This is a genomic window from Glacieibacterium frigidum (assembly GCF_007097155.1).
In the GTDB taxonomy this organism is placed as follows: domain Bacteria; phylum Pseudomonadota; class Alphaproteobacteria; order Sphingomonadales; family Sphingomonadaceae; genus Glacieibacterium; species Glacieibacterium frigidum.
On sequence record NZ_VJWA01000001.1, the window covers coordinates 1,286,825 to 1,344,495 of the forward strand.

General features: G+C 67.2%; 53 protein-coding genes and 1 tRNA gene (1 of these 54 cut by a window edge). 29 read left to right on the top strand and 25 right to left on the bottom strand.

The window, feature by feature from the left end; genetic code table 11:
* The first annotated feature begins 770 nt into the window (after positions 1-770).
* The 8 genes from FMM06_RS16720 to FMM06_RS06235 all read left to right on the top strand — a co-directional run bounded on the left by FMM06_RS16720 (position 771) and on the right by FMM06_RS06235 (position 8,854).
* On the top strand, positions 771-908 hold the full coding sequence (locus FMM06_RS16720; protein WP_185965063.1) for a hypothetical protein: 138 nt from the start codon (positions 771-773) through the stop codon (positions 906-908).
* A 522-nt stretch (positions 909-1,430) separates the two neighbouring features.
* A complete protein-coding gene (locus FMM06_RS06215) occupies positions 1,431-3,389 on the top strand; it encodes an AAA family ATPase (protein WP_207790248.1) in 1,959 nt (652 codons plus the stop codon).
* 453 nt (positions 3,390-3,842) lie between these two features.
* On the top strand, positions 3,843-4,307 hold the full coding sequence (locus FMM06_RS17480; protein ID WP_456237317.1) for an AAA family ATPase: 465 nt from the start codon (positions 3,843-3,845) through the stop codon (positions 4,305-4,307).
* A gap of 9 nt (positions 4,308-4,316) precedes the next feature.
* Positions 4,317-4,442: a hypothetical protein gene (locus tag FMM06_RS17335; RefSeq protein ID WP_268900665.1), complete on the top strand. Its 126-nt coding sequence runs from the start codon at positions 4,317-4,319 to the stop codon at positions 4,440-4,442.
* A gap of 67 nt (positions 4,443-4,509) precedes the next feature.
* Positions 4,510-6,204: an ATP-dependent nuclease gene (locus tag FMM06_RS06220; protein ID WP_144236420.1), complete on the top strand. Its 1,695-nt coding sequence runs from the start codon at positions 4,510-4,512 to the stop codon at positions 6,202-6,204.
* A 20-nt stretch (positions 6,205-6,224) separates the two neighbouring features.
* The gene (locus tag FMM06_RS06225) at positions 6,225-7,022 is read left to right on the top strand and encodes an HNH endonuclease (RefSeq protein WP_144236421.1); all 798 of its coding nucleotides are present in this window, start codon (positions 6,225-6,227) and stop codon (positions 7,020-7,022) included.
* 273 nt (positions 7,023-7,295) lie between these two features.
* A complete protein-coding gene (locus FMM06_RS06230; RefSeq protein WP_185965064.1) occupies positions 7,296-7,889 on the top strand; it encodes a toll/interleukin-1 receptor domain-containing protein in 594 nt (197 codons plus the stop codon).
* An 83-nt stretch (positions 7,890-7,972) separates the two neighbouring features.
* Complete coding sequence (locus FMM06_RS06235) at positions 7,973-8,854, top strand: Shedu anti-phage system protein SduA domain-containing protein (RefSeq protein WP_185965065.1); 882 nt, start codon at positions 7,973-7,975, stop codon at positions 8,852-8,854.
* 487 nt (positions 8,855-9,341) lie between these two features.
* On the opposite strand, the gene FMM06_RS06240 is transcribed toward FMM06_RS06235, so the two are convergent.
* The 8 genes from FMM06_RS06240 to FMM06_RS06275 form a co-directional block, all read right to left on the bottom strand.
* The gene (locus tag FMM06_RS06240; RefSeq protein ID WP_144236424.1) at positions 9,342-9,935 is read right to left on the bottom strand and encodes a MobA/MobL family protein; all 594 of its coding nucleotides are present in this window, start codon (positions 9,933-9,935) and stop codon (positions 9,342-9,344) included.
* On the bottom strand, positions 9,935-10,702 hold the full coding sequence (locus FMM06_RS06245; RefSeq protein WP_144236425.1) for a 3'-5' exonuclease family protein: 768 nt from the start codon (positions 10,700-10,702) through the stop codon (positions 9,935-9,937). Before FMM06_RS06245 ends, FMM06_RS06240 begins: the two co-directional genes overlap by 1 nt.
* Positions 10,703-10,890: 188 nt before the next feature.
* Positions 10,891-12,102: a hypothetical protein gene (locus FMM06_RS06250; protein WP_144236426.1), complete on the bottom strand. Its 1,212-nt coding sequence runs from the start codon at positions 12,100-12,102 to the stop codon at positions 10,891-10,893.
* Positions 12,051-12,434, bottom strand: a complete 384-nt coding sequence (locus tag FMM06_RS06255) for a relaxase/mobilization nuclease domain-containing protein (protein ID WP_144236427.1) — start codon at positions 12,432-12,434, stop codon at positions 12,051-12,053. The genes FMM06_RS06250 and FMM06_RS06255 overlap by 52 nt, the downstream gene beginning before the upstream one ends.
* Entirely contained in the window at positions 12,431-12,745 is a 315-nt protein-coding gene (locus FMM06_RS06260) for a ribbon-helix-helix protein, CopG family (protein ID WP_144236428.1), read from the bottom strand. The genes FMM06_RS06255 and FMM06_RS06260 overlap by 4 nt, the downstream gene beginning before the upstream one ends.
* Positions 12,746-13,075: 330 nt before the next feature.
* A complete protein-coding gene (locus FMM06_RS06265) occupies positions 13,076-13,789 on the bottom strand; it encodes a hypothetical protein (protein WP_144236429.1) in 714 nt (237 codons plus the stop codon).
* Entirely contained in the window at positions 13,786-14,562 is a 777-nt protein-coding gene (locus FMM06_RS06270) for a P-loop NTPase family protein (protein ID WP_144236430.1), read from the bottom strand. Before FMM06_RS06270 ends, FMM06_RS06265 begins: the two co-directional genes overlap by 4 nt.
* Positions 14,559-14,975: a hypothetical protein gene (locus FMM06_RS06275; protein WP_144236431.1), complete on the bottom strand. Its 417-nt coding sequence runs from the start codon at positions 14,973-14,975 to the stop codon at positions 14,559-14,561. Before FMM06_RS06275 ends, FMM06_RS06270 begins: the two co-directional genes overlap by 4 nt.
* A gap of 182 nt (positions 14,976-15,157) precedes the next feature.
* Between FMM06_RS06275 and FMM06_RS06280 the strand changes: the two genes are divergently transcribed.
* On the top strand, positions 15,158-16,045 hold the full coding sequence (locus FMM06_RS06280) for a hypothetical protein (protein ID WP_144236432.1): 888 nt from the start codon (positions 15,158-15,160) through the stop codon (positions 16,043-16,045).
* 117 nt (positions 16,046-16,162) lie between these two features.
* Here the strand turns inward: FMM06_RS06280 and FMM06_RS06285 are convergent, their stop codons facing one another.
* Positions 16,163-17,461, bottom strand: a complete 1,299-nt coding sequence (locus FMM06_RS06285; protein WP_144236433.1) for an SLC13 family permease — start codon at positions 17,459-17,461, stop codon at positions 16,163-16,165.
* A 77-nt stretch (positions 17,462-17,538) separates the two neighbouring features.
* Between FMM06_RS06285 and FMM06_RS06290 the strand changes: the two genes are divergently transcribed.
* Positions 17,539-18,417 (top strand): hypothetical protein, encoded by an 879-nt coding sequence (locus tag FMM06_RS06290; protein ID WP_144236434.1) that lies wholly within the window; start codon positions 17,539-17,541, stop codon positions 18,415-18,417.
* On the opposite strand, the gene FMM06_RS06295 is transcribed toward FMM06_RS06290, so the two are convergent.
* Complete coding sequence (locus FMM06_RS06295; protein WP_144236435.1) at positions 18,414-19,457, bottom strand: LacI family DNA-binding transcriptional regulator; 1,044 nt, start codon at positions 19,455-19,457, stop codon at positions 18,414-18,416. The two genes, FMM06_RS06290 and FMM06_RS06295, sit on opposite strands and share 4 nt — an antisense overlap.
* Positions 19,458-19,572: 115 nt before the next feature.
* Between FMM06_RS06295 and FMM06_RS06300 the strand changes: the two genes are divergently transcribed.
* The 7 genes from FMM06_RS06300 (at position 19,573) to FMM06_RS06325 (ending at position 28,726) form a co-directional block, all read left to right on the top strand.
* Positions 19,573-20,580, top strand: coding sequence for an arginine N-succinyltransferase (locus tag FMM06_RS06300; protein WP_144236436.1), 1,008 nt, complete (start codon positions 19,573-19,575; stop codon positions 20,578-20,580).
* An 11-nt stretch (positions 20,581-20,591) separates the two neighbouring features.
* Positions 20,592-21,656: a nuclear transport factor 2 family protein gene (locus FMM06_RS06305; RefSeq protein WP_144236437.1), complete on the top strand. Its 1,065-nt coding sequence runs from the start codon at positions 20,592-20,594 to the stop codon at positions 21,654-21,656.
* Positions 21,653-22,729: a nuclear transport factor 2 family protein gene (locus tag FMM06_RS06310; RefSeq protein ID WP_144236438.1), complete on the top strand. Its 1,077-nt coding sequence runs from the start codon at positions 21,653-21,655 to the stop codon at positions 22,727-22,729. Before FMM06_RS06305 ends, FMM06_RS06310 begins: the two co-directional genes overlap by 4 nt.
* Entirely contained in the window at positions 22,726-23,352 is a 627-nt protein-coding gene (locus FMM06_RS16725; protein WP_185965066.1) for a hypothetical protein, read from the top strand. The genes FMM06_RS06310 and FMM06_RS16725 overlap by 4 nt, the downstream gene beginning before the upstream one ends.
* Positions 23,349-24,773, top strand: coding sequence for an MFS transporter (locus tag FMM06_RS06315; RefSeq protein ID WP_185965067.1), 1,425 nt, complete (start codon positions 23,349-23,351; stop codon positions 24,771-24,773). The genes FMM06_RS16725 and FMM06_RS06315 overlap by 4 nt, the downstream gene beginning before the upstream one ends.
* Positions 24,770-25,843 carry an ester cyclase gene (locus FMM06_RS06320; protein ID WP_144236440.1) on the top strand — a complete coding sequence of 358 codons (1,074 nt, stop codon included), beginning with the start codon at positions 24,770-24,772 and terminating at the stop codon, positions 25,841-25,843. Before FMM06_RS06315 ends, FMM06_RS06320 begins: the two co-directional genes overlap by 4 nt.
* 117 nt (positions 25,844-25,960) lie before the next feature.
* Entirely contained in the window at positions 25,961-28,726 is a 2,766-nt protein-coding gene (locus FMM06_RS06325) for a TonB-dependent receptor (protein ID WP_144236441.1), read from the top strand.
* Here FMM06_RS06325 and FMM06_RS06330 read toward each other — a convergent pair.
* The 4 genes from FMM06_RS06330 to FMM06_RS06345 all read right to left on the bottom strand — a co-directional run bounded on the left by FMM06_RS06330 (position 28,723) and on the right by FMM06_RS06345 (position 35,248).
* A complete protein-coding gene (locus FMM06_RS06330) occupies positions 28,723-30,777 on the bottom strand; it encodes a beta-galactosidase (protein ID WP_144236442.1) in 2,055 nt (684 codons plus the stop codon). The two genes, FMM06_RS06325 and FMM06_RS06330, sit on opposite strands and share 4 nt — an antisense overlap.
* A gap of 4 nt (positions 30,778-30,781) precedes the next feature.
* Positions 30,782-33,067 (bottom strand): TonB-dependent receptor, encoded by a 2,286-nt coding sequence (locus tag FMM06_RS06335; RefSeq protein WP_185965068.1) that lies wholly within the window; start codon positions 33,065-33,067, stop codon positions 30,782-30,784.
* A gap of 241 nt (positions 33,068-33,308) precedes the next feature.
* Entirely contained in the window at positions 33,309-34,154 is an 846-nt protein-coding gene (locus tag FMM06_RS06340) for an ester cyclase (protein WP_144236444.1), read from the bottom strand.
* A complete protein-coding gene (locus FMM06_RS06345) occupies positions 34,151-35,248 on the bottom strand; it encodes an ester cyclase (protein ID WP_144236445.1) in 1,098 nt (365 codons plus the stop codon). Before FMM06_RS06345 ends, FMM06_RS06340 begins: the two co-directional genes overlap by 4 nt.
* 97 nt (positions 35,249-35,345) lie before the next feature.
* On the opposite strand from FMM06_RS06345, the gene FMM06_RS06350 reads away from it, so the two are divergent.
* From FMM06_RS06350 to FMM06_RS06360, 3 genes are read left to right on the top strand one after another with little or no spacing between them, the layout of a single operon-like run.
* Entirely contained in the window at positions 35,346-36,305 is a 960-nt protein-coding gene (locus tag FMM06_RS06350; RefSeq protein ID WP_144236446.1) for a nuclear transport factor 2 family protein, read from the top strand.
* Positions 36,302-37,540: an MFS transporter gene (locus tag FMM06_RS06355; RefSeq protein WP_144236447.1), complete on the top strand. Its 1,239-nt coding sequence runs from the start codon at positions 36,302-36,304 to the stop codon at positions 37,538-37,540. Before FMM06_RS06350 ends, FMM06_RS06355 begins: the two co-directional genes overlap by 4 nt.
* 13 nt (positions 37,541-37,553) lie before the next feature.
* A complete protein-coding gene (locus FMM06_RS06360) occupies positions 37,554-38,561 on the top strand; it encodes a LacI family DNA-binding transcriptional regulator (protein ID WP_144236448.1) in 1,008 nt (335 codons plus the stop codon).
* Here FMM06_RS06360 and FMM06_RS06365 read toward each other — a convergent pair.
* A complete protein-coding gene (locus FMM06_RS06365) occupies positions 38,533-39,408 on the bottom strand; it encodes a substrate-binding domain-containing protein (RefSeq protein ID WP_144236449.1) in 876 nt (291 codons plus the stop codon). The two genes, FMM06_RS06360 and FMM06_RS06365, sit on opposite strands and share 29 nt — an antisense overlap.
* 106 nt (positions 39,409-39,514) lie before the next feature.
* Between FMM06_RS06365 and FMM06_RS06370 the strand changes: the two genes are divergently transcribed.
* From FMM06_RS06370 to FMM06_RS06380, 3 genes are read left to right on the top strand one after another with little or no spacing between them, the layout of a single operon-like run.
* Complete coding sequence (locus FMM06_RS06370) at positions 39,515-40,276, top strand: alpha/beta fold hydrolase (RefSeq protein ID WP_185965069.1); 762 nt, start codon at positions 39,515-39,517, stop codon at positions 40,274-40,276.
* Positions 40,273-41,406 carry a cobalamin-independent methionine synthase II family protein gene (locus FMM06_RS06375; RefSeq protein ID WP_144236451.1) on the top strand — a complete coding sequence of 378 codons (1,134 nt, stop codon included), beginning with the start codon at positions 40,273-40,275 and terminating at the stop codon, positions 41,404-41,406. The genes FMM06_RS06370 and FMM06_RS06375 overlap by 4 nt, the downstream gene beginning before the upstream one ends.
* Positions 41,403-42,155 carry an HpcH/HpaI aldolase family protein gene (locus FMM06_RS06380; RefSeq protein ID WP_144236452.1) on the top strand — a complete coding sequence of 251 codons (753 nt, stop codon included), beginning with the start codon at positions 41,403-41,405 and terminating at the stop codon, positions 42,153-42,155. Before FMM06_RS06375 ends, FMM06_RS06380 begins: the two co-directional genes overlap by 4 nt.
* On the opposite strand, the gene FMM06_RS06385 is transcribed toward FMM06_RS06380, so the two are convergent.
* Positions 42,152-43,057 (bottom strand): cupin domain-containing protein, encoded by a 906-nt coding sequence (locus FMM06_RS06385; RefSeq protein ID WP_144236453.1) that lies wholly within the window; start codon positions 43,055-43,057, stop codon positions 42,152-42,154. The two genes, FMM06_RS06380 and FMM06_RS06385, sit on opposite strands and share 4 nt — an antisense overlap.
* Before the next feature lie 77 nt (positions 43,058-43,134).
* Between FMM06_RS06385 and hisD the strand changes: the two genes are divergently transcribed.
* Together hisD and FMM06_RS06395 are read left to right on the top strand one after the other, a co-directional pair.
* Positions 43,135-44,451 (top strand): histidinol dehydrogenase, encoded by a 1,317-nt coding sequence (gene hisD, locus FMM06_RS06390; protein ID WP_144236454.1) that lies wholly within the window; start codon positions 43,135-43,137, stop codon positions 44,449-44,451.
* Positions 44,448-45,212 (top strand): SDR family NAD(P)-dependent oxidoreductase, encoded by a 765-nt coding sequence (locus FMM06_RS06395; RefSeq protein ID WP_144236455.1) that lies wholly within the window; start codon positions 44,448-44,450, stop codon positions 45,210-45,212. Before hisD ends, FMM06_RS06395 begins: the two co-directional genes overlap by 4 nt.
* 3 nt (positions 45,213-45,215) lie before the next feature.
* On the opposite strand, the gene FMM06_RS06400 is transcribed toward FMM06_RS06395, so the two are convergent.
* Positions 45,216-47,492, bottom strand: a complete 2,277-nt coding sequence (locus FMM06_RS06400; protein ID WP_144236456.1) for an ATP-dependent helicase — start codon at positions 47,490-47,492, stop codon at positions 45,216-45,218.
* 92 nt (positions 47,493-47,584) lie between these two features.
* On the opposite strand from FMM06_RS06400, the gene FMM06_RS06405 reads away from it, so the two are divergent.
* Positions 47,585-48,145, top strand: a complete 561-nt coding sequence (locus tag FMM06_RS06405; RefSeq protein WP_144236457.1) for a hypothetical protein — start codon at positions 47,585-47,587, stop codon at positions 48,143-48,145.
* On the opposite strand, the gene FMM06_RS06410 is transcribed toward FMM06_RS06405, so the two are convergent.
* Entirely contained in the window at positions 48,115-48,798 is a 684-nt protein-coding gene (locus FMM06_RS06410; RefSeq protein ID WP_144236458.1) for a phosphoribosylanthranilate isomerase, read from the bottom strand. The two genes, FMM06_RS06405 and FMM06_RS06410, sit on opposite strands and share 31 nt — an antisense overlap.
* Positions 48,799-48,880: 82 nt before the next feature.
* On the opposite strand from FMM06_RS06410, the gene FMM06_RS06415 reads away from it, so the two are divergent.
* Positions 48,881-49,519 carry a YoaK family protein gene (locus tag FMM06_RS06415; RefSeq protein WP_144236459.1) on the top strand — a complete coding sequence of 213 codons (639 nt, stop codon included), beginning with the start codon at positions 48,881-48,883 and terminating at the stop codon, positions 49,517-49,519.
* Between the two features lie 6 nt (positions 49,520-49,525).
* Here FMM06_RS06415 and FMM06_RS06420 read toward each other — a convergent pair whose 3' ends face one another.
* Genes FMM06_RS06420 through FMM06_RS06430 form a run of 3 tightly spaced genes read right to left on the bottom strand, consistent with a single transcriptional unit; the run spans position 49,526 to position 51,671 of the window.
* On the bottom strand, positions 49,526-50,080 hold the full coding sequence (locus FMM06_RS06420) for a Pvc16 family protein (RefSeq protein ID WP_144236460.1): 555 nt from the start codon (positions 50,078-50,080) through the stop codon (positions 49,526-49,528).
* Positions 50,077-50,628: a 16S rRNA (guanine(966)-N(2))-methyltransferase RsmD gene (rsmD, locus tag FMM06_RS06425; RefSeq protein WP_144236461.1), complete on the bottom strand. Its 552-nt coding sequence runs from the start codon at positions 50,626-50,628 to the stop codon at positions 50,077-50,079. Before rsmD ends, FMM06_RS06420 begins: the two co-directional genes overlap by 4 nt.
* Positions 50,625-51,671 carry a pseudouridine synthase gene (locus FMM06_RS06430; RefSeq protein ID WP_144236462.1) on the bottom strand — a complete coding sequence of 349 codons (1,047 nt, stop codon included), beginning with the start codon at positions 51,669-51,671 and terminating at the stop codon, positions 50,625-50,627. The genes rsmD and FMM06_RS06430 overlap by 4 nt, the downstream gene beginning before the upstream one ends.
* Positions 51,672-51,745: 74 nt before the next feature.
* Between FMM06_RS06430 and FMM06_RS06435 the strand changes: the two genes are divergently transcribed.
* A tRNA-Leu gene (locus FMM06_RS06435) sits at positions 51,746-51,830 on the top strand.
* Positions 51,831-51,835: 5 nt separating this feature from the next.
* On the opposite strand, the gene FMM06_RS06440 is transcribed toward FMM06_RS06435, so the two are convergent.
* The 4 genes from FMM06_RS06440 to FMM06_RS06455 are packed head-to-tail and all read right to left on the bottom strand — an operon-like array spanning position 51,836 to position 57,528.
* Complete coding sequence (locus FMM06_RS06440; protein WP_144236463.1) at positions 51,836-52,549, bottom strand: FadR/GntR family transcriptional regulator; 714 nt, start codon at positions 52,547-52,549, stop codon at positions 51,836-51,838.
* Positions 52,546-54,255 (bottom strand): amylo-alpha-1,6-glucosidase, encoded by a 1,710-nt coding sequence (locus FMM06_RS06445; RefSeq protein WP_207790250.1) that lies wholly within the window; start codon positions 54,253-54,255, stop codon positions 52,546-52,548. Before FMM06_RS06445 ends, FMM06_RS06440 begins: the two co-directional genes overlap by 4 nt.
* The gene (locus tag FMM06_RS06450; RefSeq protein WP_185965070.1) at positions 54,216-55,448 is read right to left on the bottom strand and encodes an MFS transporter; all 1,233 of its coding nucleotides are present in this window, start codon (positions 55,446-55,448) and stop codon (positions 54,216-54,218) included. Before FMM06_RS06450 ends, FMM06_RS06445 begins: the two co-directional genes overlap by 40 nt.
* Before the next feature lie 10 nt (positions 55,449-55,458).
* Positions 55,459-57,528 (bottom strand): glycoside hydrolase family 36 protein, encoded by a 2,070-nt coding sequence (locus FMM06_RS06455; RefSeq protein WP_144236466.1) that lies wholly within the window; start codon positions 57,526-57,528, stop codon positions 55,459-55,461.
* Between the two features lie 88 nt (positions 57,529-57,616).
* Between FMM06_RS06455 and araD1 the strand changes: the two genes are divergently transcribed.
* Positions 57,617-57,671 carry the 5' portion of an AraD1 family protein gene (gene araD1, locus FMM06_RS06460; protein ID WP_144236467.1) on the top strand. It continues 929 nt past the right edge of the window, so only the first 55 of its 984 coding nucleotides appear in the window; it begins with the start codon at positions 57,617-57,619; its stop codon lies beyond the right edge, outside the window.

Here is a 57,671-nt window from a genome sequence, read left to right on the forward strand (position 1 = left end):
TCCTGAGTGGCTATCTTACGGGTGATGGGAACAGCCCGGCAGCAAGCGCCAATACGCTAGTCGCGGTGCGGCCTTGGCTACTGAAGCTGAATCAGAATGCTAGCCATCGGGCGCTGTTTCAGGAGCAACCGCCACAGCCCTTCTTTCGTGGGTCCCAATGACCCAATGCCGGTCGTTCGCGGCGTGTTTACGGCTTCCCAGGTCCGGCTACTCGTTCATATTGGTGCACAGGCAATCCGCAGCGCGTTTGCAGCTACTTTTCCGGCGAGCTGTCCATCATGCGCCGGCGCGTCCGCCGAAAGCCGACACGATCGAAAAGGCGGCATCAGCTGATGCCCACAACCACCGGAACGTCAAAAATTGGCGTGGACCACCGGATGACTGTCGTTGGTGAAGACAAACAGACCGAATTAAAGCGTATCAATGCGGCCGATCAAGATGGGGTTTTCGCTAGCTCCGGGCATTGATGCGCTGCGCAAGCTCGGTGGTCCGCGAATTACCCGAGAGCTTGTACTGAGTTCAATCCTGATAGTCTGCGCCAGAGTGGGGAAGCCCGCTGGCTAGGCGGGCTTCCGGAAACTGGCGGTGGTGGCGGGGATCGAACCCGCCGCGCGATACCTTGAGTAGAAAGACCGGGGGTGGGTTACCCCATCATTTGCGTGGATCAGCGCCAACCAGGACCACCGCTCGCGCTCGCCTCACCGTGCACCTTCGTATCGACGTGTGCTACCATGGTAACCTCCGTTGCTGGGGCACTCACATGAACGTGAATGCTGGCGTTGAACCCGATGGTTCCGGTGATCAGTCCGATTGGTGCGATCCACGCGATGATGGCGGTGCGCCACCCTCGTCCGGTTTTCCTCTTCAAGCTCGTGCAGGGCTGCTGCGTGCAGCCCCTCGACCTGTAATCTGCTACACGCGACGGCCTTCCGCAAGGGCTCAAGCACTAGTCGAGACCCAAGAGTTGTCGGTGAGTGGCGTCTTGAGGTTCACCATTACGCCAAGAGGTGGCGATGTTGATCCGCATCATGCTGCACCACTCCGATTGGCTGGATCGACCCAGACTCGGCCATTCGCGGCCTATTTCCGGTTCCCCCACTCCTGCCGTCCATTCATGGTGAAAAGCGAAAAGTCGGCGCGTGGCAGCCCATCCCGCCTGCCAGCGACTTCCCAAAAAAGATGTTGTTTCGGACAAGGCGCCATGTTGGTGTCCAGTTCCCCTGTCTTTCGCAGCCTCGCTCTTACTCACAACGCACTGTAAATCTATATCGGCCCTCGATCAGGTGCCGAACAGAGCATCGAGAAGGGCGGTTGAAATGGCGGGACAGCTTAGCAGGGGATCGGTCTGGCATCGGTGGGATCCCCATATCCACTCACCTGGCACCATCCTTGCCGACCAATACCCCGCTGCGGATGGATGGGAGCAATTCTTGGCCCGGATCGAGAAATCTAGTCCTCCGGTACGCGCGCTCGGCATCACCGACTATTTCAGCACTGCGACTTACGAGCAGGCCGTTGCTTATAAAAGGGCGGGGCGGCTGGCGGGTGTCGACTTGATCTTCCCCAATGTCGAGCTTCGCTTGGGGATCGGCACCGCTCGGGGATCGGCGGTCAATCTCCACCTTCTGGTCTCGCCCGACGACCACGACCATCTCGCCCGCCTGCACGCCTTCCTCTCCGATCTGCGGTTCGAGGCGCTAGGCGAGCGCTACCGCTGCACCCCAGGCGATATCATGCGGCTCGGCCGCGCTCATGACGTCAACGCAACAAGCGACGAACGCGCGCTGGAAGCTGGCACCAACCAATTCAAGGTCGACCTCGCCAATCTGCGCGAGGCGATGAAGGCAAGCGATTGGGCGCGAGCAAACATTCTTCTCGCGGTCGCTGCGAATAGCGGCGACGGCACTGCGGGCCTGCAAGGCGATGCGTCGCTAACGCGGCTACGGCGCGAGATCGAGCGCGCATCCGACGTCATCTTTTCGAGCAGGCCGGGCGATCGGAAATTCTGGCTCGGCAAGGCGTCGATCACGCGCGAGGCGTTGGTGGCCGAGTATAGCGGCCTCAAGCCATGCCTGCACGGCAGCGATGCGCATCGTACTGAGATGGTGGCGGCACCGGCGCAGGATCGCCGGTGCTGGCTGAAAGGGCAGGTGACATTCGAGACGCTACGTCAAGCGTGTCTTGAGCCGGAGATGCGGGTTTTCGTTGGGACTGCGGCGCCGCCCGCAGCACAGCCATCGCAGGTGATGACGGAAGTCGGCGTAAAGGGCGCGCCTTTCCTCCGCGATGCCGTCGTGCCCCTTAACCCTGGCCTAATCGGAATCATCGGCGCGCGAGGATCTGGCAAGACGGCGCTTGCCGATCTGATCGCCGCTGGCGGTGCCGCGTTGTTGCTGAAGTCAAACAAGCTATCCTTCGTGCACCGCGCGCGCGACCACCTCGCAGGCGCGACGGTCGAGTTGAATTGGGATGACGGCTCGGCCTGTAGCGAAACCATCGCCAGTATCCTGCAAGGTGACGGCGAAGACGGTGAACCACAGGTGCGCTATCTCTCCCAGCAGTTCGTCGACCGCCTATGCTCGGCTGAGGGACTGACCGACGAGCTGCTGACCGAGATACAGCGTGTCATCTTTCTTGCTCACCCAACGGAAGAGCGGCTAGGCGCTACGGACTTTGACCAACTCCTTGATCTGCGCGCGGAGAGCGCGCGCACGACACGGAATCAGGCTGAGGACGAGCTGCGCGACCTGGCGACGGAGTTCGTCGCTGAGCGCGAGAAAGAGGCAAGCATCGCGCCGCTCCGCGTCAGGCTGACGAATCTGCAAGGGACGATCTCCAAGGCGCAGGCCGACCGCACCGCCCTCGTGGGGAAGAGTGGCGGCGATCAGGCGCGTCTCGACGCCTACAACGTCGTTGCGGGGGCGTTGCAGAAACGCCGGTCGGAGCATGAACAGCTCGAACGGCGCCGCAATGCGCTTGATACGCTCACGCAGGAAGTAGCGCTGGCGCGCACGCGGACCTTCCCTGACGCCCTTCGGCAGATGCGCCAGCGCCACGAGGCGGCGGAGATACCGGAGGCGCTATGGCCCCTCTTTGAGATGACGTTCGCGGGCGATGTTGACGAAGCGATCGTCGGCGAGCGCGTTGCAGTGGTGAAGGCGCTGACGGCGCTTGCCGGCACACCCGTCGCGCTAGCGGCCGGAACGTCGCCTGTCGCCGCTTCCTACCTCCCGCAAGGTGCGCAGCTTGAAAGTTTATCGATTGCGGTACTGGCGGCAGAAACGCAGCGGCTTGAGGGGCTGATTGGCGTCGATCGGGCAGCTGCAAAGGCGCTGACGACGCTTAACAGCAAGATCGCAGCCGACGAGGGACAGGCGGCTAATCTTTAACGCCAGATCGAGACGGCAGAGAAGGCGCCCGCGCGTCTGCTGGCGATCCGCGACGAGCGCCGGGCTGCCTATACCCGTGTGTTCGACGCGGTGGTTGCCGAGCAGGCCGAGTTGTCCCGCTTGTATGCCCCGCTCGCTACCCGCATCGAGGCCGAGAGTGGATCGGCGCGCAACCTTGCGTTCGAGGTCCGACGACGCGTCGACGTCGACGCTTGGGCGCGGAATGGAGAAGCATTGCTGGACCTACGCAAGGGGTCGAAGCTGCGCACGGGCACGCTGGCCGATCTCGCGCGCGCCAGTCTCCTTCCGGCTTGGAGCGCGGGCACGGCTGAGGAGGTGTCGACGGCCCTTGCGACGTTTCGGGAGGCGCACGATTCGGCAATCATTCAATGCTGCCCATACGATCGGCGCGACCCGGCTGAAGCTGCCGGTTATCGTCAGTGGGCGGGCGACGTGTCCGCCTGGCTCTACGGCACCGACCATATCCAGACCGCCTACGGCATTCAATATGACGGGACGGACGTAGAGCGACTGTCACCGGGCACGCGCGGGATAGTGCTGCTGCTGCTCTACCTTGTGATCGACACTGACGACGATCGCCCGCTCATCATCGATCAGCCGGAAGAAAACCTCGATCCGCGCTCGATCTTCGTCGAGCTAGTGGAGCGCTTCCGATCGGCCAAGCAGCGTCGGCAGATCATCATCGTCACCCATAATGCCAATCTTATCGTCAACACCGATGCAGATCAGGTTATCGTGGCGACCTGCGGTCCCCACCGTCCGGGGCAGCTCCCTGAAATCCGCTACCAGGCTGGTGGATTGGAGGATTTGGCCATTCGCGAATGCGTGTGCAACATTCTCGAAGGCGGCGAGGAGGCCTTTAAGGAGCGCGCAAAACGGCTACGAGTGGGATTTTAGCAGCAAGCCGTGATCGTGTCCGGCAGCAAGGAGAGCAAGACCTTGACCTACTCGCGGCGTTCCAAGGCGTTCGGCGGCCAAGCCGAGCTGGTAAGCGGGCTCGCGCGGCGGCTGACCCCCGCCACGCTGTCCTGACGGTGAGATTCCGTCCCCGCCTTACCTAACCCTGATCCCTTACGCAGAATTTCCGACCGAGACCTACATGCCCCGTGCACCCACAGACAAAGCCACCGCAATCGTCCTCCTTGCCCGCTCGCTCGAAGCTGCGCGCACGGTGGAGGGCCGCCCGCTCCTCGCCATCATTCCCGACGAGGACAATTTTAACGACTACAACATGCGGCATTATGCCTACCTCTACCTCCTGGCCGAGGACGGCGAGGAAACACGCGTCAACCTACGTATCATGTTCGTCGGGTCGTCCAACGCGAAGGACTACATCAAGAGCGTCGTCAGCGCGGAAAGCCCCATTTATCCGATCGAGCAGGTTGAAGTGCCCTTCTGCTCGCTGCAAGGCGAGGCAATGCAATACCGCCAGCTGGTCGAAGGCATCGGCTTCGACAATGCGGTCTTCGCGCTGCGGGCCATGCACGACGTGGTCCTTGCGAACCTGGAGCAGGAGGATGATGAAGTAATCGCGTTGACGCTCGCCGAGGACTTCCATGTCGGCGTCGTGCGCAGTGCGACTAGATACACCGCCTACCGTCGCGGAGGGCAGTATCTGCGCCCCAAGCCAAGAGATGCCGTCGACGATGCCGCAGCGACGTTTCCGGTCAAGGCTCCGCTCCCAGGCAGTCCCGAGCCGGTTACGGTCGATTTCGATTTCGAGCCCGATCCGATCTTCGACGACCGCGCCTGCGTCCTCATCGGGCGGAACGGAGTCGGCAAGACGCAGCTGCTTCGTTCGATCGTCGAGGGCCTGACCGACGAAGGGGCCCGCGAAGACGTGACGAGCGCCGACATCGGTAAGTCCGCGCGCTTTACCCGCACCATCGTCTTTTCATCCGTGCCGAGCGACCCTTACCGCAAGTCGATCCCGCCCTGGTTTGACATCGACTACGAATACTTCGCTGTGGCGGCGGACCCCCATCCGCTCGGCCGAGCTTTCCTGCAGTCGCTTCTCGACGCCCTGCGCGACGACGGATCCGCCTTTGGGGCGGACGGCACGCTCCGCACTCGTGCACAGCTTCTAGAGGTATCGCTAGAGCAGCTTGGGATGTGGAAGCGCCTTTACGTCCCGTTAAGACCCAAGACCCGTGCGGCAGCCTTCAGATCCCACATCGAGGTGGATGGGATCGCGTATGTCGCTCTGCATGAACGATACAACGAGAGGCAGAAGAATCAGCTCGCCTCGTTCATCGACATGTCGGGAACAGCGGTCGTGCTCTCCGACCGGATGGAACCCCGCCGGCTGAGCAGCGGGGAGCTCGCGATGATCCAGTTCGCCGCACAAGCGGCCGCCTCGGTGGAGAACGGGAGCCTGCTGCTGTTCGATGAGCCCGAGACCCACCTTCATCCCAACTACGTCTCGCAATTCATGGATCTGCTCCAAGAACTCCTAGCGAGGTCGCGTTCCGTCGCGATCATCGCGACGCACTCTGCTTATGTCCTGCGGGAGGTCCCGCGCCAGCGGGTCACCGTGCTCTCCCGCGACGAGGACGGCACGATCCTGGCGGACCGGCCGCGCATGCAGACCTTCGGGGCTAACATCGACGACCTCTCCCAGTTCGTGTTCATCGACAGCGCGGTCTCGGCGCGCTACCGAGAACGCCTTGAGACATGGGGAAAGACCGAAGGCCGGGAGATCGGCATCGACGGGATCATCGAGCGCTACGGCAATCAACTCAGCTCGACCACACTGTCCATCGTCGCGCACGCCATCCGCGCGGACCAGTTTTGATGTGGCCGCTCGCGAGACCAATGACGGACATCAAGGAGGACGCCGAGCTGACGTCCATCCTCAAGAAACCTGCATTCGTCGGTCAGGAGGCCGTCTGGAAGTGCGCCTACGCGCACTATCGCAAGGCATGCGGCGATCCGTGGATCTTGTCGCCCGCCGTTTTTTCTGTGAATCTTGTGAAGGAGCAGCTCGCGCTCTACGACAACCGCAAGAATGGCGGCCCCATTACGCGCATCCGCCAGACCGTGGGCATCCTGTGCTGTCCGATGTGCGGATCGCCGACCATTGGCACACTCGATCACTATCTCCCCCGCGACGAGTTTCCGGAGTTCTCGGTTCTGCCATGCAACCTCGTTCCGGCTTGCGGACTCTGCAACAGCGGCGCGAAGGGCAAGACCTTTAAGGGCACGGCGCCACCAGAGCGGTTCTTACATCCCTACTTCGAAACCACGACCGAAAAGGAGATCTGGCAGATCTTGGTGCAGCCGCCCTACGCTGCGGCGACCTTTCTGCCGACGGCCTCTCCGACGGTCCCTTCAGTGATGCTTGCGGCGGTACAGTTCCATTTGGCGAACGTTTTCGGACCAGCGTTCCACACTCAAATGGCGACATACTGGTCCACCATGGCGGACGAGATCCGAGAGCATGTCGACGATCTCGGTTTCACCTACGATCAGGCGTGGGCATTTGCGCAGAAGACATCCGACCGGAGCTTCGCCGTGAACGGATGGCGCTCAGCGCTCATCCGAGGCATCATCACCGATCCGGCAGCGCGTGCCTACGTTGATGGTCTCGCCGCGAAGCCCAAGTCTCCCTGATCCCTCAGCAGACCTTGTTCCCGGGCGTCGGCTCGCGGTCGCGGTCTTGAAATGCAACTGCCCGGACGCGGTCGGGATGCAGCTCAAAGGTGCGCATCAGCCCTCGCCGGAAGCGTCCCAACCCTGCGCAAGTCATGTGGATCGTCAGATAGGCTCAATTGCGATCCGGCGTTCGTGGCAATATGAGATATCGCAGGTCGCCGCCCCGTAGGCTTCGCCAAGTGATTGGCTTGCGTTGACGTGGACAGCGCAGGATCAATCTGGAGCAACGCGGTGAAGGTCTTCATCAGCCACAACAAGGCAGACAAGACTAGCGCACGGGCGCTCGCCGTGCTGCTTGTCGAACAGGGCGTCGACGTCTGGTTCGACGAGTGGGAGATACGTCCCGGCGAGTCCATCACCGGCGGCATCGAGCGTGGCCTGACGGAATCTGACGTGTTCGTACTCCTCTGGTCTGCAGCGGCGCATGCTTCGAACTGGGTTGGAACCGAGGTCCGCGCCTTCATCCGCGGGCGCGTCGACGACGACGGGCTGCGGATCGTTCCCCTAATGATCGATGGCACCGCGCTACCGGCACTCGTCGCCGATTATCGCGGCTTTGACCTCTCCGGCGACATGACGCTTGACCAGATCGCAGCCGAACTCACCGGGCAACCCCGCGACCTCGAGATCGCGCGCAGGCTCCAGACTAAGCTCCTCGAGCTGACGGCGAGCCACGCCACGGGTGGTGATCCGCTGCCCTATCTCGTCTGCCCGACATGCGCGAGCACTGAGTTGAAGCGAAGCACGCAGGAAGACCGCGCGCGCGACGATGTCTACTACGTCATCGAATGTAGGGAATGCGCCTGGACCGATTGGACCCAGTAAGCGACCGCGCCCAGTGCTGTTCGGTATTGGCGGCTGGCCGCCGCTGCAGCATGTTGGCCAAACATCATCGTAAAGGGGGCAGCGTGGGGGTCAAGCCGGACGAGGAGATCGCTAGGCAGTTCGAGGCGCTGATAGACGATCCGAAAAAAACCGAGAACCACGCGCAGAAGTTTCTCGAGGAGCATACGGAGTTCCTGATCCCGTCGTGGTTCCAGAACCATCCGATGGCGATGAACTCGGTAATTTCGAAGTTTCCGATTGGACCGCGCACCGCCGACTTCGCCTATCTTATGAGCGACTCAGCGACATGGATCCTGGTGCTGGTGGAAATCGAATCTCCGCACAAAAAAATCTTCAGCGGCAGCAGCAAGCACGTAAAGCCGACTTCGGCATTCGAGGAAGCGCTGAGCCAGACCCACGTCTGGAAGGAGTTCTTCGAAGAACATCCAGCAGAAGTGCGCGAGAGCGTGCGACCGATCCTCGTTCCATCGGGCCGGGAGCGAAACCCCCTAAAGCTGCGCCGCGTGCTGATAATCGGCAGATCGGCCGACCATGATGGAAACGAGTCGCGTCGCAAGCGGATGTCGACGATCGAAGAGGATCACAAGGTCAAGATTTTGACCTACGACAGCCTGCTGGGCCACTACCGCAGGGGCCAGGGTGAGAAGCGCTGCGTGCTGTCCCCGCGCGGCACCGGCTTCGCGATCAAGCGAATGGACGTGTTCCCAACGCGGACGTTCGCTTTTGTCAGACCTGAAAACCTCCACGTCCCGCCGCGCTTCATCGCCAAGCTGGAGGCCGCCGGCTATCAGATGAAGGAGTGGCTGGCGAACAAACCGCTGATGTTCGGCGACAAGTGGGCGACCAAGCCGGAAGGCTGGGACGACGGCGGAATGATCGACCGCGTCTATGGTGTCGCCATTGACGCCGTTCAGAAGGGTCGGTTGAAGCGGGCGGCAAAGTAGCGCTGAGCTTGGCCGACCGGAAAGGCCGGCTCCGTTCATTTCGCGTTCGCGTGCAGCGCTACCGTGCAGCAGGATGGGAGGGCAATCCGACACACTTTGAGACGTCGATGAACACCCCCGCTCCGGCTGCCGTGCACCGCCATCGGCGATGGCATGGCGCGCAGACGCCTTGCAGCGACGGTGGGGTGCGGCCATCCTCTCTATGCGGGCGGACATCGCTCGATACACGATCCGGTACATCGACCACACGGCACCCGTTCAAGGGTGCGTCCGCCCCCATCCTTGGGAAAAGTCTCTGATGCGGCGACTTCTGAACGAAGGACCGCTACATCACCTCAACGCCCGAAGCGGCCGGGCCGTAATCCACCCGCCCAGTCAGCAGCAGCGTCAGCCTGCTTGCCGGCGCAGGGTGTTCGTGGAGCGCCCGCACTCACGGCCGATCAGCGGGCCAAAGCTCGTCGCATTGACGCCCCAATGGATCGCCCAACTAGCCGGCTGAGGTTGCGCGATACCTCCGCAGCCAACGCAACCACTTATTCTTCAACGGCCCAGCGATAAGGTCCAACCTTGCCGCATCAATCGCGCCAAACCCATCCTTCGAAAGACGCCTTGCTGTCACGAGGAGGTGGGCATGCGCCGTCCTGCCCGGTGGCGCGTGGATCGCGAGTTCGATTATCGCATCGCTCGTCTTGAAAGCACTTCGGATGATATCGACAGCACCGTCCAGCCACTTCCCCGCTGAGAGCGTAGCGGGAAGGTCAGCCACAATCTGCCAGGCGCAGATGTTTTCGGGCGCCGCCCGCCCCGCAGCGATCCCGTCCGCCAAGGTCCAAACAAGATAAGGGGAGAGGGTCCAGGTGGGTGCATTTACGGGGGCGATCACCTTGATTGCAACAAGATCTGCACTGCGTAGCGTGAAGTCGAACAACAGCCGATTGTCTTTGGCAATGTAACGTGTGCGCCTCAGATATGCTGATTCTCTAAGGGCGGTGCTGATCGCCGCTGGATCCGAGAGCCTATGTCCGCTGGTGGGGACGGCTTGACCAGCGACGGCCAAGAAAACGAATGGGCGCCGGCTCATTAGAACGTCACCTCGACGAGGGGGCGGTCACCGAGCGCACCCGCACCGTCGGGCGGGCAGCCGAACAGCGGTAGCCGGGTAAAGCGCTGGAGCCGCGCTAGGCGCGACTGGTCGGCCTCGATCCACTTGGCCAGCGCAGACCAGCCGTCCTGTACCCGATGCAGGTCGACTGTCTGATGCGCTTCGAGATGCAAGTTCAGCAGCCAAGTCGAGATCACATCGATTTCGCAATAACGGGCACAGCGATCCCACCGGTCCTGATGCACGTAGTCCGTAGCATCGGCATCACGGTCATCTTTGGACGGAATGTTCAAAGCGGCGCAGACCTGCGCGAGACGCGGCTTGGGCGCCGAACCTCGCGACGTCAGCGTGTCGAGGAGGTCCCGGTGGATCGCCCCGGAATGCGAGACCTCTGCGTTGATCCTGTGAAGGTTCGGCGCGTCTGCCCAGTTCGCGATGGCGCGGAGACGGAGCAGTGGCAGGTCGAAACCTCGGCCATTGAATGTCATGACCAGACGAAGATCGTTGCCGCACAGGCCGTCGATCTCCCGGACAATCCTGGCCTCCGACATGTCGCCCCGGCTGAAGCTGAACATCTGAAAGATCAGGCCTTGCCGTGGATCGTGCTCGACCACGAGCGCCGCGCATGCAGCGATTTCGTGGGTGGCCCAGTTGATCGAAAGGTCGCCCTGATCTCCTCTCGGGGGGTGGCGGTCGATGATGGCGCCATTCGGCATGGTCGACAGGTCGATGGTCACGGTCTTCATTTTTCTTCCTCTGGCGTTCGCGCCACTCTCGGGCCCGGGGTCTGCCCGGGGAGGACTGCCAATTTCATTCTTGTTAGGCCCTCGCCTCAACTCCGTTTCTGGCTTCTAGAGTCATGTTGGCGATCGACGCCGAGTGATCGCGGCGGTCAAACCCGAACGGTACATAGGGGCGGAGTTGTTCAGGAGGCTCAACGCCCCCTGCCACGCTTCAGGTTGGCAAGCGCGTATGCAAGCGACCTGTCGGGATCGTCCGCACTTGGTCCGGACCGAACGACATCCGATGCGATCGGTACTGGCGCGACATCGTCAGAGGTCGGGTCGATCCGACCAGCGAACCGATCAGCTGGCGAGATCAACGGCGTCGATGCACGCCTTGGCTCGCTTGTGGCCACTTCAATTAGGGTCTTGGCTGGTAATGGAAGAACGGCTTCCTGACGCGCCCGCCATTCGGTCCACGTCCCTAGGGCAGGAATCGTAAGCGCCTTGCGTTCACCACTTTGCCGGTCCTTGAGTTCCAGCCTGCGAGGCTGGGTAACGGTGGCGGCAAAGATTTCGCGCGCAACCGATCGGTTGGCCGCCGGCAGATCGTGGACGAACATCTGACGCTCCAGCTTCAGCGCCGCCGACAAGCGCCTAGCTTCCTCGCGGTGTTTTGCTACGAGGCGCCGTCGAACTGCCGAGTTTCGCGCACGCAGCTGACGATGTTCAGCCCGGGCGACGGCATATGCACGACGCATTTCATCCTCTGCAGACCTAGGCAACGTCGCCGATCCGGTCGGCGTCGGCGACCGGATCGCTTCAAGACATTCGCGCAGCGACAGAGTGTCGGCGATGGTTCGGTCCTGAAGTGCCTTCAGGCCGTAGCCTACGCCATCGATATCAAGCGCAGAGGCCGCAATGTTGTTCTTGGAGTCTCGGACATCGACGAGTCTCAAGCCGCTCGGCGGATCGACATTTGGATCCTTCTTCGGTCGGTAGAACGGTTCGAGTTTGACGCCATGTTGGGCGAGCGCGGCTTGCCGTGCCTGCCAGGTCGGCTTACTCAGCGCGTCCCGCAGGACTGGAGCAACGTCGAGCAGACACCGTGCACCGGTGCGCTCATTGTACTTGGCCTTCTTCGGATCGACCGGCCGGCTCTCACCTGCAAGTCGAGCTTTCTGTGACTGTTCGGGCGTCCGCAGTTCCCGCAGGCCGTGACGTTTTTCGAACGCACGGCAGACCATGATGATGCGCTTCTGGATGAAACTGTCCCATCGTCTCGTCGTGTAGTCCGCCGGGTTCAGCTGCGCCTTGATGGCGGGCGTCAGCGGCCCCGTGCGCGGGAGCGATTTGCTGGAGGCGCCGGGCTTCAGCGTGTACCGGTCCGGGGGAGTGCGACCGGTCTCGGATCGATGATGCACAAGGCGCCGTGCGCATGATGATACGCCTTGTCGTGGTGCTCGACGAGGACGGCCTGATGCGACGTCATCAGGAGTTCGGCCTTGATCAGCCCGAACAGTTCACGCCAGCGTGCTTGGTCCATCTTGTCGCCGTCTTCGATGGCAGCACTCAGCGAGATCTGCAGCACCGGTTGCGAGATCTGCGGTGCCATCCGCGACGTGGCCTGCATCTCGGCGCCTGCGTGTTCGACGCTCGAAACGCCGGAAAGCTCGATCACGGTGTGATCGCGCTTCTCGGTGAGGTAGTCGAACAGGCCGTCGAAGTCGCTACCGCGCGTGTGTTCGCCGATCACAGCAACGTCCTCACCGCAGCGCGCAGGTCGGCGACCAGCGCCGTGATCTCGGCAGCAGTGACGGGGTCGCCGGTGTTCAGCGCTCGTGCGATCTGGTTGCCGTTGACGCCGAGCTTGTTGATCGCAGCGTGATGTTCGCGCGACAGGACGATGCGGGTGCCGGCCGTGCTCACCAGGCGCCGGATGAGTGCGGCGCGCGATAGGCCGGTATGCCGCTGGAGCGCGTCGAGCTCGGCGAGCTCGGCATCGTCCCAGCGCACGCCGACGTTGTGGTTGCGGACACGGGTTTCGCTGCCGCGTTGGTGTGGCATTTCATTTTTCCAGTATTGTACAGGTGGTGGCGCGGGGTCCAGGGCGGCGGTAGCCCCGGCAAGGGACGTCGAAAAACACAAAGGGCGGGTGACAAAGCGAAGCGCCAGAACCCTTCCCGACCGGCCGTGAGGCGCGGTTGTGTTTCGACACCCCTTGCTAATTCCTTCTCTATTCTTCCTGCCTGCAATTTGGTGGAGATCGCGGCGGCGTCGACGACCGAAGCCGTGCAATCCTTCCGCAATGACGGTCGATCGCAGCCTGTCTATCGACCCAGGGTGATAGGATTTCAGGTCGTCGAGGGAGAATGAAAGGCAGCTTTTCACCGGCTGTCATCGCGCATAGCGCTGGCTGCACCGGCGCATCGCGCGGCGATCGTCGGCAAGTGCTCGGCATTTCGACAGCGCCGCGACGACGGGTTCGAGATCCTTCGTCATCGCGATATCGGGGATCTTTGCTGTCGCCCACTGTGCGATTTCCAGCTGACCCAATCGCGCCCGGTCGCGGCCTACGGCCATTGCTTGCCGGTCAGACGAAGACACTCCGGGGACCGGTATCCACTCACTTTTCTGAGCGACAACTACCATCAAGAATGTCAGCGCGGCAGTCACTGTAACCGTGAATGCTGTCCGGGCCGCAACCTCAACTCGCCTGTTTGCCGTCGCGGAATGCAGACTATCGAAGGCCGTCGAAACAGCCTCGTTGACCTGCTTTTGCTGCATGTTGGGTGACGCAGCGTGCAGACGACCAAACGTCGTCAAAACAGCCTCGTCGATCTGCTTCTGCACCTCCTCCGCAGCTCGGATGACGCGCAGTTGAAAGCGTCGCTCCAGCTCGAAAGAGGTTCGATCGATCCAGTTCTGGAGCCGATCATTGGTGCGACAGGTTGCGACGACCGCCTGGACGAACTCTTCGACGTGGAGCTCGCTGGTTTGAAACGCAGGGTGCATCGACGCGAAGTCACAGTCTGCATCCTGAAGTTCGACTGACTTTAGGGCTCGGCCGATTTGGCCTTCAACCTGTGTTTTCCAGTTGGCTGTCGTCATCGGATCAACTCCAATGCTTTGAAGACGCGGCGAAGTTCGGTAGCAACCTCCCAGAGGTATACCGTCAGCCTGAACCTCACTCGCCCCGGAACATCGCTATTCGAAAGTGCGTCGAGGAAGCTCAGCTTGAGGTTCATCGGATTGACCTCGAAGTAGCTGACAACTTTGTCGTCGAGCTTTCCGATGTTGGCCTCGGTCCCCCCGCTTTTCAGGAACTCCGCGCGAGTTTCGGTGCCACGCCAGAAATCGAACGCGTCGCTCCTGCCAAAGCGATTGTTGAGGACCACGAGGGTGTCTTGGGCATCGACAACCAGGCCAGTAGCCTTGAACTGGTTGGGAGAGTCGTAGGTTGGCTCCATCACAAATACGCGGATAAGACGCATGTTTTCGGCACTCGCCGCTGCCCGTAGGGCTGGCATCTGCGAGCCAAGTCGGGCGCCGGCACCAGCCGGCAAATCGACCAGGAGACTGGTCGCCCGTTGCCCTCCCATGGCGTCGAGCACGACGTCGAAACCCGTGTCGTTTGTCGCGTCGGTTTGCGTTGTATTTGAAGGGTGGAAGCGAAAGAGGTGAGGGTTGTTTGGGTCGCCGTCCACACCCGCCCACTGCACCATCTCAAGCTGCAGAAAGTACGCGAAAAGACGGGCGACCCACGACTTGCCAACGCCGCCCTTGATACCGTCGAAGAATATCGCGGCCAGGATCACCAATTCAATCGAGGGCGGGTTCACAGGCAGTTGTGCGCGCCCCTGATTGCTATTGCCGTCGCTCACAGGTCACCTGCGCGCGTGTCAGTGATGAAGAGCGGACCTGCACTGACCGCAGGTTCCTGGTGAGGTCGAATAGCCGTGGGCGCAGGAGTTGCCGGCTTGCGCACCTTGCGAGGCTTCGTCACTGGCGCGTCTGCCGATTCCGCAGCGACCCGTTCTGCCTCGACGCGGTCGGCCTCCTTGCGGGCAGCGGTCAGCGCTTCCTTGAACATCGGCGGCGTGATGCCGTGGCGCTCCAGGAACTTGGTGAACCCCTCGACAGCGAGGATCGCCGGCGACTTTGCGTTGGGGTCTTTGGCCAGAAACACGGCGGCGATCTCGAGGGCTGTGGACCGCCTGGAGGCGACGGCTCGGCTCTCGACATAAATCCGCGCAAATGCCTCGACATCCTCAACAAACTGGTGTTTGGTATCCATAGTTCGGTCCTCCGCGACAAGATCGTCGGACCAAACGTAAACACCGATTTCGACCCCGAAATCGTCCCCCGAAAATCAGAGCAATAGGTTAACGAACAGTGACTTTCATCACGAGGTTCGCGGAGACCTATACCGAGAGACCATCGAAACGAGACAGAGGGCTGTTTCCGGCCTCAGCGTGCATGAAGGCTTTCGAACTCGTCGGATACGAGATCTGGGACCTCGACTTCGTCGAGAAGATAGCCATTCCTGCGATGCAGAGGGCATGTGTGGCTTTCGTCGATGAAGCAACGACGATGAGCGAGCCCGTCGATCCAACTATGGATATCCGCGACCTGAAGGTCGAAAATCACCTGAAGCGCATGGAGAAGCACGCGACAGCCTTGCACGATAGCGCAGAGATGCTGAGCCAGATTGCCGCCAGCTACGCGGCCCGAGGCATGCTCGATCGAAGCATAGAGGTCGAAGAATTGCTTCATCGCTTGAGCGGTGCCTTGAGCGCTGACTACCTGATCGTCAGCGAGGCAGAACGGGATAGCATCAGGCGCGCTGCAGCCCCCCATCGCGACCCGCGACTTCCGGGCCTGTTCGGTACGAGCGGTTTTGCGGCAGCTGTTTCGCTGGCCAATCGCGTTCAGCACGAGCTCAGCGATGCCGCGACAATGGCGGCAACGCGTAACCCGCGTGGGGCGCCGAGCTACCCTTCGGAAAAGCGCCTCGTCAATCTTATGGCGGATATCTACCGGCAGGCCTTCGACCTAGTGCCTAGCGCTGGGCATGGGCTCCGGACTGCGAAGAAGGCCAAGGCTGCTCCAGGCTCAGACGCACTAATCGTTCCACCACCGAGCCGAAACTCTCCGTTCTGCCGCTTCGTCGAGGACGTGTATCTCCAGATGCAGCTCAACCTGAACGAGGCCGGGACGATCCGCTTCGATTGCCCCGCGCCGACGACCATCGCTTCGCACATGGCAGACGGTCCTTATGCGAAGGCGAAGGCAAGTTCACCAGCACCTCGAACCTGGCTGGCCTGGGTTTTGAAGGACCGGAAAGCTGCCGAAGTCAAAAATTAGCGCCAAGGCTGCCTGTGCATTTGCGTGTGCCAATCGAATGTGCCAAAAGAGCGCCGGGCTTTGCGAAAACAGTGACTTAGCGTTTTTTTGAAATTGGTCGGGGATCCTGTCTCCCCGCTAAAACGGAAAGAACGCGGTGATCGCGGCGATCGCGACCGCGAAGGTGATCAGGTTCAGCGGCAGGCCAACGCGCACGAAGTCCATGTAGCGATAGCCGCCCATCTGATAGACGATAACGTTGGTCTGATAGCCGAACGGCGTCGCAAAGGCTGCACTGCCCGCCATCATGACCGCCAGAATGAACGGGCGCGGGCTGACGCCAAGGCTTTCCGCCAGCGCCACCGCGATCGGCGTAACCAGCACTGCGACCGCGGCATTGGACAACAGCTCGGTCAGCACCATGGTCAGCCCGTACAGGATGATCAGCGCGGCGAGCGGGGTAAGCCCGGTCAGGCCGTCGACCAGCCCGCGCGTCGCCGTTGTCGCGAGGCCGCTTTCGTCCATCGCGATGCCGATCACGACCATGCCGGCGATCAGCATGAGAACCTGCGGGCGCAGGCCGCCATAGGCCTCGTCGGCGGAGATGACGCGGAGCAGGATCAGCAGCACCGCGCCGGCGAAGGCGGACGCGGCGATCGGCGTTACTTCCAGTGCAGCGAGCGTCACCACGCCGACGAAGGTGACCAGTGCGATCGCCGCCTTGGCCGGCCGGAGGGGCCGCGGCTCCTTGAACAGTGCCGCGTCGCCGACCTGCGCGCCCGGCGATCCGCTGAGGTCGAAACTGTCCTGCGGTGTCGCGGTCGTGCGGCTGCCCAGCAGCCGGCCCGAGAACAGGAAGATGTAGAGCGCGCCCGCCAGGGCCATCGGCACCCCGACCGGGGTCATCTCGAACAGGCCGAAGCGCGGCTGACCCGCCGCCCGCGCCATGTCGTCGACCAGCAGGTTCGTCGACGTGCCGATCAGCGTGCAGCAGCCGGCCAGCACCGTAATGTACGACAGCGGCATCAGGAAGCGCCGCGGTTGCAGGCCGAGCGTCTGCGCCACCTCGCGGATCACCGGCGCGCCCAGCACGACGATCGGCGTCGAGTTCATGAAGGCCGAAAGGCCGCCCGCGCCGAGCAGCAGCAGCCAGATGCCCGCCGCACCCGCCCGCCGGCACAGCGCGACGCTGCCCGCGATGGCCCGGTCGAGAAGGCCCGACAGTTCGAGCGCGTAGGCGATGACGAACAGCGAGGCGAGCGCGATGATCGCCGGACTGGCGAAGGCACCCTGCACTTCGACCGGGCGCACGACGCCGCTGATCAGCAGCACCGCCGCGCCCGACAGTGCGACGATATCGGCACGCACCTTGTCCCAAATCAGCGCGGCGACCACCGCGGCCAGCACGACCAGCGTCAGCACCTGATCGGTCGTCACGCGCCGCGTCCCGGGTTCGGCCTTTGCACCATCGCGCCTGCTATGGAGCATTGCGTTGATCTTGCTAAGGTCTTGTCATGCTCGAACCCAGCCCGCGCAGCAGCCGCCTGGCGATTGCCGCCAGCCTTGCCGCCGTGCTGGCATTGGGTGGCGGCGGCTATCTGCTCGGCCGTGCGACTGCCCCGGAGCCGGTACCCGTCGCTGCGCCGACTGAAGCTCCAGCGCCGGTCGCGCCGCTGGAGGTCGAGGTGCCGGTCGAGCGTACCCTGCGCCGCGCCGATCTGATCGCACTGGGTGCCGCCGCAGCGGACGCGTTCGCAGGCGGCACGGCGCTGCCGGAGGACATGCGCGAACGCGCCGGTCAGCAATTCGAGCTGTCGTTGCCGTTCGGCTGCGACGGCCCGGCGGCCGCGGGGTCCGACGCGCCGCTGCGCTGGCGCTACGACGAGACGGCGAAGGTGCTGCGTGTCCATGTCGCCCCCGCAACCTGGACGCCGCCGGACGGCTGGCAGGACCCGGCGGAAGCGACCGAGGCGATGGAGGGCTTCTGGATCGCGCAGCCCTGGACGTCGCGCGAGACCTGCACGCCACCGGGCGTTGCCGCTCCCGCGACCCCGCCCGACCAGACCCTCGGGATCGTCCAGCTGGTCTTTCCGGACACGCCGCGCCAGGTGAGGCGCGACGGGAAGCCTTACGAGGCCGTCCTGCGTGTCGCGCCCGACGCCGTCGACCTAAGCCAGGGGCTGCGGATCCGGCTGACCGGGCGGATCGGCCGCTTTCCGGACGACGCGCCGGTCCGCTGCCGCCAGCCGGGCGGGCGCGACCAGCGGCCGGTCTGCCTGATCGCCATGCGGATCGAACAGGTCGCGATCGAAAACCCCGTCACCGGCGCGGTCCTGTCGACGTGGCAGCCGACCGGGGATACGCCGTCGCCTGCGGGGCCGGACACGCCCTAATCTGGCGCGACCGCCTTCGCCGACCCGCCCGCCTCCAGCTCGCACGAGATCAGCCGCGTCTCGAAGGCGATCCTGGGCGTTTCGATCTTGCGCATGATCGTCTCGAACGCCGCATTGGCGAGCTGCGGCAGCGGCTGGCGCATCGTCGTCAGGCGGTAGCGGTCCCAGGTGCCGGCGGGCACGCCGTCGAAGCTGGCGACCGACAGGTCGTCGGGGACATGGAGCCCGCGGCTTGTCGCCTCATCGATCGCGCCGATCGCGGTGATGTCGTTGATGCAGACCAGCGCGGTGACCGGGCGTTTGGCGGTCAGCACCTCCGCCGCGCCGGCACGCCCGCGCTCGTAGCCGAAATCGCCGATCGCGGTGACGACATCCTTGCGCGGGATCCCGTGGGCGGTGAGCGCGTCGTAGATGCCCTCGGCGCGGTCGTTTGCGAGCGTCGAGCGCTGCGGACCCTCGATCATCCCGAAGGCGCGGTGGCCGAGGCCAAGCAGATGCTCGCCGAGCATCCGCCCCGCGGCGCGATGGTCGCAGCTGACCAGGCTGACCGGGTAATCGGCGCGCGGCGAGTTGTAGAGCACGAGCGCGACGCTTTGCTGCTCGAGGATGCGCGCGTCGGCGGCGGAGATCGCGGTGAGCGAAAGCACGCCGTCGACCTGGTACGACAGGATCTGGTCGACGACGTCGGAGACCAGCGCCGGATCGTCGACGGTGAACAGCATGACCCGCTGCCGGTGCGCATCGGCGGCATGCGACAGCTCCGACAGCACCTCGGGGAAGTGCGAATTGGTGTTGGTCGTCATCAGGATCGCGATGACGTTCGACCGCCGCGTCAGCAGCGCCTGCGCCATCGCGTTGGGGCGGTAGCCGAGCTCGCGTGCCGCGGCGAGCACGCGCTGGCGGACGTGCGCCGAGACGCTGCCGTCGCGAAAGGTCCGCGACACCGCCGATTCGGAAACGCCCGCGATTGCGGCGACGTCGATCGCGCGCGTCCGCTTGTGATCGGCGGTTTCGGGGGCAGGGGGGCGGTTTCGAGCCATCCGCTAGCGATAGTTTTCCTTGCAATCGGTTGCAACTGTTTTGCCGTCTTGCTTTCAAAATTGCACGGTGGCAGCGTGACCTTGGCGCGGCGTTCGGCCGGGCAGGGGGATATCCGTGAACTGCTCGGGCGGGGCCTGTGTCAGGACGGCGCGTGTCGACGATCTCGATGCGCTGTTCGATCTCGCGGCGTCGGGCGGCAACGGGTTGACCAACCTGCCCGCCGACCGCGATGCGCTTGCAGCGAAACTCGCCGCCAGCGTCGAGGCGGTGGCGTCGCCCGCCCGGCGCGAGGCGGGTGCCGCGATCATGCTGATCGTCGAGTCCGGCGGGCGCGTGGTCGGCACCAGCTGCGTGTTCGCGCGCGTCGGCGCCGAATGGCCCTTCTACTCCTATCGCCTGACGCGCCAGGCGGCGCGCTCGCTCGCGGTCGCGCGGATGCAGGCGCAGACGCTGCTCAACCTCGCCAACGACTTCGACGGCGAGGCGGAGGTCGGCGGGCTGTTCATCTCACCCGCCGCACGCGGCAGTGCACTTGGCGCGCTGGCGGCGCGCGCGCGCTATCTGTTCATCGCGACGCACCGCGACTGGTTCGGGCGGCGCGTCATCGCCGAGCTGCGCGGCTGGCAGGACGCCGAAGGCCGCTCGCCGGTTTGGGAGAGCATCGGGCGGCATTTCTACGCGATGGACTTCCACGAGGCCGACCGCACCGGCGCGCTGGCGGGCAACCAGTTCATTGCCGACCTGGGGCCGCGCTATCCGCTCTATGTCTCGCTGCTGCCGCCCGAGGCGCGCGCCGCGCTCGGCCGCCCGCATGACGACGGCCGCGCCGCCTACGAGATGCTGGTCGCGGAGGGTTTCGCGACCGGCGATTACGTCGACATCTTCGACGGCGGGCCGACGGTGGTGGCCGACATCGACACCGTCCGCACGGTGCGCCAGTCGCGTCGCATCGAGGTCGCGGGGCTCGCCACCGGCGGCGCGTGCGTGCTCGCCGCGACGGGGCAGGGTGCTGCCTTTCGCGTCGCGCGCGGCCATGTCACCGAGGACGGTGCGGTCGACACCGCGCTCGCCGCGACGCTGGGCATCGCCCCCGGCGACGCGATCACCGTGGTGCCGGCGTGAAGGAACCCGCGATGCTGCCTTTCGCTCTGCCCGAACGCCCGGCGGTCACCCGCATCCGCCAGCGTGACACGCGCGAATTGCGCGGGAGCCCCGGGCCGCGCATGCAGTCGATGGCGGGGTTCGAGGATCAGTACAGCGACATCGTCGACTATATCGTGCGCATCACCGACGAGATCTGGGTCGATCGCGCCATCGGGCGGATCTACGACACCTATGACGCGGGGTGCGTGATCTATTCGTCGTACGGCGTCGTACGGTCGGTCGAGGATGTCGTCGCGTCGACGGTCATGACGCTGAGCGGCTTTCCTGATGGCGAGGCGCACCACCTGAACGTCGCGTGGAGCGGCGACGAGGCGGCGGGCTTCTACACGTCGCACCTCGGCTATTCGCAGTCGACCAACCTGGGGGCGAGCGCCTATGGCCCGGCGACGGGCAAGCGCGTTGGCCTGCGTTTCTGTGCCGACTGCATCACCGCCAACAACCGCATCCATACCGAATGGCTGGTTCGCGACAATGGTGCGCTGGTCCGCCAGCTCGGCCTCGACCTGCACGACACCGCACGCCGCGTCGCCGAAGCGCCGCGCGGCGAAATCCTGACATTGTCGGTCCCGACGCGCATGGACGGGCAGGCGCCGCGCCGCTGGTACGACGGCCCGACCGACACGGTGCAGGGCTGGGTCGCGCATCATTTCGACCAGATCTGGAACGGCCGCCGCCTCGACCATATCCCCTTCCACTACGCCGCCGACGCTGTGGCGCACTGGGCGGGCGGGCGCGTCGCGAGCGGGCCGCGCAACATCGGCGCGCTGATCATCGGGCTGCTCGCCAGCCTGCCCGACAGCACGATCCGCATCGAACACGTCAGCTGGTCGGACGAGACCGACGGTGTCATCGTCGCGGTGCGCTGGGTGCTCGAGGGCACGACACGCCCCGGCGGGATGCTCGGCGACGTGCCCGGCGGGCGGCCGGTGTTCGTCATGGGGGCAAGCCACCTGCGCTTCGGCGGCGGCATGATCGTCGAGGAATGGACCGTGTTCGACGAGGTCGGCGTGCTGGCACAGGCGTACCGCGCGTGACCTGGGACGCGCTGCCGGAGGTATTGTCGCCGGTCGGGCGGCCGATCGCCGACGTGCTGGCGGAAGGGCCGCGACGGCAGGACCTGCCGGGGTTCCAGCCCGTCTACCGCGACTTCGTCGACTACATCATGCGATGCACCCACCGCATCTGGGAGGAGAAGAACATCGGCCTGTGCCGCACGCACTATGGCGCGGATGTCGTGATGCACACGCTGAACGGCCCCGCACGGGGCGCCGAGGCGGTGGTGCAGGGGACGATCCAGTCGCTCGCGATGTCGAGCGACCGGCAGGTGATCGGCGAGGACGTGATCTGGTCGGACGACGGGCTGGCCGACGGCGGGCGCCTGTACAGCTCGCACCGCATCACCAGTCAGATGACGCACATGGGCGATGACGCGATGCTGGGCGCGGCGTCGTGGCGCGGCATCGGCGTGACGACGATCGCCGACTGCGCGTGCCGCGAAAACCGCATCGTCGAGGAATGGCTGGTCCGCGACAACTGGCGCGCGTTGGCGCAGGTCGGCGGCGATCCCTGGGCGGTGGCGCAGGAATGGGCGGCGGTGGACCGCGAGGGTGACCAGTCGCGCCACGACTGGCGCACCGCGGCGATCGCGGCGGTGCGCGGGGCGGACTGCGCCATCCCCGACGGGCACCCGGCCGAGGCTCCCGCCGCGATGCTGCGCGCGGCGTTCCGCGACGATCAGTACGGCGATGCCGCTGCGGCGCTGTCCCCGGCGTGCGAGGTGCGCTGGCCGTCGAACCGGCACGGCTATGGGCGCGGTTACTGGATCGGCTGCGCGACGCAGCTGCGCGCCATGCTCCACGACGCCGCGGTGCGGATCGAGCATGTTGCGGCGCGGCCGCTGCCCCACGGCGACACGGCGGTGGCGCTGCGCTGGTCGCTGACCGGCGTGCATCGCGGTCCCGGTCTGTGGGGGCTGGGAACGGGGCGCGAGATCCTGATCCTTGCCGTGTCGCACTACCGGCTAAGGGGCGGGCGCATCGTCGAGGATGTGACGGTGTTCGACGAGCTCGCGGTGCTTCGGCAGGTCGCGAGAGGGCTGGGGGCATGAGCGCTGCCGCGCTGGGCGCACTTGTCGGCGGAGCGCGCGACGCTTTGGTGCTCGGTGCGTGCCGCCTCGAAAGCGGCGGAGTCGACGCGTTCGGCAGCGAGGCGGTAATCGACGCCTTTCGCCGTGCGCCGCTGTCGCTCGACGGCGCGACCTTGATCGAAAGCGCGCGTGGCGCCGCCCTGTTAACCGAAAGCGAGGCCGTTTTTGCCGACCTTTACGGCGACCAGATCGGTCGCCTGTGGCGCGTCGGCCAGGCCGACCCCGGCACCCCCGAACCCGCCGTCGCCGTCGCCTTCGATCCCGACCTCGCGCAGGCGCGTGCATCGGTGCTCTTCGCGGCGAGCGACCATCCGGGCCTCGCCCCCGACGGCGTCCCGCGCGTCGAGGCAGCCAGCCGCTCGATCATCGACGACCCGGCGCAGTTCCGCGCCCGCGCCTTCGTCGTGCGGGCGTTCGGCGACGCGCAGTCGGGCGCGGCGCTGTACGCTGTCCACGGCCTCGCTGCCGGAGTTGTCCGGACTCCTTCGCTGATCATGGCCGCAGCCTGCTGGAAAGACGAAGTTTTCCGGATCGTCCGCGATCCCCCGGCGACGCACGTCGGTCGCGTCAGGATCGCGGGGTGAACGCCCCGCCGCTGACCCGTCGCCTGAAGATCAGCTACGGCCTCGGCAGCACCGCGGAAGCCGTGGCGATCACCGCGACGAGCAGCTTCCTGCTGCTGTTCTACAATCAGGTCCGCGGCCTCGACGCGAGCCACGTCGGCATCGCGCTGGCGGCCGGGCTGTTCGTCAACGCGGTATTCGACCCCCTCGTCGGGTCATGGTCGGACCGCACGCGCTCGAAGCTCGGGCGGCGGCACCCGTTCATGTACGCGTCGATCCTGCCCGCGGCGCTGTGCTTCTACGCCGTGTTCAACCCACCCGCGTTCGGCGAGATGGGCCAGCTGGTGTGGCTCGCGGTGATGAACACGCTGCTGCTCCAGGCGCTGACGCTCTACCACACGCCGCACCTCGCGCTCGGCGGCGAGCTGTCGGACGATTACCTCGAACGCTCGAGCGTCATGGGCTTCAACACCTTCTGCCTGTGGATCGGCGACTCGCTCGGCTGGATCCTGTCGTTCCGGGTGTTCTTCGCAGCCTCCGAGGGCTTCCCCAACGGCGCCCTCGACCCGACGCGCTGGCCCTTGTTCTCGACGACGATCGCCGCCGCCATCTTCGTCCTGCTGCTGTATTCGAGCTGGTCGACGCGGTCGCGCATCCCCTATCTGCCGGTGCCTGCCGCCGACACGCCCGGCTTCGGCCTGCGCGAGCTGTGGCGCGACGTCCGCCGCGCGCTGTCGAACCGCAATTACGTCATGCTGCTGATCGGGCTGTTCTTCATCTCGATGATGGTCGGGGTGCGCACTGGACTGTGGCTGTATGGCGCGACCTATTTCTGGCAGCTGACCAACGACGACATCAGCTACTTCGTCATCGGCAGCTTCGCCGGCTATCTGTTCGCCGCCTTCGTTGTGAAGCGCCTGCACGCGCGCTTCGACAAGCGCTGGACGGGGATGTTCGCGCTGCTGCTCTACGCCATCGGCCCGGCGCTGCCGTTGGCGCTCGGCTGGCTCGGCATCCTGTCCGCCGACACGCCTGGCCTGTTGTGGATCCTGATCGCCTTCTCGGTGCTCCAGCACGCGCCGTACAGCGTGATGACCACGACGATCTATTCGGCGCTCGCCGACATCGCCGACGAGAACGAGCTGAAGTTCGGGATGCGGCAGGAGGGCGTGCTGTTCTCCACGCGCACCTTCTTCGCGCGCGTCGACCAGGCGCTCGGTACAGCGGTCGCGGGCGCGGTGCTCAGCTTCATCGCCTTCCCGGCCAAGGCGACGCCGGGGCAGGTCGACCAGGCGGTGCTGATGGGGCTGGCGGCGGCATTCGTGCTGTCGACCATCCCCGGGCTGATCGCCGCAATCTTCTACGGCCAGCTGCGCGTCACGCGCGGCAGCTATGACGCGACGCGAACTGCGCTGGCCGAAAAAGCCGCTGCCGCCGCATGACCCAAGGGAACGAGATGGACCGCTACGCCGCCAACAAGATGCTCGTCGCGCGCTTCCTGCACGAGGTCGCCGACGGCGACGACCTTGCGGGCACGCTGGCGCGCCATTGCCACGCCGATTGCCGGTGGGAGATCTTCCACCCCTTCAACTCGGTCTTGGGGCTCGAGGCGGTCGCGGCGCAGTTCTGGCAGCCGCTACGCGCCGCGTTCCCCGACTATGAGCAGCGCCTCGGCTGCGTCATCGGCGGCACCTACGAGGGTCGCGAGCAGGTCAGCACGCTGGGTCATGTCATCGGCACCTTCGACGCGCCGTGGCTGGGCATTCCGGCGACGCGCGGCCTCGCGTTCCTGCGCTTCGGCTTCAACGCGGTGATCCGCGACGGGCTGATCGCCAAGGCGTACATCCTGCTCGATATCGTCGACCTAATGCGCCAGGCGGGCGTCTATCCGTTCCGCCGCATGCCCGGCTCGTCCGAGCAATGGCCGCTGCCGCCGCAGGGTACCGGCGCTACCGCCGACGCCTATGCCGGCGAGGCGGGCGGGCGCACCATGGGCATTGTCCGCGAGATGCAGAGCGGCCTGCCCAAGCCGCAGGAAATCCCGACGCTGGCGACCAGCCCCAGCAAGCACAGCCACCACTGGCATCCCAACATGAACTGGTACGGCCCTGCCGGCATCGGCTCGATGCGCGGCCAGCGGGGCTTCCGCGACTTTCACGGTTCGCTGTTTCTCCAGGCGTTTCCCGATCGTGGCGGGGTGCCGCGCGTGCCCGGCGGGCCGGAGGATGCGCCCGGCCATTACATCCAGCTCGGCGACGGCAATTATGCGGTGACCGGCGGCTGGCCCTCGCTCGTCGCGACGCATCTCGGCGCCGAATGGCTCGGCCTGCCGCCGACCGGGCGGCGGGTCGAGATGCGGGTCGCCGACTGGTACCGCGTCGATGCGGCCGGGCTGATCATCGACAATTGGGTGATGATGGATATCCCGCACATCGTCCACCAGATGGGCCTCGATATCTTCCACGACCTGCAGTTCATCACCGATCCGGCGCGGCAACGGTGGCCGGAATGACACGCTCGCGACACGAAACGACGCCGACCAGCCGATAAAGTCGATGCAACCGATTTCACGCACGTTGACCGGCATTGCTTGGCGGTGTGCACTCCCGGTCAATTAAAGGGGGACTTCATGCACATCGAAAGCCGCGCCGCCCGTCTTCGTATCGCGCTTGCCGCATCGACGATTCTCGCATCGTCGCTGGCCCAGCCGACGTTCGCGCAGACCGCCGCACCCGCCGAGCCCGCCGCCGCGCCGGTCGAGCTTGCGGCCGCCGAGATCGACGGCGGTGAGATCATCGTGACCGCCCAGCGTCGCGCCGAGCGCCTTCAGGATGTTCCCCTGTCGATCAGCGCGATCAGCGGCGACGCGCTGCGCAACGCTGCGGTGACTTCGGCAGACCGGCTCGAGCAGCTGGTGCCCGGCATCCGCCTTGGCCGGTCGGGGTCGGACCTGCGCCCCGCAATCCGCGGTACCTATACCGAAAACGTCGCGGCGAACGGCGACCCGCGCATCGGCATCTATGTCGACGATATCTACCAGTCGCGCACCAGCCAGGTGCCGCCGATCGTCGATCTGCAGCGCGTCGAGGTCCAGAAGGGGCCGCAGGGCACGCTGTACGGACGCAACAGCTTCGGCGGCAATATCGCCTTCTTCTCGGCCGTCCCGACGGACGAGTTCGCCGCCGGCATCGACGGGCTGTACGGACGCTACAATCACGCGCGGCTGGAGGCGTTCATCAACACGCCGATCGCGCCGGGCATCTCGTTCCGCGCCGCGGGCCTGTACGAGCAGGACGACGGCTACATCAAGAACATCGGCACCGGCAACGACCTCGGCCGCGAGAAGCAGTGGTTCGTGCGTGGCACGCTACGCCTCGCGCCGACGTCGATGGACGACCGGCTCGAAATCCTGCTGCGCGGCTCGTATCTCGATCTGGGCGGCTCGGGCCTCGGCGGCTTTGGCTACAAGGTGCTGGGGTCGGAGGTCGACGCGTCGCTGATCACCGCGCCCGGCGGTTCGATCACGCGGAACGGCGTCACCTATCAGCTGCCGACCGGCTTCAACGGGTCGAGCTTCACGGGCACCGGGACAAGCATCGATACGCGCTACCGCGACGGCATTCCCGACATCAACGGCGCCGACGTCGGCATTCCGACGATCGCCGACCCGTACACGGTCAACTATGCCGGCGACGTCTTCCGCGACGGCGACCAGCAGCAGTACAGCGCGGTGATCAATTTCGATGCCGGCCCGGTGCGCCTGCGCTCGATCAGCAGCTACACCGATTTCGAACTGGTGCGGACGGGCGGCAGCCTGACCCCCGTGCTGCTCAACTATTCCTATCAGCAGACCGCGGCGCGGACCTTCACCCAGGAAATCCAGCTGCTGTCGAACGACAAGGACAGCCCGCTGCAATATGTGCTGGGCGGCTATTACCTCAACGACCGCGTCCGCGAGGTCGCCGTGACCAACCAGAACCGCAGCTACGTTACCGCGACCGCGCCGGTCGGCCAGCAATATTATACCTTCGGCTTCAACTATCTGCCCGCCGCGGGCACGGGCCTCAACCAGACCTTCGCCTATGACGGGTTCAGCGCGGTACAGCAGAAGACCAAGTCGTACGCAGGCTATGGCCAGCTGTCGTACACCTTCTTCGAAAAGCTGACCGCCACCGCCGGCATCCGATATACCGAGGACCGCAAGACGCTGCTCAGCTCGCGTTTCAACCGCGCCGCGACGGGGGCGGGCAGCTATTTCGCGCACGATATCGAACAGCCGATCGACTATGCCTGCGGCGGCTTCATCCCCGCCAGCCCGCGCTCGGTCTCGGCCGACCCGACGGCGATCGCGCAGGCGTATAATTTCGTGTGCGGGAGCAACAAGGACAGCTTCACCACCTATCGCGGCGCCCTCGATTACAAGTTCGATCGCAACCACATGGTCTACGCCAGCTATTCGACCGGCGTGCATTCGGGCGGCTTCAACACCGGGCCGGTGACGATCGGCGGCGTGCCGACGCTGCTGCCGTTCGCGCCCGAGAAGGTCGACGCCTACGAGGTCGGCGCCAAGAATACGTTGCTGGACGGCACGCTGACCTTCAACGTCGCGGCATTCTACAACCGCTACCGCGATCTCCAAGCGCAGACCTCGATCCCCAATCCCAACAATCCGCTGACCGGCGTCATCGCGCTGGTGCAGAACATCGGCAAGGATCGCGCCTATGGTCTCGACGTCGAGGCGCTGATCCGTCCGACCGATCGGCTGACCGTCAACATCGCCTTCAACTATCTGAACGCGCGCGAGATCGACTATGCGGTCAACACCTTCGAATTCGGCGGTGCGGCGACTTTCTGCAATGTCACGACGAGCTGCACGGCCGCATCAGGCGAGCGCAACACGGTGCAGGGCACGCCCTTCCCGAACTCGCGCACCGATCCGAACCGCTTCGTGCCGATCCTCGATCCAAACGGCCAGCAGATCGTCATCGGCGGGGTGCCGCAGTTCAAGTACGTGATCGCCGGCAAGGGCCTCGACGGCACCGTCTACAAGTCGAAGAAGGCGTTCTCGCCCGACTATACCGTGCAGATGGGCATCGCCTATGCGATCGACCTCGGCAGCGCGGGGTCGCTGACGCCCGAGGTGCAGACCTATTTCAACGGCGGCTACATCCTCACCGACCTGACGCCTGACTATGGCAACCAGAAGGCCTATACTAAGACCGACCTGCGCCTGACCTTCCTGACCGCCGACGAGCGCTTCCGCGTCCAGGCGTTCGTCAACAACATCGAGGATACCGCGGTGATCACCCGCGCGGTGTACGGCAACCACCGCTCACTGCTGACCAGCTTCGCCCAGCCGCGCACCTACGGCGTCCAGGTCGGCGTGCGCTTCTAGCGCTCGCCGAGGACCGCGACGCCGAAGCGGGGGAGGGTCAGTCGGTCGGTGGTGCCGCCTGCCAGCAGGTCGCGATAGGCGCGTGGCAGGCCGATGGTAACCGGTGTCGTCCCCCAGTTGACGAGGACATGAACACGCCCGCGCGGCCCCTCGCGCGTCGTCGCCTCGACACCGTCGGGCAGGCCGGGGAACTGCGGCACGACCTGTGCGGCGGTGGCGGCAGCGCCGATCTCGCGGCGCAGCGACGGCGTGTCGAGCAGGGCGCCGATATAGGTGACGCGGCCCTTGCCAACCTTGCGGCTGACCACCCCGGGAAGGCCGTCGAGCCAGCCGTCGCCGCCGACGTAGCGCAGCCGCACCTCGACATCGGGCGCATCGATCGCCAGCCGCTCGGCCCAGATCGAGGCGGCCGCCGGTCCCGCAGGTCCGTCGAGCGCCAGCGCGCCCGGCGGCGGGATGTTCGCCTGGTCGACATGCGCGCCGATCAGCGCCGCCAGCGGCCCCGGCTGGCCGGGCTCCCACAGCGAGCCGCTCTCATCCTTGACCCCTGAACGTGGGCCCAGGACGAGGTGCCCGCCGCCGCGCACATAGGCGCTCAGCGCCGCGGCATCGGCGGCGGTCATGACGTGCAGCGCGGGCGCGACGACGAGCTTGTAGCGAGCCAGCCGGTCCGGACCGCGCAGCACCGCGATGCCGGTCGCGACAGGCTTCAGCGCGCCGTACCACGACGTGAAGACCTTCCACGCATCATAGTCCCTTGTCATCGTCATGCGCCGCAGCGCCCAGCGGCTGGGATAGTCGTGGAGCAGCGCGACATCGGCGACGGGCACGCTGCCACGCACCGCCTCGCCGACGCCCGCCAGCTCGCGCCCGACCTGCGCGGCTTCGGCATAGACCGGGGCAGGGCGCCCGCCTGCGTCGGTCAGCGCCCCGTGGAACTGCTCGATACCGTTGAGCGTCGGCCGCCACACCCAGAAGGCATAGCCGTCGGCGCCGTGGCCTACCGCCTGCCAGGCCTTCGCACGCAGCTCGCCCTTGGGTTCGGTGTAGTTGCGCTCGGCCCAGTTGGTGTTGCCCGCCGCGGTCTCCATCACCCAGACGTTCCGGTCGAGGAAGCCGCGGTACATGTCGTGGAGGAAGCCTGCGTCGGCGGGATCCACCACGGGCTCCCCGAAATACCAGTCCCAGCTGACGAGATCGAGCGGCTGCGCGGTCAGGCCGAAATCGAAATTATCGTATCGGCCGGTGTAGTTGTGCGTGATGAAGCGACCGGGTGCCAGGTGCGGGCGGATCGCGTCGATCTGCACCTGCTGATAGTCGCGCCACGCCTCGCTGAAGAAGCGCAGCCAATCGAGCGCCAGGCCCGGGTTGTCGCGTTCGTCGGGCACCGGGACCTGCGCCCAGTCGCTGTAGGTCTGGCTCCACGCGACGGTGAACCACGCCTTGTTGAGCGCGTCGATGGTCTTGTACTTCGCCGCAAGCCAGGCGTGCCACGCGCGCACGGCGGCGGGGTCGAAAGTCTCGCGCCCGTACTCGTTGTCGACCTGGAACCCAAGGATGCGCGGCGCGCGGCCATAGCGCTCGGCGAGCCTCGTCGCGATGCCGCGCGCCTTGTCGCGATACAAAAGGCTCGCGACCGAGGCGTGGCGGCGGGCACCGTGGCGGAGCGGCTTGCCCGCCGCATCGACGCCGAGCACCTCCGGATATTTCTGCGTGAGCCAGACCGGCGGCGCGGCGGTCGGCGTGCCGATGACGATGTCCAGCCCGTGCGCCCGCGCTGCCGCGATCGCCGCGTCGAGCCAGGCGAAGTCGTAGGCCCCCTCGCGCGGCTCCATCCGCGCCCAGGCGAACTCGCCGACACGGACAAAGGTGAAGCCGGCCGCCCTGATCAGCCTGAGGTCGGCGTCCCATGTCTCGGGTCCGCGCTGCTCCGGGTACCAGGAGACGCCGTAGTTGAGCGCCGCGCCCGCGGTGGCCGCAGGCAGCGCAGCGCCTGCCGGCGGGGCGGCGGCCAGCGTGAGCGCCAGCGCGACGACCAGCCGGCGGAGCACCGCCCTACTTACGGAAGCTGACGCGGATGCCGTAGAAGCGCGGTTCCTCGAAGCTCTTGTTCAGGCCCTGACTGCCGAACACGCCGCGGTTGGCGACAGCGACGTCGGTGACGTTGTTGACGAACAGGTCGACGCCGACCTTGTCGCCCGGCGACATCCACGCCAGGCGCAGGTCGAGCTTCGTGAAGCTGCGCTGGACGTCGATGACGGTGTTGTAGTCGGTGTTGAAATACTTGCCCGACATCACCGCGTTCGCCGACGGCGTGAAGGTGCCGATGCTGGTGACGATGTCGTAGCGCCCGCCGACGGTGACCTTGGTCGCCGGGGTGTAGGGGATCCGCTTGCCTGCCAGGCTGATGATCGCGCTCTCGCCGGGGGGCGTGGCATAGCCGCCCGGACGCGTCGTGTCGTACTCGTCGTAGCGCGTCTTGACGAAGGCGGCGGTGGCGTTGAGCGTCAGCTCGGGCACCGGCTTGGCGATCGCCTCGATCTCGACGCCAGTCGCATAGGCCTTGCCGGCGTTGCGGATCGCCGACAGCAGGATCGGCGGCGTTCCCGACAGGAAGCCATTCTGAATCTGCAGGTCGCGGAAGTCGTTGTAATAAGCCGCAACGTTGATCTGGAAGCGACCGTCGTCGAAGCGGTTCTTCGACCCGATCTCATACGCCCGCACGGTCTCCGGCGCGAACGCGAAGGGGATCAGCGGATTGGTGAACGCCGAGCCGTTGAAGCCGCCCGAGCGGAAGCCCGTCGAGACGCTGCTGTACAACAGGTTTTCGGGCGTGATGAAGTAATCGGCACCCAGCCGCCACGTGAACTTCTTGAACTTCTCGGAGCCCGAGAAGGTCGAGTTGGGCGTGACCGTGTCGACGCCGCGGATGATCGTGATGCCCTGCGACGCGAAGTTCTTGTCGTCGATCGTGTAGCGGCCGCCGGCGGTCAGGCGGATCGCGTCGGTGACGAAATACGACCCTTGCGCATAGGCGGCGTACGACTTGACCTTGGCGGTGTTCGGAAAACCGCTGCCGTTGAAGCCGTCGTTGATGTTGACGCGCTCCGAACGGAACTCGTCGATAACCTTGTCGTCGAAGTAAAACAGGCCGACGATCCACTGCAGCGGCTTTGTGTCGGCGCCGCCGATCTGGAATTCCTGGCTGAAGGCATCGCTGCTGCGGTTCTGCACCGACGCGCCGCCCGTCGGGCCGACGGGGTCGCCGGCGTTCGAGTAATAGTCGAACTGCTGATAGCTGGTGATCGAGCGCGCGAAGATGTCATCGTTCGACCAGCGGACCTGCGCCGAGCCGGCATATTGCTTGAGGTCGGCCTTCGCATCGAGCTGCGTCTGCGTGACATAAGGGTCGGGATTAACGCGCGTGCCGATGTCGATGCCGTTGATGTCCGGAATGCCGTCGAGCGGCACCGAGTTGACGAAGGGCACGTAGATGCCGTTGGTCAGCGAGCGGCGCAGGTTGACGGGGTCGTACAGGATGCCCGCGGGCTTGTAGCCAAATGCCTGGCCGCCGTTGCCGCCTTCCGACCAGTAATTGCCGCGCACGATGATCTCGAGGTTCTCGGTCGGGGCGTAGCGCGCGGTACCGCGGATGTAGCGCGTGTCCTTGTCGTACAGGTCGTTGCCCGGAACCACGATGTTCTTCACGAACCCGTCGCGCTTCTCGTAGTTCGCGGCGATGCGGACACCGAACGTCTCGGTCAGCGGAATGCTGACGAAGCCCTGGACCTGGATGCGGTCGTAGTTGCCGTAGATCGCCTCGGCACCGAAATCGAGCTCGTCGCCGGGGACCGCGGTGATCACCGAGACCGCGCCGCCGTAGGTGTTGCGGCCGAACAGCGTGCCCTGCGGCCCGCGCAGCACCTCGACGCGCTGCACGTCGATGAACGGCTGGCCGGCCTGCACGGCGCGGCTCTGATAGACGTCGTCGACGTAGAAGCCGATCGTCGGATCGGCGTTGCCGGCGACGTTCTCGGTCCGCACGCCGCGGATCGCGGGGCGCGCGTCGAAGCCCGACTTGCCGAAGTTGAAGCCCGGCGTGAAGTTGGTCAGGCGGCTGAGGTCGTTGGTGTCGGTGCGGCGCAGATCGGCCTGGGAGAAGGCGCTGATCGACAGCGGCACGTCCTGCAGACGCTCGGCGCGGCGCTGCGCGGTGACGACGATCTCGTCGATGCCGCCGGCATCATCGGCCACTGCGACTTCGGTGGGGGCGGGTGCGGGGGCCTGGGCAGATGCCGCCTGCGCGATACCGATCGCGAGCGCCGATACGCCGATTGCCAACACTCGTCCGCTGCGACTGCCGATCATATCTGGTCCCCTTATCCCGTCCTCGCAACTTTGCAGAAATGATTGCGGATGCAAGCGCGTTTTTGCGATCATTGCGCCGCAGGTTCAAACTTGTTTCCGCCTGTTGCGTAGAGGGCACAATCGCTTCGAAGTGAGCGATTAGCGCAATTCAAACGCAGGGCGGCGCACGCTGTGATGCCATGCCCGACGGGCAGTCCAGGCATCCGCATGCACGTTATCTGTAGGAGATAGCCGGGCGGTGCAGCTGCGTCGCGAGTGCAAGCGTGTCGAGCAGCGTGTCCTCGGCTTGCACCACTCCATCAATCAGGGTTAGCACGCTGCTACCGTGGCAGCGCACGCGGCGGCCTGTCGCGGCGACGCCGAAGCCGTCTGCCAGATGATGACCGTGGAGCCGCCACAGCAATGCGACGCGATCCGGCGCGACGATGGCGCGCTCGAACAGCAGCACGGCGTCGGGCAGGGCGGCGAACAGCTCGGTCAGCCACGCGGCCGCGGCTTCACCGTCTCCGCTACGACCGTCGGGCCCGGTCCAGCGTCGCGCGCCGATCTCGCCGAATGCGCGGCCGTTCCACACGCGGTGCACCGCGTGCGCGAGGTCGCGCGCCGCGTCGGGAAAGTCATGCGGCAGCGCTGCCTGCCGCGTCGTCGCGAATTGGCCGAGGCCGGCGCGCAGCTCGCCGAGCGGCGCATGGGCCGGCGACCCCGCACCGCGTCGCAACGCCTCCGCGCCGAAGTCGCGCCCCAGCGCCCGCGCGCGCGCCGCGCCGTCGCGGATCAGCGTCTCGGCGACGATGCGCTCGCCGTCGCGGCGCACCCAGCGATGCGCGCGCCAGCCGGCGGCGGTCTCGAGGACGATCATGTCGCCCAGGTCGTCGACGATGCGCACCGGGCCCGCGCCCTCTTCGGCGATCTCGGCAATCGCCGCGTCGCGGATCGCCGCACGGCCGCGCGTCCGGCCATAGTCGTCGTCGCGCCAGGCGCGATGGAGATAGGCATTTTCGACCGCGTCGAAGGCACGGTGGCTGCGAACCGCCGTCTCCAGTGCCGCAAGGTCGCTCACAACCCGCCCTCGATCTGGCGCAGCAGGGCGATCTCGTCGAACACAACTACCTCGTCGACGATACGCCCGCCCGCGATGCGCCAGTGCGTGACCGCCAGGATATAGATCGGGCGGCCGCTCGCCGCGCCATACAGCGCGTCGCCGTCGTGGGTGCCCGCCATCGTCCAGCGCACCGCAATGTCGTGCCCGCCGGGCGCCTCGTTGACCGCGACGTGATCGACCGCGAAGCGCGCGTCGCCGAAGCTTGCGCAGAGCGCGGCGGCCCAGCCTGTGATCTCGCCGTGCCCGAACAGCTCCCGCCCGCCGGGCGCCGCCAGCGTCGCGGCGGGGTCATAGGCATCGCGGATGCGCGCGAAGCGGCGGTGGTTCCAAACCGCGTCGAACAGCGCGTGCGCAAAGCCATGCGGGTCGCGCGTCGCGTCGGGCAGGGCAGCGGCGGGGAAGGGGGTGCGGGCTGCGTCGAGGATGCGCGCCATCGCCGCCTGCCGCCACGGTGCGGGGGCGGTGCTGCCATCGGCGCGGTCGGCAGCGGCCTGCGCGCGCGCGACGGTGCCGGGGTGCAGGCCGAGACCGAGGACGAGCGCACTGTTGTCGCGCACCAGCCATTCCTCGACGATGCGGTTGCCGGTGCAGATACAGTCGGCGATCGTCGTGTAGCCGACGCGCCGCCCCGTTGCGGGGCCAAATTCGGACGGCCCCAGGTTGGTGCCGCCGCCGCTGATGCGGTGCGAGGTCAGGAAGGTCTGCGCGCCGAGATCGGCCCAGATCACGGCTTCCGCGACCAGCGTCCGGTCGGGGAAGGCCGCGAGTGTCGCGACGGTGCCGGCGACGATGCCGTCGACGCCGACCTGCGGCCCGGTCATCAGGTGGACGCGGCAATCGGCCGAATAATGCGTCTCGATCAGCCCGACGTCCTTCTGCTCCCAGATGCGGTGGGTGCAGCGCACGATATAGTCGACGATGTCGGCGTAGTCGGCGTCGAAGCCGTCAATGCGCTGGCGGCGGGGTCCCTGCGGTGCGTGCAGCGCAGCGATGTCGCGCCCGTCGATGCCCGGCACGTGCGGCGCAAGTTCGATCAGCCGTGCCTCCGCCATGCCGCTCTCGCCCTGTCCGATTTCCGCCCGCCGATTTGGCGCTTTACGCCGACTGCATCCGAAATCAATATAGTGCAAGCGCGAGGGGGATCAGGTTTTGACCATCACCGACACGGCACGGCGGCTGCAGGCCCCTCTCGACGCGGGCGGACGCGCCGCGCCGCTTACCGCGGGACACGTGCTGCACGCCCCCTATCCGCTGGAGGGCAGCGACTGGGCCGGGCTGCTCGACACGCTGCTGACGAGCTTTCCGCAGGCCGAGGAGCGGGTCGACATCGTCGTCGCGGGGTCGTTCAAGGGCGGCGACTGGACGGCGAGCACGGGGCATGTCGCGGGGCTGTTCACAGCTCCGCTGTGCGGGATCCCGGCGACCGGCCTGCCCGCCTTCCTGCGCTTCGGACGCTTCGACCGCTGGGAGGGCGGCGCGATGGCAGAGACCTATCTGATCCTCGACCTGCCGGGGCTGATGATGCAGGCGGGCGTCTGGCCACTCGCGCGTCCGCTGGGAGCGCACATCCTCGCGCCCGGGCCGCGCAGCCGCGACGGCGTCGTTCTCGACGGCGGCAGCGACAGCGAGGCGCGCGCCAGTCTCGATCTCGTCGAAGCGATGATCGCCGGGCTGATGCGCTACGACGGCGCCAATCTGCCGAGCATGCGCATGATCGATTTCTGGTCGCCCGACTTCTGGTGGTTCGGCCCCGCGCCGATCGGCACGTTTCGGGGTCATGCGGACTATGAACGCGGCCACCAGCGGCCGTTCCTGACCGCCTTTCCCGACCGCATCGGGGGCGACCACAAGTGCCGCATCGGCGAACGCGGCTATGTCGCCTCGACGGGCTGGCCGAGCATCCGCGCGACGCATTCGGGGGGCGGCTGGCTCGGCCTGCCCGCGACGGGTAAGCGCATCGAGATGCGGGTCATGGATTTCTGGCGGCGCGAGGGTGAACGCCTGGTCGAGAATTGGGTGTTCATCGATATCCCCGACCTGTTGCGCCAGTTCGGTGTCGACGTCTTCGCCCGCATGGCCGAACTCGCACCCGCGCCGTACCGCGCATGAGCGTGCCCGACGCGGATGGCTGGCGCACCGCCGAATCGCTGCCGCTGCGCCACCGCGTTGCAGCCTTCGCGTTCCTGCTGGCTGGCTATTTCTGCTACGCCTGGACGTGGAACACCGTCGACATCCTGCGCCCCTACATCGCCGAAAGCCTCGCGCTGACCCGTACCGAGGCGGGGGGCATGTACAGTGCGATGGCGGGCGGTGCGCTGATCGGCTCGATCATCAATGGTCAGCTGGCCGATCGCTTCGGGCGGCGCAATGCGCTGGTCGTGGTAATGCTCAGCTTCGGGCTGCTGCTCGTCGCCGGCGCGTACGTCACGACTTATCCGCAGCTGCTCGTGCAGCGCTTCGCCCTCGGCTACTTCACCGGCACGATGTACCCGATCACCGTCGGGATCTACGTCACGCTGTTCCCGCCGCATATCCGGGGGCAACTCGCGGGCGTCGTGCTGGGCGTGTACAACGCAGCGGTCGCGACGCTCGGCGCGGTCAGTGCCTTGTTCCTAGATTCCGACTGGCGCATTCTGCTCTACGTTGGCGTCGTGCCAGCGGTGCTGGCGGGTTTCGCCCTGCTGATCATGCCCGACGACCGGCGGCTGATCCCCTATGGCGGCGTGCGCCACACCGGGCCGATCTCGAAGCTGCCGATCGTCGAGCTGTTCACCCCCGCGGTGCGCCGCCAGACGATGATGCTCGTGCTGATGTGCGGCCTCAATTTCTTCGCCTACCAGGCGTTCACCGGCTGGGTGACGACCTATCTGAAGGAAAGCCGCGGCTTCGACGGTGTCGCGATAGGGACGATCGTGTCGTGGCAGTTCTGGGGATCGTGCCTCGGCGGCTTCGCCTGGGGGTGGCTGGCCGACCGCTACGGGCGGCGCGTCGGGGCGATCGGCTTCGTCATCGCCGCGGCCATCGTGCTGTTCTACCTGCGCGCGCCGTCGTCAGTGGCGATCCTCGCAGCGTCGGGGTTCGGCTATGGCTTCGCGATCTCCGCCAGCGTGGTCTGGGGGCCGTGGCTGACCGAGCTTTACCCCGCGCATTTGCGCTCGACCGCGGCGTCGATCTTCAACTGGGGCCGGATCATCAGCTTCTTCGCCCCGCTGATCACCGCGCAGGTCGCCGACCGCTTCGGGCTGACGGTCGGCATGACGCTGGCGAGCGCCTGCTTCCTCGTCGCCGCGCTCGTCTGGTGGCGCATTCCGGAGACCGTGGTCAGGCGCGCGCGCGTCGGTTAGGGTCGGGTCCGCCATGTCGAGCAAACCCTCAAAGCGCGCCGCCACCTGCTACGATGTCGCCCGCCGCGCGGGCGTGTCGCAGTCATCGGTGTCGCGCTCCTTTCGCCCCGGCTGCGTGATCAGCCCCAAGATGCGCGACCGGGTGCTGAGTGCCGCGGCCGAGCTCGGCTATCATCCCAACGCGCTGGCGCAGAGCCTGACGACCCGCCGGTCGAACCTCGTCGCCATCCTGATCTCGACAGTGACCAACCGGACCTATCCGGAGATGCTGTCGGCGCTGACCGACCGCCTGTCACAGCACGGCATGCGCGCGCTGCTGTTCACCTCGGAGAGTAACCTGGTGCCCGCCGACGCGCTCGAACAGATCTGGCGCTTCAAGGTCGACGGCGCCATCGCCATTGCGCGCTTGTCGGACGAGCAGGTGCTGCAGTTCAACGACCATGGCGTACCGTTGGTGCTGTACAACCGTATCAGCGACATCGGCACGGTCGGGTCGGTGTGCTGCGATTCGGTGCGCGGCGAGGGGCTGCTCGTCGACGGGCTGCTGGCGGCAGGCCACCGCCGCTTCGGGGTCATCGCGGGGCTCGAGCACAGTCATGTCGGCGATGAGCGGCTGCGCGCGACGCTCGACCGGCTCGACGCAGCCGGTCTGCCGGCGATCGCGGTCAAGCGCGGCGGCTACGACTATGCGAGCGGGCGCGAGGCATTCGACGCCTTGCTGGCGGAGGCGGGGCAGCTCGACGCCGTGGTCTGCGCCAACGATCTGATGGCGATCGGCGCGATCGACGCGGCGCGCGAGCAGGGGTTGAACGTGCCCGGCGACCTGTCGGTGGTCGGCTTCGACGGTGTCGGCCCTGCCGAATGGGCGAGCTACCGGCTCAGCACGATCCGCCAGCCCGTCGAGCGCATGGTCAACAGCGCGGTGACGATGCTGCTCGACCGCGTCGAGGACCCCGACCAGCCCGCCGAACGCCGCCTGTTCATGGGCGAATTCATCCGCGGGGCGTCCGCGCGACTGTAAGACGACGCACAGGCCGCTCGAGCCGCGCCGTCCGCCCGACGATCATCTCGCCGCCGAACAGCCGAATTTCCACCGGGCGTAAAGGGTCGGCGATGCGTTCGAGCAGCAGGTCGACCGCCGTCGTGGCGAGGCGGTGCAGGGGCTGGCGCATCGTCGTCAGCTCGTAAGAGGGCAGGCGCGCCGCCTGCGTTCCGTCGATGCCGACCACCGACAGGTCGCGCGGCACCCGCACCTGCAGCGCCCGCGCCCGGTCGAGCGCGCCGATCGCCATCGCGTCGTTGACGGCGATGATCGCCGAAGGCCGCGGCTTCATCCGCGCGAACAATTCGTCGAGCGCCGCCGCGCCGCTCGCATAACTGTAATCGCCGCGCACGGTCTCGATGGTCAGCGCGCGGCCCTTGCGCAGGGTCGCAACCGCGCCGCCTGCGCGCTCGACGCCGACCAGCGCCGAGGCGCCGATGATGCCGAAGCGGCGGTGCCCGGCTTCCAGCAGCAGCGCCGCGAGGCTTTCCCCGCATGCGGCATGGTCGCAGCTCACCGAATCGACAGTCGGCCCGGCGGCGTGGCAATTGTAGAGCAGCAGCGGCACGCGCCCTGCTGCGGCGCGCGCAATGGCAGCGTCCGACGGTCGCACCGCCGCGATGATGCCCGCGACGCCGCCCGGGTCGAGCGCCGCCAGCGCGGCATCGGCCTCGCGCTCATGATCGATAACCTGCAGCAGCACGCCGTGACCGCGCGCGTGGAGCGCCCCCGCCAGTTCGGGGAGCAACTCGGGATAGGCGAGCAGCGTGGCGCGCGCGATGATCAGTGCGACGGGACGGCCGGTTGATCGAGGCGACGCGGGCAAGGGCGGGTTCCGGCTGGACGACTGGTCGCAGCATCTGCGCGGATCGGCGGCGCGGCGTCAACGCAGGCCAAATTTTTCCGGATTGTGGAGAAACGCCGGGCACGGCATGATGCCGGCTGCAACGCTCGCGGGGAGGGCAGCCATCACGACCGCCGTCCTGCTGCCGGGCAACATGTGCGACGCGCGGCTATGGTCGGGCGGCGGGTCGATGGTCGCGGCCGTTCTGGCGGCGCGCGGGTTCGGAGCCGCCCATGCCGGCATGCTGGATCAATCGACGATCGCGGATATGGCGGCGGCGGTGCTGGCGCGCGTGCCGGGTCGCCTGCTGCCGATCGGCTTCTCGATGGGCGGGATCGTCGCGCTGGAGATGACGCGGCAGGCCCCCGAACGTATCGCGGGCCTCGTATTGGTCGATACCAACGCCGGCGCTGATCTGCCCGAGCGCTCAGCGGTGCGACCGGTTCAACAGGCGCGGGTGCGGGCCGGCGCGCTGCCGACGATCGTGGCCGACGAGCTGAAGCCCACCTATCTCGCCGCCGCCAACCGCGGTGACACTGCGCTCAAGGACCTGTTGTTCGACATGGCGATGGGTCTTGGGGACGACGTCTTCTGCGCCCAGAGCGAGGCGCTGCGCACGCGCGCCGACCTGGGGCCGGTGCTCGACGGTTTCGCGGATCCCGTGCTGTTCGCGGTCGGCGCGGAGGACGCGCTGTGCCCGCCCGACTGGCACGCCGCGATGGCGGCACGCTGCGCCCGCGCGACCTTGCGCGTCATCGACGGGGCGGGGCACATGCTGCCGCTCGAACGGCCGCACGAACTCGCGGCGGCGATCGGCCGCTGGCTCGACGATATCGGGGAGATGCCATGACCATCAAGACCACGCACGTCGGCTCGCTGCCGCGCTCAAAGGCGGTGACCGACCTCGTCTTCGCGGCCGAACGCGGCGAGGCCATCGACGGCGCCGAGTTCGACCGCGTCATCGGCGCGGCAGTCGACGATATCGTCGCGCGGCAGGTCGCGGCGGGCATCGACCTGGTGTCCGACGGCGAGATGTCGAAGATCAGCTATGCGACGTACATCAAGGACCGCATCACCGGCTTCGACGGCGACTCCCCGCGCACCCCGCCTGCCGACCTCGAGGACTTTCCGGGGTTCCTGACGCGCCAGGCGGCGAGCGGCGGCACGCCGACCTATCGCCGCCCGAAGTGCGTCGGGCCGGTTGCGCCGAAGACGCTCGCCCCGCTCGAGGCCGACCTCGCGCACATGGCGGCGGCGATGGCGAGCCACGCACCCGCGGGCGGCTTCATGAACGCCGCGTCACCCGGCGTCATCGCGCTGTTCCAGCCGAACGAGCATTATGCGACCCAGGACGATTACCTCGAGGCGCTCGCCGAGGCGATGCGGCCCGAATACGAGGCGATCGTCGCGGCGGGGCTGATCCTGCAGCTCGACAGCCCCGACCTCGGGCTGGGCCGCCACATGATGTACAAGGGGCGAACGGACGCCGAGTATCTGACGCTGATCGGCGGGCACGTCGACGTGCTCAACCACGCGCTGCGCAACGTCGATGCGTCGCGCGTCCGGATGCACGTCTGCTGGGGCAATTACGAAGGGCCACACACCCACGACGTCGAGATGGGAGTGATCCTGCCGACGCTGATGAACGCCAAGCCCGCCGGCCTGTTGTTCGAGACGTCGAACCCCCGCCACCAGCACGACTGGAACTACTTCGCCGAGATGATCGCGATCATTCCCGACGACAAGATATTGATCCCCGGCGTGATCGATTCGACGACCAACTTCGTCGAGCACCCGCGCGTCGTCGCCGAGCGGATCGAGCGGTTCGTCGGCATCGTCGGCGCAGAGCGCGTCATCGCCGGGACCGACTGCGGCTTCTCGACCTTCGCCGGCTTTGGCGCGGTCGACCCCGACATCGTCTGGGCCAAGCTCAAGACGTTGAGCGAAGGTGCGGCGCTGGCGTCGGAGCGACTAGCATGACGCTTAAGTCCCGCATCGCCGAGGGCCGGCCGCTGCTCGGCACCTTCGTCAAGACGCCCCACCATGCGGTCGTCGAGGTGCTCGCCCATTCGAGCCTCGACCTGCTGGTGCTCGATGCCGAGCATGCGCCGTTCGACCGGCGCGACCTCGACGTGTGCATTCTCGCGGCGCGCGCGGCGGGCATGGTGGTGGTCGTGCGGCCGGCCGATGGCGGCCACTCGGCGATCCTCAATGCGCTCGACTGCGGTGCCGACGGCGTTCTCGTGCCGCACGTCCGCACCGCCGGCGAGGCGCGCGCCGTCGCGCAGGCCGCGCAGTTCGGGCCGGGGGGGCGTGGTTATGCGGGGTCGCCGCGTGCAGCGGCCTATGGCGGCGTTGCGATGGCCGAGCATCGTGCGGCGTCCGCAGCGCGCACCGTGGTGATCGCGCAGCTCGAGGATCTGGAGGCGCTCGACGATCTCGACGCTATTCTCGCGGTCGAGGGCATCGACGCCTTCTTCATCGGCCGCGCCGACCTGACCGTCGCGCTCGGCTGTGCGTCGATGGACGATGCCCCCGTGGTCGCGGCGGTGACGCGCATCTGCACGGCAGCCGTCGCAGCAAGGCGCCCGGTCGGCATGTTCATCGCGCGGCCCGGCGACACTGCGCAGTGGGTGGAGCAGGGGGCGACGCTGTTCGTGCTGGGCTCCGACCACGGCTTCATCCGCGCCGGGGCGGAGGCGTTGCGGGCTGCGACGGGGCTGAGCTAGGCCGACCCCGGCCCGCGCACGATGAACGCCGTCGCGGTGCCCGACAGGGTGCGCGACAGGCCGCGCGGCACGGTCGCGGTGTCGCCTTCGCCCATGTCGATCTGCCCGCCGTCCCAGTCGATCGCCAGCGCGCCGCGGTGGACGAAGATCACTTCGACACCCGCCACCGTCTCGGCTTCGCCCGCGCCGTCGAGATCGAGGCGATGCAGCGTGAAGCCATGCGGCGCAGCGAGCGGCCCATCGGCGGCAATCACCGGGGTCTCACCGCTCCCGGTGCGATCGCGCGCCACCAGATGCTCGGCCTGCGCGTCGGTGTAGCGCGTCAGCGCCGCGACCTGATCGGGCGTCGTCGGCGGCATCGGCACGGCGTCGTCGGGCACCGCCTCGCCCTTCGCGGTGTCGACCAGCCGGCCCGATGCGAGCAGCACCAGCCCGTAGTCACGCGCGAGGTCGAACACCTTCGGCGCCCAGGTCACGCGGCCGGGATCGTCGCCGCCCAGCACCGCCCACAGGAAGCCGGTGTCATCGCCGATATTGGTGAAACCGCGAAATGTCCTGGTCGGCAGCGAGATCGTGTCGCCGGGTCCGCACTCGACGCGCGCGTCGTTGCCATGCTCGCCCAGGTCGAAGCGCCAGCGGCCCGAGTGGACGACGAAGACCTCGGCGGTGTCGTGGCTGTGCTGCGAATTCACGCACCCCGGCGGCTGACGCGCGCCGCCGATGTTGAAGCCGTGCGGCGCGGCGATGTGGACGAACTGGTCGGGGTTCTCCGACACGCCCGGGCCGATGATCGTGAAATTCTCCTTCGTTTCCGACCCCGGCGTTCGGCTGTCGATGAAGGCGTTGTGGCACGGGCGGAGGTCGGCGTAGCGGACGACCTGCGGGGCGAGAGGACTGGTCACTTGCGTTTCTCCGGAATCTGGAGAAACATCGGCCCCGCGATGCGCGGTGTCAACCGTGCCGAACAAGGGACACCATCATGGCGATCTGGCTCAAGCGCGGTGCGACGACCGAGGCAAAGGCGGCGACCGACCGCAGCGTGCGCGACACGGTCGAGGGCATCTTGGCCGATATCGAGGCACGCGGCGATGCGGCGATTCGCGAGCTGAGCGTCAAATTCGACAAGTGGGACCGCGACGATTACCGCCTGTCCCCTGCCGAGGTGCAGGCGTGCATCGACCAGCTGACCGGCCAGGACCTGAAAGATATCGAGTTCGCGCAGACGCAGGTGCGCAACTTCGCGCAGATCCAGCGCGCCAGCATGACCGATGTCGAGGTCGAGACGCTTCCCGGCGTCGTGCTCGGCCACAAGCACCTGCCGCTCAACGCCGCCGGCTGCTACGTCCCCGGCGGCAAATACCCGCTGCTCGCGTCGGCGCACATGAGCGTGATCACCGCCAAGGTCGCGGGCGTGCCGCGCGTCGTGACGTGCGCGCCGCCGTTCCAGGGCAAGCCCGCACCCGCGATCGTCGCCGCGCAGCACATGGCGGGGGCGGACGAGATCTGGTGCCTCGGCGGCATCCAGGCGGTCGGCGCGATGGCGATCGGCACGGCGAGCATGGCTCCGGTCGACATCCTCGTCGGCCCCGGCAACGCCTTCGTAGCGGAGGCCAAGCGCCAGCTGTTCGGCCGCGTCGGCATCGATCTTTTCGCCGGGCCGACCGAGACCCTCGTCATCGCCGACGAGATCGGCGCCGACGGGGAGCTGTGCGCCACCGACCTGCTCGGGCAGGCCGAGCATGGGCCCGACTCGCCCGCCATCCTGCTCACCACCAGCCGCAAGCTCGCCGAGGATACGATGCGCGAAGTCGAGCGGCTGCTCCTCATCCTGCCCACCGCCGACATCGCCCGCCGGGCCTGGGAGAGCTTCGGCGAGGTCATCGTGGCCGCGGACGACGCCGAGATGGTCCGCATCGCCGACGAGATCGCCAGCGAGCACGTCCAGGTGATGACGCGCGACCCCGATTACTTTCTTGAGCATATGACCAATTACGGCGCGCTGTTCCTCGGCAACCGCACCAATGTCAGCTACGGCGACAAGGTCATCGGGACCAACCACACGCTGCCGACCAAGAAGGCCGCGCGCTACACGGGCGGGCTGTGGGTCGGCAAGTTCATCAAGACCTGCACCTACCAGCGCGTGCTGACCGACGAGGCAAGCACGATGATCGGCGAATATTGCAGCCGCCTGTGCGCGCTCGAAGGCTTTGCCGGGCACGGCGAGCAGGCCAATATCCGCGTGCGCCGCTACGGCGGACGCAACGTGCCCTACGGCGGCCGGGCCGAAGCCGCGTGATCCTGCCGCGCACGCCGTCGCTGCGCCTCGACGGACGGCGTGCGCTGGTTACCGGGGCAGGGCGTGGCATCGGGCTGGCGCTCGCGGCGGCGCTCGCCGATGCCGGGGCGCAGGTGACGCTGTGCGCGCGGTCGTCGGAGGAGATCGAGGCGGGGGCAGCGGCGATACGCGAGGCGGGCGGACAGGCCGATGCTGCGGTGCTCGACGTCGCCGACCTCACCGCGGTCGCGGCGTTCTTCGCGGCACGGCCGGCGTTCGACATCCTCGTCAACAATGCCGGCACAAACCGACCCAAGCCGATGATCGACGTGACCGAGGACGACTACGACGCGGTTCTCGACCTCAACCTGAAGTCCGCGTTCTTCGTCGCCCAGGGCTGCGTTCGAGCCATGCTCGCTGCGGGCACGCGCGGCAGCCTGATCCATGTCGGCAGCCAGATGGGCCATGTCGGCGGCCCCAACCGGTCGCTCTACTGCGCGTCGAAATGGGGGCTGGAGGGGATGAACAAGGCGCTGGCGCTCGACCTCGCAAGCGCGGTCATCCGCTCGAACACCATCGCGCCGACCTTCATCGACACGCCGCTGACCCGCCCGTTCTTCGAGGATGCGGCATTCAAGGCCAGCGTGCTCGCGAAGATCAAGCTGGGCCGGCTCGGCACCGTCGAGGACCTGATGGGTGCGGTCGTCTTCCTTGCCTCCGACGCTGCGGCGCTGATCACCGGCACCAGCCTGGTGGTGGATGGCGGCTGGACCGCGGACTGAGCCTCAGACCACCTCGACGAAGCTGTCGAGGACGCGCTTGGCCCCCGCCTTTTCGAACTCGATCTCCAGCTTGTTGCCCTCGATCGACGTGACCGCGCCGTAACCGAACTTCGAATGGAAGACGCGGCTGCCGACGCTTACGTCGCTGCGTCCCTTCATGCCGACCGACACCGCACTCGCGCGGGCTTCGAGCACGGGGCCGCGACCGGGCAGGCCCGAGGTGCCGACCGTCGTCGCGCGCGCCCAGCCGGGGCCGCGGCCGGTTGCGCGGCCGACGTCGGCAAACGGGTCCTGGCCGCTGCCGAGTGCGGCGCGCCACAGGCTGGGGCCGCCACTCATCGTCGTGGTCACCTCGACATGGTCGGGCGGCAGCTCGCTGACGAAGCGCGACGGGATACTCGATGTCCATTGCCCGTAGATGCGACGATTGGCGGCGTGGAAGATCGTCGCCGCCTTCTTGGCGCGGGTGATCCCGACATACGCGAGGCGGCGCTCCTCCTCGAGACTCGCGTTGCCGCCCTCGTCGAGCGCGCGCTGCGAGGGGAACACCCCTTCCTCCCAGCCGACGAGGAAGACGTGGTCGAACTCCAGCCCCTTGGCGGCATGGAGGGTCATGATCGTGATGTATTCGGCCTCGTCGCCCTGGTCGTTGTCCATGACAAGGCTGACATGTTCGAGGAACGCCTGCATCGACTCGTATTCGTCCATCGCGCGCGTCAGCTCGGTCAGGTTCTCCAGCCGGCCGTCGGCCTCGACGCTGCGCTGCGCCTGGTACATCGCGACCATCCCCGATTCCTCGATGATGACGCGCGCGAGGTCCTGGTGCGACAGGGATTCGAGCTGCCCGCGCCAGCGCGCGAGGTCGGCGACGAAGGTCGCGAGGCTGCGACGCGCGGCGGGCGTCAGCTCGTCGGTCTCGATCAGCATCGCCGCCGCCGTCGACAGCGGCACGTCGCGGACGCGCGCGAGGGTGTGCAGCGCGGCCATCGCCTTGTCGCCCAGTCCGCGCTTGGGCAGGTTGACGATGCGCTCGAACGCCAGCCCGTCCGACGGCGAGACCACGACGCGGAAATAGGCGAGCGCGTCGCGGATTTCGGCGCGCTCGTAGAAGCGGAAGCCCCCGACGATCTTGTAGGGCAGGCCGATCGCGATGAAGCGGTCCTCGAACTCGCGGGTCTGGAACTGCGCGCGGACGAGGATGGCGAGGTCGTTGAGACTGGCCCCCTGGCGCTGCAGCCGCTCGGCGGCGTCGCCGACCAGCCGCGCCTCTTCGGGCCCGTCCCACACGCCGGTGACCTTGACCTGGTCGCCGTGGGTGCGATCGGTCCAGAGCGTCTTGCCGAGGCGCCCCGAGTTCTTGCCGATCAGCCCGCCCGCGGCCCCCAGGATGTGCGGCGTCGAGCGGTAGTTCTGCTCCAGCCGGATCACCTTCGCGCCCGGAAAATCCTTCTCGAAGCGCAGGATGTTGGCGACCTCCGCCCCGCGCCACGAATAGATCGACTGGTCGTCGTCGCCGACGCAGGCGATGTTCTTGCGCTCCTGCGCGAGCAGGCGCAGCCACAGATACTGGCTGACGTTGGTATCCTGATACTCGTCGACGAGGATGTATTTGAAGCGCCGCTGATACTCCGACAGCACGTCGGGGTGCTGCTGGAAGATCGTCAGCATGTGAAGCAGCAGGTCGCCAAAATCGCAGGCGTTGAGCTGGACCAGCCGCTCCTGATAGCGCGCGTAGAGGGCCGGCGCCTTGCCGTCGGCATAATCGCGGCCGTCGCCGGGCAGCAGCTGGTCGGGGCGCGACCCGCGGTTCTTCCACTTGTCGATCAGCCCGGCGAGACCCTTGGCGGGCCAGCGCTTCTCCTCAATCCCCGCCTCGGCCTGAACCTGCTTGAGCAGGCGCAGCTGGTCGTCGGTATCGAGGATGTTAAAGTTCGACTGCAGCCCGACGAGCCCCGCGTGCTTGCGCAGCATCCGCGCGGCGATCGCGTGGAAGGTGCCGAGGAAAGGCATCCCCTCGACCATGTCGCCCAGCATCGCGCCCATGCGGTGGCGCATCTCGCGCGCCGCCTTGTTGGTGAAGGTCACCGCCAGCACTTCGGACGGCCACGCCAGCCGCGTCACGATGATGTGCGCCAGCCGGCTGGTCAGCGCGCGCGTCTTGCCGGTGCCTGCACCCGCGAGGATCAACACGGGGCCCTCGGTGGTCAGCACGGCGTCGCGCTGCGGCGCGTTGAGACCCTGCAGATAGGGCGGGTCGGTCAGGGCGGGGGACGCAAGCACGGGGAACAGTTAAGGAACGGCGGCCGCTTTGTCACCCGCCATTCGAGCCTGCGGCTTGTGCGGCGCGCGTGTTTCGGTGCCATAGTGCGGCGATGCAAGCCTTCGACTTCCTTGCGGTCCTGCTGTCGATCATCCTCGGGCTGGCGATCACCGAGGTGCTGCAGGGATTTCGCAATCTGATCCTCGCGCGCGGCCGGGTGCGGCGCTACGCACCGTCGCTGATCTGGTCGGTGACGCTGATCGCCGCGACGACGCAGATGTGGTGGGCGATGTTCGGCCTGCGCGACCACGCGACCTGGACCTTCGGCGCCTTCACCGTCGTGCTGCTGCAGACGATCTTCCAGTATCTGGCGTCGGCGCTGGTGCTGCCGGCGACGGGGGAGGCCGGCGACGTCGACCTGCGTGCGCATTATTTCGACCATCGCCGCTGGTTCTTCGGCGCGCTGCTGGCGATGCTCGCGACGAGCCTGAGCAAGGACCTCGTGCTCGACGGCGCGATCCCGGTCGGCGCCAACCTCGGCTTTCACCTCGCGCTGATGGCGGCGTTCGCGGTGGCGATCCTGACGCGCGGCCCGCTCTATCACCGCCTGCTCGCGCCCGCGGTCGCGCTGATCATCGCGGTCTATATCGCGCTGCTGTTCGACCGGCTGTAGTCGGCCGCCGCCACCGCCGCGACGAAAGCCGCGAGCTTGTCGGGGTCGAGCGCGCCGTCGGTGCGGACGCCCGAGCAGATGTCGACGCCGAAGGGCCGCACTTGCGCGATGGCCGCGCCGACGTTGCCGGCGTTCAGCCCGCCCGCGAGGAACACCGGCCGCGGGCTGGCCGCGACGAACGCCGCGCTGACCGCCCAGTCGTGGACGTCGCCGGTGCCGCCAAGGGTCGGCGTCGCGGCCCCCGGCCGGCCGGAATCGAGCAGGAAGGCATCGACGTGCGGCGCATAGGCCGGGATCAGGTCGATCACGCCTGCATCCTCGACATGGATCACCTGGATGCGGCGGGTCAGCGGCAGCAGGCGGGCGAGCGCGGCGGACTCGGCCGGCGCGATGTGGCGAACGATCTGGACCGCTGCGGGCCGGGTACGCGTGACATGCGCCGCGATAGCCTGGGCGTCGCTTTCGGAGGTCAGCAAAACACTCGCGACCGGCGGCGGCACCGTCGCGGCGATGGCGGCGATCAGCGCGTCGTCGATCGGGCCGGGACCCGAGGGCATCGCGGCGACCAAGCCGACGGCATCGGCACCGTGATCAACCGCCAGCGCCGCTTCGGCGGGCGAGGCGATGCAGCAGATCTTGATCCGGGTACGCATGACCCACGCGCTACCTTGGGCGCATCGGCCTGTCACCCGGGCGGCTGGCGTCCAGCGTACTTTGGCGCGTAGGCTGTCCACCATGATCCGCTCCGACGCGCGCATCCTGTGGCTGGCGACGGGCCTGTCGGCGCTGGCGGGGTTCGTCGACGCGACGGGCTTCCTGTACCTCGGCGGCTTCTTCGTCTCGTTCATGAGCGGCAACTCGACCCGCCTTGCGGTCGGCGTCGCGGCGCTGCCGCGGGAGGCGCTGATCGCCGCAGGGTTGATCGCGGCGTTCGTCATCGGCGTGGTCGCAGGCTCGCTCGCGGGGACGCTGGGTGGCGCACGGCGGCGGGCGGTGGTGCTGGCGCTCGTCGCGGTGCTGCTCGGCGCGGCGGTGGCGTGTGATGCACTCGGCTGGCGCGCGGGCGCGGCGGCGGCGATGGCGCTGGCGATGGGCGTCGAGAACGTGGTGTTCGAACGCGACGGCGAGGTGCAGATCGGCCTGACTTACATGACTGGCACGCTGGTCAAGGTCGGGCAGCGCATCGCCCACGCCCTGCGCGGCGGGCCGGCGTTCGGCTGGTGGCCCTATCTGCTGCTCTGGGCCGGGCTCGTTGCAGGGGCGGTTGCGGGGGCGCTGCTGTACCCGTTGATCGGCATCGCCAACCTAATCGGCGGCGCGGGTGCGGCGCTCCTACTTGCGACGGCGACGCTGCACCCGCGGCTGCGGGGCTGAGTCGCGTCAGGGCTGCAGCAGCAGCGATGCCCCCCTGCGGCGCGGTGCGACGATCACCGGCGAGACATGGACGAGCAGCGCGGGGACGCGGAGCGCGTCAAAGCTGCGCGCCTCGGCAACCTCGACAATCAGGCGCGGCCGGTTGTCCGCCATCGGGCCGGCGACGTCCATGATCGCCGTTTCCAGCGGGTCCTCGTCGGGAACTGGCGGCCCGGTGAGCACCGGATTATCGAGGAGTGCTTCGAGTGCCGCACCGATCAACAGTTCGGCATGCAGTGGGAATAGCACATGTACGGTGATCAGATAACGCAGATCGAAGACCAGCGGGACACGACCACTCGGGGTATCGACCGACTCGTTGCGGAGCCGTGCATTGGGCGCCGCTGAAATCAGACCGAGGTTGAGCCGCTCGCCGCTGCCCTTGTCGGGCTTGCCGTGCGGCAGGGTGGTGACGCGCGGCGCGCCGCCGGTTTCGCGCCAACCGGTGTCGAGGCGCAGAGCATTTTGGAGAATGTCGCGCAGCGCCATGCTGGTCTGTGCAAAGGCGATCGAGACGCTCACTCAGGCTCTCCGACACGGAGCAAATGGAGGGCTGCTTTACCATGGCGGCGGGTGACTTCGATAGTGAATCCAGCGACTTCGAGCGGTTCCTTGGCCGCAGTCTCGACCGAGATCAGCGCGTGCGGCGCGATCCAGCCCTGCGCCATCAGGTGCGCGAGGGCGGGGGCGGCAAGACCCTCGCCATAGGGCGGATCGAGCATCAGCAGGTCGTACGCCTGGCGGGCCCGGCCGACCGCGAGCGCGGGCTGCGCGAACACGTCGGTCAGCGCCTCGACCTTCGACCGGGCGATATTGGTCTTGAGCGCCTTCAGGGCACCGGCGTCGGTCTCGACGAACGAGACATGCGCGCAGCCGCGGGACAGCGCCTCCATGCCGAGCGCGCCGGTGCCGGCGAAAACGTCGGCGACGCGCAGGCCCTCGAAGCTGCCGATGCGGCTGGTCAGCATCGAGAACAGCGCCTCGCGCACGCGGTTGGCGGTCGGGCGAGTCGCTTCGCCGTCGGGCGCGACGAGTGCGCGGCCCCGCCATTGTCCGGCGATGATCTTCAACGCTGCTGCGCCCCCAAGCCCTTGCGCAGCGTCGCGATCGCCGCCGCCGGGATCTCGTCGGCATCGCGCACCGGCAGGTCGCCGAGTTCGAACGGGCCATAGGCGGTGCGGATCAGGCGCGACACCTGCAGCCCCAGGAATTCGAGAACGCGGCGGATTTCGCGGTTCTTGCCCTCGGTCAGGCGCATCGTCAGCCACAGGTTCGCCCCCGTGCGCCGCTCGATATCGGCGTCGATGGGCCCGTAGTGCATGCCGTCGATGGTGATGCCCTCGATCAGCGTCTCGAGCGCCGCCTGGCTGATCTCGCCGAACGCGCGCACGCGGTAGCGCCGCGACACTGCGTTGACCGGCAGCTCGAGCGCGCGCTTCAGCCCGCCATCGGTGGTCATCAGCAGCAGCCCCTCGGTATTCATGTCGAGGCGGCCGACGGGCACGAGGCGCGGCAGGCCGGGGGGCAGCACGTCGAAGATCGTCGGGCGGCCGCCGGGATCGCGTGCGGTGGTCAGAAAGCCGCTCGGCTTGTGGAAGCGGAACAGGCGCGTCGCCTCGATCGGCGCGACCTCGCGGCCCTCGACCGTGATGCCTTCCAGAGAGGTGACGATCGTCGCGGGCGTCGTCAGCACGGTGCCCTTCAGCGCGATCTTGCCCTCCTCGATCATCCGCTCGATGTCGCGGCGTGAGCCGACCCCGGCGCGGGCGAGCAGCTTGGCGATGCGCTGCGGTTCCTGCGCGTCGACGCCGGCCTTGGCGGCAACGGCGGCGGCGGCGCGGACGTCACCACGCGCGCGGCGGCCGGTCGCGGGGCGGGGGCCTTCGGGCTTGAGCGCCGGAACCTTGGGCAGGCGGCCGCCGGGTATGTGGCGGCGCAGCTCGCGCTGGTTGGTCTGCAGCTCGTCGAGCGCGGGCGGGCGGCCGAAGCTGGGGCGTTGGGGCGCGTCGCCGCGGCGGGCAGGCGGGCGGGCGGAGGGCGGGCGGGCGCGGGGCGGTCCCGAACCGGGGCCGCGGGGGCCACCGGTGCCGCCGGGCGTACGGGGAGGTCTCATGCCGCGCAGCCTTGCGGGCTATGCGCCGACTTGGCAAGCCGCGCGCAGCCGTTTAACCCGCAATCGCCGACCCCGCGGGCGTGGTGGAATTGGTAGACGCGCCGGACTCAAAATCCGGTTCCGCAAGGAGTGCCGGTTCGACCCCGGCCGCCCGCACCATCGGATCAGGGCAAAAACGACAGCTCGGTATCGCTCAGTGCGCCGCGCACGAGGACGGTCATCGCCTTGCGCGCGGCCGCTGGCTTGCCGGCCGCGACGGCGTCGAATAGCGCGACGTGATCCGGCATCGGGTCGCGCGGCAGGGCGCGATTGCGCTGCTTGAAGATCGTCGTCCAGGCGACCGCGGCCTCGATCGAGCTCGACAGCGAGATCAGATGGGCGTTGCGCGTCGCGCGCATCAGGACGTGGTGGAAACGCTGATCGGCGGCCTGGCCCTCGGGCACCGCGAGACCGTGCTGCGCCATCGCATCGAGCGCGGCTTTCATCTCAACGAGGTCCCCGGCGTCGCGCCGCCGCGCCGCGAGTTCGGCGGCGGCGGGTTCGACGGTCAGGCGCAGCTCGAACAGGTCGCGTATCCAGTCCTCGCCGGGCTGGCCCTGCAGGCTCCAGGCGATGACGTCGGGGTCGAGCAGATGCCAGCGCGACATGGGGCTAACGCGCGTACCTGCCTTGGGGCGGCTCTCGACCAGCCCCTTGGCGGCGAGAATGCGCACCGCCTCGCGATAGGCCGTGCGCGATACCTTTAGTTGGCCCGCAGACGCGATGTCGCCGGGCAGCAGCTCGCCGGGCGCATAGGTGCCGGCGATGATCGCGATGCCGAGATCGCGCGCGATCGTGCCGTGAATGCGCAGCGCCGGGGCTTCTTGCCGCGTGCTCATCGGAGGCTCGCCGCGAGGAGCAGGAAGACACTCGCCGTCCAGCTATAGGCATGGTCGCGGAGCGGTGCGCGGGTCACCGCGTCGAAGTTCTCGGCCATGCCTGACCGTGCGCAGGTCTCGCAAAAGCGGCGGGCGATGTCGTGTGCAAGCGCACGTTCGCCGACCGCCCGCAGGCCTTCGACGACGAGCAGCGTCGTGGGTGCCCAGACGGGGCCGCGCCAATAGCCGTCGCTCTCGTGCTGCGGACTGGTCAGCGCCTCGGTGGCGAGACCTGCGGAGCACAGGAAGCGTCCCGGCTCGCCGATCTTGGCGACCAGTGCGGCAAGGATCGCCGCGGGCAGGCGCTCGCCGAGGATGATCGGGATCACCGCGACGAGGCTGTCGGAGGCGTGCACCGCGCCATCTGAAACACGGCGGGCGACGAAGGTCTCGCCGGTCCACAATCGCTCGATCAGGCGTGCCAGCAGGGTATCGGCGCGGGCTCGCCACGCTTCGGCCTCGTCAAGCCGCCCGAGGCCCGCGGCGACTTCGCCGAGCACGTCCATCTGGATCACCAGCATTGCGGCGAGGTCGGGGCCGGCGACGGGCATGCCGATCTTGAAGGGGGTCGCGTTGTCCCAGCCCGAATCGTTGCCGTGGCGGTAGAAGGGCAGGCCGGCGTCGCCGCCGCGGTCGCGCATCCACCATTCGGTCCAGGCAGCGAGACGCGAGTAAATCCACGCGAGCTTCTCGTCCGACACCACGCCCGTTTCGATCAGCCGGCGCAGCGTCCAGCCGTGCACCGGCGGCTTCACGAAATTCCAGAAGAGGCGCCGGTCGTTGGCCTGGTCGGGCAACCGGCCGTCGGACGCCTGCAGGTCGAAGGGCAAGCGGTACTGGTCCCACGCGAGGCCCGCATCGATCGGCGCGAGCGCCAGCGCGTTGAAGCAGTGGTCCCAGCTCCAGACGCTCGCCATCCAGTTCTTCGACATCAGCATGGCGGGTCGCGTGAAATGCCCCTGCGGCTCGACCAGCGCCGACCAGCCGACATAGGCCGCGAGTTGGCGTGCCGCCTCCCATTCGGCGGGAACGGCGGGGATACGTGCCAGCCAGTCCGCCCACGAATGCGGGATCGGCGCGGGCTCGCTGGCGCGCCACCACGTCTCCCCGATTTCGAGCACCCACGGCAGCCCATCGCCCCCGGCATAGACGCGGATATGGTCGGCGCGCATGCCAGTCCACGGCGCATCGGCGGCGATTTGTCCGGACAAGGCGCGCAGCTTGAACTCGCTGCGAAAGGCCGATGCCATCCATGTCCAGCCATCCGGACCATCGGGCTGGAGATTGTCGTACCAGATGACCTGCGATGCCTCGAGCCGCAGCCCCAGGCCTTCGCCGCTGACGACGAGCGTGCGTGCGTCGCGAAAGGCGAACTCGATGACACCGGTGTCGGCGACGATGCGCAGCCGCTCGGCGTCGGCCTCGTAGCGACAATCGCCGTCGTACAGCGGGGTCAGGTCGATCGCGCGGCCATAGTCGGGCGCATCGCCGTGCAGCACGCGCAGCGCCAGCCGCGGCGCGCCCTTGAACCCGACGCGGCCCCATACCTCTTCGGTCAGCAGCGTCAGCGCCATCCACGCGCCGGCGCGCGAGAAGGGCACGCGGGCCGGGTCGAACGACAGCGTCGTCACGCGCGCCGCCGGACCAGCGTCTCGGGCAGCAGCCACCAGACCAGCGCTGCCGCGAGATAGACGAGCGCCGCCATCATCATCGCCGCGGTCAGCCCGACGACATCGGCGACCGCGACGGTGATCGCGGGCGCGAGAAAGCCGATGATCCGGCCCCAGTGGAATACCGACGCCGCGGTCGATCGCAGGTGCGAGGGGTAGAGCTCGGTGAAATACGGCCCCCAGGCGATGCCGCTCGACATGACGAAGCCATAGGCGGCCCCCAGCGTGCCGAGCAGCGCCGGCACCGCGGGCGCGCGCAGATAGGCGATGATGATCGCGCTGCCGATGACGAACCCCAGGATCCCGGCGCGGCGGCCGAAGCGGTCGGCGACCCAGCCCCAGAAGAAGCCGCCGAGGATGCCGCCGACCGCCTGCCACGCGATCAGCGCGCCCATGTCGGCCCCGGAAAAGCCGCGCACGTCCTTCAGGAAGGTCGTTACCCACCCCGAAAAGCCCTGGTAGCCAAGGAAGCCGAGGCCCGACAAAAGGGTCAGCAGCAGCGTGGTGCGCCGATGCTCGGGTGCGAACAGCTCGCGTGCCGGCATCTTGCTGGTGATTACGGGAGCCTCGGGCGCGCCGCCGTAGGGGATGACGTGGCGGTCGTCGGGAATGACGACGAAGGTGAACAGCGCCAGCACGATTGGCGGGACGGCTCCGGCCCACAGCATCACTGTCCAGTCGTTGTCGAGGTAGAAGCCGCCGAGCCAGCCCTGCAGCGCGAGCCCTAGTCCGAAGGTCGCGCCGACGATGCTCGCCAGCCGCCCGCGCACCTGCGCGTCGAACAGGCCGACGTAGAGCCCGACCGCGACCGCGAAAACGCCGCCGAGGAAGATGCCGAGCACCAGCCGCTGCGCCGCAAGCGAGACGAAGTCATGCGCGAACACACCCGCGAGCAGCGCGACGCCGTAGCCCAGCGTGATCGCGGCGAGCAGGTTGCGCCGCCCGAAGCGGTCCGCCATCTGGCCGACGACGACCGCGCCGACCAGCGCCCCGGCGCTCTGGAAGCTGTAGAGCAGGCCCGCCTCGGTCAGCGTCAGCCCCGCCGACGCGCGGATGTAGGGCCGCAGCACATCGATCGTGTTCCAGGCGTAGCTGTAAAAGATGTAGCCGAGCAGGATGAAGGCGAACGCTGCGACCCGCCGCGTCAGCGAGATGTCCTCGGCGCGCACCGGCAACCGCGCCTTGCTCATCGCCATCCCCCTATGTCTCGACCATGAAGATGCGCGCGCATCGCTCGGCTAGCGTAACGAAAAGCTGCTCGCCGTCGAGGCGCCAGTCGCTGCCGAGTGAACTGGGGTAGAGCAGGCGCGCGGCCTTCGCCCCCGGTAGCGGGACCGTGATGCTGTCGGGGCCGCCATCGCGCCGCCACAGCGCGACAAGGCGCGCGCCACCGGCATCGAGCGCGACGCACAGCCACGCATCGTGATAGCCGGGCAGGCCCAGCGGCCAGCTAGGCACCGCGTCGCGCACCATGTCGCGCACCGCCTTGTGTGCCGCGACGCCCTCGGCAACCAGCGTGCGCTGGCCGGGCGTCAGCTCCCCCGCACCACCCGCGAGCTGCATCCGGAAGGGGATCGCGCAGGCCATCGCGAAGGCCGTGCGCTCGGCATCGTCGCCGGCCTTGGGCAATGCCCAGGTGCCGTTCTGTTCGGGCAGGAGGATCGTCGCTCCGGCGGCGGCAATGCGCGCGATCTGCTGCGGATCGCCCTCGTCGCTGTTCGACGCATTGTGCGTGCGGTCGAGATAGGGCCGCGCGAGGCGCATGCCGCCGCTCGCGCAATGCTCGATCTGCAGGCGTGGATAGCGCGCGCGCAGGGCGTCGAGCCAGGCGAGGAAGGCGACTTCGTAGTCGATCAGCGCCTGGCCCGGGCTTTCCGCGCCGAGGTCGGACCCAATGCCCGAGTCAAAGTTGTAATCCAGTTTCAGGAACTCAAAGCCGAGGTCGCCGACCGCAGCATCGATCGCGCGGTCGGCGAAGGCGCGCACTGCGGGGTTGCGGAAGTCGAGCTGATGGCGTCGGTGGCTGACCACCCTCCGCCCGTGACGGACGAAGAACCAGTCGTCGGGCAGGTCGGCGAAGCCGGTGTGGTTCGCGGTCATTGCCTCGATCTCGAACCACAGGCCGGGGATCATGCCGCGCTCGCGAATGCGCGCGACGATGGGCTCCAGCCCGCGCGGGAAGCGGTCGCGATTTACCGACCAGTCGCCGAGGGTGAACGACCAGCGCTCGCCGGGCTTCGCGTACCAGCCCGCGTCGATGCAATAGACCTCGGCCCCCAGCGCTGCCGCCTCGTCGACGAGCGGCAGGATCTTCGCCTCGTCGGGGTCGCCCATCAGGCAGTTCATGTAATCGTTGAAGATCACCGGCGAACCGTCGCTGCCCGCAAGGCGCGTGCGGCGGCGGTGGCGCGTCATCGCCGCCATTGCGGCGTCGAAGTCGGGCGCCGGCGCCACCGCGACCGCAGGTGAGGTCACCACTTCGCCGGGGGCGAGCGTGCGCCACCAACCCTCCGCCTCGCCAGGGCCGGCGACATGCAGGTAGAGTTCGTCGGCGGTTTCGCCGATCTGCCAGCTCCACGATCCGCCGTGCAGGGTCTCGAACAACAGGCCGCGCCCGCCGCTCGCTGCCTCGACATAGCCCATCGGCAGATAGTTGCTGCTGCACCAGCTGCCCGTCGATCGCACCGTCTCGTGCCGGCTGCCGAAGGCGAAGCGATTGTTGAGACCGAGATCGCCCGCGCTGTGGTGCGTCCACTGGAACTCGGCGTACCAGCCGTTGCGCGGGATGCTCACCCGGCAGCGGTCGCCGCGCGGAACGGGGCCGGAAGCGAAGCCGACGAGGAAGAAGGCCGACAGGTCGAGCAGGGTCAGCGGCGCACTCCCGCCGTTGCGCGCTTCGGTCCGGCTGACGAGAACGCCATCCTCGATGTCGAGGGTCGATGTGGTTTCGAACCCGGTCAGCGGATCGCGCTGGACGATGCTGATGCGGCGGGCCGCGCCGTCGGTCACGTCGCTGTGCGAGATATAGCGCAGCCGGCCCCCCATGCCGCTGCCGGCGAAACGCCCCGCGCCGATATAGTCATGGTCCTCGCCCGCGACGCGCGCCTCGACGAGGCGATAGGCCCAGCGGTGACGCTCGGGCATTTTATTGATGAAGGGGTGCGCGCCGACGTGGAGCAGCGCGACGGGCCGATCCTCGAGCAGTTCGATGGCCAGGTGCACGCCGTCGTGGGCGATCGACAGCAGGCGGGGCAGGGCAGTGACGGCCAAGTTCGCTGTTCCCCCGCTGACAGGCTTGCCGCAGCCTATATGTCTGATTTAATAATCTCAAGACCGTTGTCGGTCGGAGGGTCGCCGGGTGACATTTCGTCTTGTCCAGATCGCCAAGGCGAGCGAGCGCATCGTCGCCGCAT

Excerpts from the sequence above, each read along its gene's own strand:
- FMM06_RS16720 (WP_185965063.1), top strand. The coding sequence starts at position 771 with ATGCTGGCGTTGAACCCGATGGTTCCGGTGATCAGTCCGATTGGTGCG.
- FMM06_RS06220 (WP_144236420.1), top strand. The coding sequence starts at position 4,510 with ATGCCCCGTGCACCCACAGACAAAGCCACCGCAATCGTCCTCCTTGCC.
- FMM06_RS06225 (WP_144236421.1), top strand. The coding sequence starts at position 6,225 with ATGACGGACATCAAGGAGGACGCCGAGCTGACGTCCATCCTCAAGAAA.
- FMM06_RS06240 (WP_144236424.1), bottom strand. The coding sequence starts at position 9,935 with ATGAGCCGGCGCCCATTCGTTTTCTTGGCCGTCGCTGGTCAAGCCGTC.
- FMM06_RS06245 (WP_144236425.1), bottom strand. The coding sequence starts at position 10,702 with ATGAAGACCGTGACCATCGACCTGTCGACCATGCCGAATGGCGCCATC.
- FMM06_RS06260 (WP_144236428.1), bottom strand. The coding sequence starts at position 12,745 with ATGCCACACCAACGCGGCAGCGAAACCCGTGTCCGCAACCACAACGTC.
- FMM06_RS06265 (WP_144236429.1), bottom strand. The coding sequence starts at position 13,789 with ATGACGACAGCCAACTGGAAAACACAGGTTGAAGGCCAAATCGGCCGA.
- FMM06_RS06275 (WP_144236431.1), bottom strand. The coding sequence starts at position 14,975 with ATGGATACCAAACACCAGTTTGTTGAGGATGTCGAGGCATTTGCGCGG.
- FMM06_RS06280 (WP_144236432.1), top strand. The coding sequence starts at position 15,158 with ATGAAGGCTTTCGAACTCGTCGGATACGAGATCTGGGACCTCGACTTC.
- FMM06_RS06290 (WP_144236434.1), top strand. The coding sequence starts at position 17,539 with ATGCTCGAACCCAGCCCGCGCAGCAGCCGCCTGGCGATTGCCGCCAGC.
- FMM06_RS06295 (WP_144236435.1), bottom strand. The coding sequence starts at position 19,457 with ATGGCTCGAAACCGCCCCCCTGCCCCCGAAACCGCCGATCACAAGCGG.
- FMM06_RS06305 (WP_144236437.1), top strand. The coding sequence starts at position 20,592 with ATGCTGCCTTTCGCTCTGCCCGAACGCCCGGCGGTCACCCGCATCCGC.
- FMM06_RS16725 (WP_185965066.1), top strand. The coding sequence starts at position 22,726 with ATGAGCGCTGCCGCGCTGGGCGCACTTGTCGGCGGAGCGCGCGACGCT.
- FMM06_RS06320 (WP_144236440.1), top strand. The coding sequence starts at position 24,770 with ATGACCCAAGGGAACGAGATGGACCGCTACGCCGCCAACAAGATGCTC.
- FMM06_RS06325 (WP_144236441.1), top strand. The coding sequence starts at position 25,961 with ATGCACATCGAAAGCCGCGCCGCCCGTCTTCGTATCGCGCTTGCCGCA.
- FMM06_RS06345 (WP_144236445.1), bottom strand. The coding sequence starts at position 35,248 with ATGGCGGAGGCACGGCTGATCGAACTTGCGCCGCACGTGCCGGGCATC.
- FMM06_RS06355 (WP_144236447.1), top strand. The coding sequence starts at position 36,302 with ATGAGCGTGCCCGACGCGGATGGCTGGCGCACCGCCGAATCGCTGCCG.
- FMM06_RS06360 (WP_144236448.1), top strand. The coding sequence starts at position 37,554 with ATGTCGAGCAAACCCTCAAAGCGCGCCGCCACCTGCTACGATGTCGCC.
- FMM06_RS06370 (WP_185965069.1), top strand. The coding sequence starts at position 39,515 with ATGATGCCGGCTGCAACGCTCGCGGGGAGGGCAGCCATCACGACCGCC.
- FMM06_RS06375 (WP_144236451.1), top strand. The coding sequence starts at position 40,273 with ATGACCATCAAGACCACGCACGTCGGCTCGCTGCCGCGCTCAAAGGCG.
- FMM06_RS06380 (WP_144236452.1), top strand. The coding sequence starts at position 41,403 with ATGACGCTTAAGTCCCGCATCGCCGAGGGCCGGCCGCTGCTCGGCACC.
- hisD (WP_144236454.1), top strand. The coding sequence starts at position 43,135 with ATGGCGATCTGGCTCAAGCGCGGTGCGACGACCGAGGCAAAGGCGGCG.
- FMM06_RS06405 (WP_144236457.1), top strand. The coding sequence starts at position 47,585 with ATGCAAGCCTTCGACTTCCTTGCGGTCCTGCTGTCGATCATCCTCGGG.
- FMM06_RS06410 (WP_144236458.1), bottom strand. The coding sequence starts at position 48,798 with ATGCGTACCCGGATCAAGATCTGCTGCATCGCCTCGCCCGCCGAAGCG.
- FMM06_RS06415 (WP_144236459.1), top strand. The coding sequence starts at position 48,881 with ATGATCCGCTCCGACGCGCGCATCCTGTGGCTGGCGACGGGCCTGTCG.
- FMM06_RS06430 (WP_144236462.1), bottom strand. The coding sequence starts at position 51,671 with ATGAGACCTCCCCGTACGCCCGGCGGCACCGGTGGCCCCCGCGGCCCC.
- FMM06_RS06440 (WP_144236463.1), bottom strand. The coding sequence starts at position 52,549 with ATGAGCACGCGGCAAGAAGCCCCGGCGCTGCGCATTCACGGCACGATC.
- FMM06_RS06450 (WP_185965070.1), bottom strand. The coding sequence starts at position 55,448 with ATGAGCAAGGCGCGGTTGCCGGTGCGCGCCGAGGACATCTCGCTGACG.